The following is a 44709-nucleotide window of genomic DNA, read 5'->3' on the forward strand; positions in this document are numbered from 1 at the left end:
CTGGCGGGGCCGGCCCGTACGGCGTCCTCCTCGACCGGGACGTCGGGGTACTTCTCCTGCCACCCGGCCATGACCTCGGCGAGGAGCCGCTGCTCCTCGGCCACCACGTGGCCGGACTCGTAGACCGGTGGAAGCGCGTGGCCAGGACCGAGGACCAGAGGGTAGCTCCAGGCGTGGATCGCCCGCAGTGGCAGGCCGCGGCGGCGGGCGCTGTCGAAGGCGAACGCGAGGATGTCGTCGGACGGTTCGCGTCCCTCCACGCCGACCGCGATGCCGTCCACCGCCTCGGCGGCCGTGGCCCGGACGACGACGACCGGGCAGGCGGCGTGCGCGGTGACGTGCAGGCTGGTGGACCCGACGAGCAGCCCCTGGAACCCGCCCGACCCCCGGGAGCCCAGGACGAGCACGCCTGCCTCGGCGCTGAGGGCGACGAGCGCCTCGCGCGGGCTCGCGTCCACGACCCCGCTGCTGACCTCCAGGCCAGGGTGCCGTGCCGCAGCACGTTCGGCGACCACCCGCAGCGCTTCCTCGCCCTTGTGTCTGGCCGCCCGGGCGTCCAGCGACTCCGGCGCCTGGTCCGGTTCCCACAGCCACGCGTGGACGAGATGCAGGCGCATCCCCCGGGACCGGGCTTCGTCCGCGGCCCAGTCGACGGCCGCGCCTGCGCTCTCGGGATCGTCGACCCCGACGATCACTGGACGTGCCATGACATGCTCCTTCGCTCCGTGCAGGCGAGGCGCCGGGCCGCCCGGAACGCTCACCGGGACCGGGAGCGCTGCCCTGCTGTCGATCCTCGGACGGCGATCCGGCACCGGCAACCGGCGATGTCAGTTGCCGGTCGCCCGGTCGCCCGGACCAGTGGCACCGGCAGGCCTCGCGTGGGAATCGCGGGTGTGCCCGAAGTGGTGGAGATGGGCGCCGGGCCCGGGAAAGACCAGGGTGACCCGGCCTGTGTCCGACCAGCGAACATCGTAGGGCGGGGTGCCGTCGGCGTGGTGGAGGGCGATGACCTCGCCGTCACGACTGGGGGTTCCCAGGACCGGGCTTTCGATGATCAGCCGGTCCCCCACTGCTGCCTTCATGCCGGTTCGAACCTCCTCCTTGTGCAGGCGGCCCGTCGGACCTGCCCAAGCCTGTCCCACGCTGCCTCGTGGCGCCGGACCGAGGCCTGGGTCGTTCAGGCCCGATCGAGGGCCGTCCGGCCCTGATCCGGTCGGGCCGAGGGTGGTGGACGATGGAGTGGGTGGCGACTCCTCTCGCGGGGGTCCGGAGCACCGGGTAGCACGGGAAAGGAGCGGGCGATGTCGACGTCCGACGGCGACGCCATCCGCACGATGGCGTGGAGGGTGGAGCAGCCGGGCCCGATCGCGTCGACTCCGCTGAGACGTACGGAGCGGACGGTCGCGGGACCCGGTCCGGGGGAACTGCTCATCGAGGTGGCCGCCTGCGGCGTGTGCCGGACCGATCTCCACCTCGTCGAGGGCGACCTCGAACCTCGCAGCCCCCGGTGCACGCCTGGTCATGAGGTCGTGGGTCGGGTCCTCCACTGCGGTCCGGAGGTGCACGGCTTCTCCCCCGGCGACCGGGTCGGGGTGGCCTGGCTGGCCGGCACCTGCGGCGGGTGCCTGTACTGCCGGGCCGGCCGCGAGAACCTCTGCCCGGAGTCCCGGTACACGGGCTGGGACGTGCACGGCGGGTACGCCGGGTACACGGTGGCCGACGCCCGCTTCGTCTACGGGCTACCGGAGGGGCCGCCCGACGAGGAGCTGGCACCGCTGCTGTGCGCCGGGATCATTGGCTACCGGGCCCTGGAACGGGCCGAGCTGCCGCCGGGCGGCAGGCTGGGGATCTACGGCTTCGGCGCTTCCGCGCATCTGACGGCGCAGCTGGCCCTCGGCCGGGGCGCGACCGTGCACGTCCTGACGCGGGCCGAGGAGGCCCGGCGGCTGGCGTTGGAGCTGGGCGCGGCCTCCGCCGGGGACGCGTACGGCTCGCCGCCGGAGCCGCTCGACGCGGCGATCCTCTTCGCGCCCGTCGGCGACCTGGTGCCGGTGGCGCTGGCGGCGTTGGACCGGGGCGGCACGCTGGCGGTGGCCGGCATCCACCTCTCCGACGTCCCTGTGCTCGACTACCAGCGGCACCTCTTCCAGGAGCGGACCCTTCGCAGCGTGACCGCCAACACCCGTGCGGACGGCCGCGCCTACCTGGCCGAGGCCACGCTCCACCGCCCGGTCGTCCGTGTCCGTCGGTACGCCATGGACCGGGCCGACCAGGCGCTGGCGGACCTGGCGGCCGATCGGGTCACCGGGGTCGCCGTCCTGATGGCGGACTGACCTGTGGACTGACTCTGCGTGAGTTCGCGGCGGAGCGGTCCTCCGTGCGGATCTGTTCGGCTCACGAGCGCCGCTCCGGCGGGGGAAGCGGGACCCGCCACACGAGTCTGGTCCCACTGTCGGGTCCCGGGCCGGCCTGGAAGCACCCGCCGAGACGCCGCGCCCGCTCCGCGAGGTTGGCCAGCCCGCTCCGGGGACCGTCCGGTGGAAGGCCGACTCCGTCGTCGGTGACCGTCAGGTTGAGCTCGCTGTCGGCGGTCAGGTCCACCTGGACCTGGTGGGCGTGCGCGTGGCGGACGGCGTTCGAGAGGGCTTCCTCCAGGACGGCGACCAGCGCATCGGCGACCGGCGGGGGCACCCGGAGGTCCAACAGGCCGTCCATCCTCAGCCCGGGGGCGAAGCCGAGTCCGGCGGCTGCCCGGTCGATTGTCGCGACCACCCTCGCGCGCAGCCCGTGAGCGGCCGATCCGCGGGTTCCGGCGCGTAGTCCGAAGATGCTGGAGCGGATCGTCCGCACCGTCTCGTCGAGGTCGTCGATGGCCCGTAGTACCCGGTCCGAGGCCTCGGGGTGCTCGATGAAGCGGGTGGCACCCTGGAGGGTCATCCCGGTGGCGAACAGGCGCTGGATCGCCAGGTCGTGCAGGTCCCGGGCGATCCGGTCGCGCTCTTCGAGGAGTGCGACCTGTTCGGAGTCGCGGCGGCGCTCGGCCAGCTCCATCGCCACGGCGGCCTGCGCGGCGAAGCCCGCCAGTGGGGTGGACTCCTCCGGTCCGAAGGGTGGTTTGCCCTCCGCCCGGGCCAGCATCAGTACACCGCGCACCCCTCCTTCCGCCGTGCCGATCGGCACGGCGGCGGCCGGTCCGAGTCCGGCCCATCGCGGCGGTCCGGCCGTGATCCTCGGGTCCTTGCGCACGTCGCCGGTGGTGACCAGCCCACCGGTCGTGACGGCTGCACCGACGAAGGACCCTTCCTTCGGCAGGACGAGCCCGCGGTGCACCTCCGAGTCCAGTCCGACGGCGACACTCACTTCGAGGCTCCTGCCGTCGGGGGAGGGCAGGGCCACCACCGTGAGGTCCGCGCCGGCGATGTCGGCGGCGCGCGCGATCAGAAGGTCGAACACCTCCTGTCGGGAGCTGCCCGACAGCAGGCTGTTGGTGACCTCCGCGCTCGCCGCCAGCCAGCGCTCGCCCAGCCTCGCCTGCGTGTACAGCCGGGCGTTGTCGATCGCCACGCCGGCCGCGACCGCCAGGGTCTCGAGGACGGCTTCGTCCTCCTCGTCGAACTGTGCTCCCCCGCGCTTCTCGGTGAGGTAGAGGTTGCCGTAGACCGTGTCGCGGACCCTGATCGGCACGCCCAGGAAGCTGTGCATCGGCGGATGGTGCTCGGGGACGCCGTACGAGGACGGGTGCTCGGAGATCTCCGTCAGCCGGAGCGGCTCGGCACGGCGGATCAGCTCGCCCAGCAGGCCGTGCCCGCTCGGTAGTGCTCCGATGCGCTCGGCCCGTTCGCGGTCGATGCCGACGGGGATGAACCGGGACAGCCGCTGGTCCTCGCCGATGACGCCGAGCGCGCCGTACTCCGCATCAACCAGAGCGACTGCGGCCTCCACGATGTGCTGGAGCACCTGGCTGAGGTCGAGGTCGTGGCCGACGACGAGAACCGCCTCCAGGAGGCTGTGGATCCGATTCGCGGTGCCGTGCGCGGTTTCCAGACGTGACTGGAGCCCCCGCAGGAGATCGTCCAGCCCCGGCTGCGCCGAGTCGGTGGGGCCCCGCTCCGAGGACGAGCCCACCGCATCGCTCCGTTCGCAGGTGTCACGGCTTCACCACCCCGGAACCCAGACTAGGGCCGCTGCCCCGCGCTGTCCCTCCGGCCAGGGCATCAGGCCGAATCGTGGACGTGCGCTGGGCGGAACCGCTCAGTCACCGGCGTGTCCGGCGCGCCGCCCGGATCGGGTGATCAGGCGGGCTGCCGCGAGGCCGACGGGCGCTGCCGCCCCCGCCCGGACCTGCAGGGTGTCCGGGCACCCGCTGCGGACCTCCTTGTCGACCGGAACGGACTCGCCGGTCAGCATCGACTCGTCGACGAGTAGCGCGTCTGCCCGGTCGAGCACCGCGTCCGCCGGGACGATGTCGCCCTCGGCCAGCAGCAGCACGTCGCCCGGCACGATGTCGACGGAGGACACAACACGTTCCGTTCCGGCGCACACGACCCGCACCGTCGGAGCGGTCATGGCCGACAGTGCCGCGACGGCGCGGTCGGCGCGGGTCTCCTGGATCACCCCGACCGTGGTGTTGACCGCGATCACCAGGGCGATGACGACGGCGTCCGGATGGTCCCCGATCGCCAGGGTGAGCGCGACGGCTGCCAGCAGGACCATGATCAGCGGGTCGCGCAGTTGGACGGCCGCTCTCGACCACGACGACGCCCGGCGCGCGGAGCGGATCTCGTTCGGCCCGTACCGTGCCGGCCGCCGGGCGGCCTCGGTGTCCCTCCAGCCCCCCGGGGCCGCAGCTCGGACGGCGGGGCGGTGCCGGGAGGGGACGCGGTCATCCTGGGCTCCGGTGCCGGCCGGAACGGGGTCCCGCGCTCACCGCGGTCCTGCCGTGTCGAGCGTGCCGGCCGGTTCGGAACCGCCCTGATCCAGGCGGAACGGCGGGTAGGTGTCGGTCATCAGGGCGGCGTAGGCGGCGACCCGCAGCACCCAGCGGTCCAGGCCGACGACGAGATCGAAGATCCCGAGCGGGTAGCGGCCGGTCACGGCCAGGGAGACCCCGGCGAACAGGACCAGCAGGCCGACGAGACCCCCGCCGGCCCAGCCTTCCCGGCCCTCCCCGACGAAGAGTGCCAGGAGGGCGTACTGCGGAAGCGCCAGCAGCCACCACTTGACCAGTACCAGTCCTCGGGAAAGTTGCTCGGGGTAGGCGACGTCCAGGTGCGCGGGGTAGTCGGGTGCCTCGGCGAGGGTGAACGGGGGGTACCTGTCGGTGCCCAGCGCTCCGTAGGCGTAGTAGGACACCCGCCAGGACCAGCGCAGCACCCCGAGGTTGAAGTCGAAGATCGGGCGCGGGTAGCGGCCGGTGAGGAGAATCGCGAAGAAGGCGCCCACGCTGAGGACGGCGAAGACGATCCAGAGGAGGAACAGGACGATCCAGTGCGGGATCGCCAGGATCCACTTCACCAGCCACAACCAGCGGGACAGCGGCAGGTCGAGCCGGGCATCGACGCGCACCGGCTGCTCGGTCACCGGCAAGGCCATGGGGATCAGCTCCTTCGGAAGCCGCCGTGGCCGTGGCTTTCACGGCGGTTCTGTGTCTCACGGTGCCCTCGGTGGCCGAGGACCGGCGGTGGGCCCCGCTTCGCCCAGCGGACCGGGACCGGTCAGGTCGTGGAACGGGACGGAGTCCCCCGCCGCCGGGTGGCTCATCCGGTGCACCCCGCTCACGGCCGTCCGAGGCCGGGGTTCTCGGGGTCCAGGACGTCGGATACGGCGAGGCGGGGAGTGGGCGAGCCTTCCGGCCCGTAACCGAGGCGGATCAGCACCTGCGCGAAGCCCGGGCCTTCCCTCGGGTCGCGGGCGACCCAGCGCAGTTCCGGCCACTCCATGGCCTGGTGCAGGAGTGATGCCCGGATCTGGTGCAGGGTCGCGACCAGCAGGACGTGCTCCAGCGCGATGCCGGCGCGGAGCCAGTCCGCGGGCGTGTCGCCCCGGGTGGCGAGGACGGCGATGCACGGCTCAGCCTCGAACGCGGCCGGTGGCAGTGGCTCGACGGGGTGGATGGCGGAGAAGTCCCGCATCGGCATCCGGCCTGCGCTGTCCTGTGGACCGAGCGCGCTGCGGGGAATCCCGTAGGCGGGCGCATCGGGCCCCTGGATCCAGCTGCGGCTCTCAGCACCGCGCATGGGGTCCGTGGTGTTGCGGCGCTCGGCCTCCGCGGTCAGTTCCAGCAGCCGGGTTCGCTCCTCACCGGCCGGGAAGCGCAGCTGGGCCTCCTCCGCCGACGCGGTCTCGGCAAGCCGGTCGAGCACTGCGGCAGGGATCGGCGGCCCGGTGAACGGGGTCCGGACGGTGTGCCGCCGCCAGATCGCGTCGTAGAGCTCGGTGGTACTGGCGAGCTGGACGCGGGAGAGCTCGTCCAGTTCGATCGCGGCCAGCAGGTCGGGTTCGGCGGAATCGGGCAGCAGACGGAGCAGCGGCGCCCAGCCCATCCGGCGGGCGGCGATGCGGAGGTTGAGAATCGCGGCTCCCACGGAGATGTGCAGCGCGCGCCGGTCCGGGTCGGTGACCGGCAGCGAGCGTTCCTGGAGCGCGCGTACCTGGAGGGTCGAGGTGTCCGGGTCCAGCCGGAAGCGCCAGGGCTGGGTGTTGTGGATGGACGGCGCGGCGACCGCGGCGGAGATCAGTTTCTCCAACGCGGCTGCGTCGAGGGCCAAGGTGTCCATGGGATGCTCCCTGGTTCGGCGGGTTCAGCCGGATACCGGCCCGGCGGAGCCGGATCTCAGGGTGTCCAGGCGGTGGCGGTACTCGTCGGTGTCGATCTCGCCCCGGGCGAAGCGTTCGGCGAGCAGCCGTTCCGGCGACGGCGGCGGGGCCGCCTGGGTGTCGGGCGGGCCTTGCCGGGGCAGGTGGCCGAGGTAACGGGTCAGGGCGATTGTGACGACGATCAGCAGTCCCAGGAGCAGCAGGATGCTGATGATCATGAAGCCGAAGCCCCAGCCACCCATCTCATGGTCGTTCCAGTACCTCATCGCGGGCTCCCGGTCGTGCCGACGAGGCTGTTGCCTCACTCCCCACGGTGCGCCCCGTCGAGGGAGTCCGGCTTGGGCCGACCGGCCCGGACTTCCGGACCGGTCGGGCTCACCGCGGCCGGGGCGGGTGCTGCTCGGTGTCGGCGTGCGCGGCGATCACGGCCGCCTGGAGCCGTCGTTCGACACCGAGTTTGGCGAGCAGCCGCGACACGTGGTTCTTCACCGTCTTCTCGGCGAGGTAGAGCTCCTGGCCGATCTCCCGGTTGGTCCTCCCCTCCCCCACCAGCGCGAGGATCTCCCGCTCCCGCGGGGTCAACTGGGACAGCGCGGCCTCGGCGTCGGACTCGTCGTGGTGGCGCAGGCTCTCCATCAGTTTCCGGGTGGTGGCCGGGTCCAGCATCGACTGCCCCGATGCCACCGTGCGCACTGCGCTGACCAGGTCGGCGCCCTTGACCTGCTTCAGGACGTATCCGGCGGCGCCGGCCATGATCGCGTCGAGCAGGGCCTCGTCGTCGTCGAACGAGGTCAGCATCAGGCACACCAGCCCGGGCATCCGATCGCGCAGCTCGCGGCAGACGGTCACGCCGTTGCCGTCCGGCAGCCGTACGTCCAGCACCGCGACCTGGGGCCGCAGGGCGGGCACCCTGGCCAGTGCCTGCGCGCAAGTGCCGCCCTCACCGACGACCTCGATGTCGGGTTCGGCCTCCAGCAGGTCCCGCACTCCGCGCCGCACCACCTCGTGGTCGTCGAGCAGGAACACGCGCAGGGGCTGCCGGGACTCGCCGGCCTCGGTCTCGTCCATCGATCGTCTCCTGAACCGGACGGCGGACACCTGCCTCGATTGTCCCCGGGGCGCGGCCAGGCCGCAGAGGACGCCGGGGACGTACGGACCCGGGTGGTCAACAGGGTGGCCCGGTGGGCCCCGGCGAACGACGCGGTCGGTGCAGGCCGAGGGGACGGCCGGCCGGTGGTAGGGAGGGTCCCGCGCGGCGGTGGGTGTTGCGTCGACCGGATGCCGAAGGTGAGGGCCGTTCGTTCTTCCCGGCTCTGGTCACCACCGCGCTGACCTGCATCCTGGGCGATGCTCGGAGTGTGAACGGACACCGGACCGCGGTCGGACGGGTCATCCTCGGGTCGGCGGTCGCCATCGCCGTCCACGGCCTCCTCCTCCGGCCTCACCTGCTGACCTGGGGAGCGACCCGCGGCGAGGCCGAACGCGCGTACCCGGGGGACGAGCTGGTCCCGGATGCGAACAGCATGTCGACGATGGCCTCAACCCTTCCCGGGCCACCGGCGAAGGTGTGGCCGTGGCTGGCGCAGATGGGCCACGACCGCGCGGGCTGGTACAGCTGGGACTGGCTGGACAACGGCGGACGGCCCAGTGCGGACCGCCTCGTCCCGTGGTGGCAGCACCCGGCCGTGGGGCAGCGGCTGAACTCGACGTCCGGCGGCCGCAGCTGGTTCACGGTTGCGGAGCTCGTACCGGAACGGACTCTGGTGCTGCGTGCCGACCTGCGGCTGCCCTCCGGCCGCCCGTTCGATCCGGCCGAGGGGCCGGCACCCCGGGCGTTCGTCTCGTCGATCTGGAGCTTCCACCTCGAACCGGCCGACGCTGGCACCCGTCTGGTCGTCCGTACCCGCGGGCGAAGCCGTCCGCGCCTGCTCACCGGCCCCTTGGACCTGCTGTTCTGGGAGCCCGCCCATCTCGTCATGCAGACCAGACAGTTCCATAACCTTCGCGCACGCGTCCGCCCGGCGCGGTGACCTCGGCATGCGGTACGTGCCGCGCCGGCGCGCCGACCGCGGCGAGGGCTGATCACGCCGGGCGCCGGGGAGGTCACGCAGGGGCGACGGCCCTGACATCGACGTCCACGACGCCGGGGACGGCCCGGACCAGAGACTCCAGGACGGCGGGGGTCGAGGTGTCGGGCAGGGTGCCGGCCAAGGTGATCCTGCCCTCCTCCGCCCGGACCTCGACTGCCGCGGCTTGCGTGGGGTGGAGCGCTGCGAGGAGTTCGAGTCTCACCTGGCCGGCGAGATCCTCGTCGGTCCGAAGGTGGATCTTGAGCAGGTCACCCCGGCTGACGATGCCGACCAGGAAGCCTTCCTCGTCGACCACGGGAAGACGTTTCAGGTGGCCGCGGGCCATGGCCCGGGCGGCTTCCGCCGTCGGGCTCTGCGCATGCACGGTGACGGCCGGCTCCGACATCACCTGGTTGGCGGTGAACGCCTCGGCTCGTTCGGGCTCGCGGTCCTGGGTCGTCAGCAGGTCGGCCTCGGAGACGACTCCGACCACGCGGCCGTCGCCGGCGAGGACGGGCACCGCGCTGACCTTCCACTGCCGGAGCGCGTCCAGGATCTCTCGGAACGTCGCACCGCGGCCGACGGCGACGACGGCGTGCGTCATCACCTCACCGACGCTGTTCCACTGGGGTGTCATGGTGTGCTCCCGAGGGGATCGGGGTGTGCTGCGGGGCCGGGGCCGGCGCTGCCTTCCCGGAGAGCACTGAAGGACAGCGGTCCCAGCAGGTCGGAGAGGCGTTGCAGGACGTCCAGGAAGAGGTCGTCGACGGCCAGGAGCCCGACGAGCCGGGCCCCGTCCAGCACGGGCAGTCGCCGCACCCCGGTCCGGCGGAGAACCCGGTAGGCGGTCTCCAGGTCGTCGGTCACGTCCACCGTGACGGCGGGAGCCGACATGAACTCGAACACCGGAGTCTCCGGGTCGGCGCCCGGGGCCAGCGCCCGGACCACCAGGTCACGGTCGGTGAGGACGCCGTGCAGGGTGGCGTCCTCGGCGACGAGCACGCAGCCGACCGCTTCCTCGTCCATGCGGCGGGCTGCCTGCCGCACGGTGGCGGTCGGCAGCACGGCGATCGGCGGGGTGATCATCAGGTCGGCGACTCGCATCGCTCCTGCTCCAGGGTGATCGCGGGCGTTCGGCACCTCGCACGGGTGCCGGTGGTCGTGAGGACCGTGCAGTGCCTCGGCACGCCCGTGCGGCTGGTTGTGTCTTCAGGAGAACGTCCGGTGCCAGGTTGAGGCCAGGGCAGGCCGGTACCGGGCAGGTGGGCCGGTCGGCCCTGGCGGGTGGGCCCCCGCCGGTGATGTCCTGGGGCCACGGGCGACGCGCCGTGTCATGGCCCCGAGGTCTCGACGATGCCGTCACGGCCCGGAGTCGGGTCGCGTTCCGGGCCGGCCGTCCGCCTCGTTCCGAACCCTGGGAGCAGCGATGCGCCGTGTGATCCGGTTCGCCGACCTCCGGCGTGAGGACGTCGGCGTGGTCGGGGGAAAGAACTCCTCGCTGGGCGAGTTGATCGGACATTTGGCGCCGGCGGGCGTCCGGGTGCCGGACGGGTTCGCCACCACCGCCGACGCCTACCGGGAGTTCCTGGACACCGGCGGCCTCGGCGGACGGATCCGTGCACACCTCGAGCGGTTGCACGCGGGCGCGGATCTCCCCGAGGTCGGCGCTGCGGTACGCGCTGCCGTGCTGGCCACCGACCTGCCTGCCGAGTTGGAGCGGGAGCTGAGCGCCTGCTATGAGCAACTGGCGCGCGGGGTGGGACGGACCGAGCCCGATGTGGCGGTGCGCAGCAGCGCGACTGCGGAGGACCTTCCCGAGGCGAGCTTCGCCGGGCAGCAGGAGACGTTCCTGAACGTCCGGGGCCGTGACGCTCTTCTGGGCGCCTGTCGGCGCTGCTTCGCCTCGCTGTTCACCGACCGGGCGATCGATTACCGGGAGCGCCTCGGTTTCGACCACCTGTCGGTCGCGTTGTCGGTGGGGGTCCAGCTGATGGTCCGATCGGATCTTGGCGGGGCCGGGGTGATGTTCACGCTGGATCCCGAGACCGGCTTTCCGGACGTGGTGGTGGTGAGTGCGGCCTGGGGGCTCGGTGAGACGGTGGTCAGCGGGCAGGTCGAGCCTGACGAGTACACGGTGTTCAAGCCGCTGCTCGGTGACGACGCGCTGAACCCGGTCGTCCAGGCCGCACTCGGCGCCAAGCGCAGCAAGGCGGTGTACGCCGACGAGGGTCTGACTCGCACCGTGGAGACGTCTCCCGAGGAGCGGGCCGGCCGGGTGCTCGATGATGCCGAGGTCCGTAGGCTGGCCGAGTGGGCGGTCGCGGTGGAACGGCACTACGGGTGCAGGATGGACCTGGAGTGGGCCAAGGACGGCCGGACCGGACAGCTGTTCATCGTGAAGGCCAGGCCGGAGACCGTCCAGTCGCGGCAGCACGGGGCCGTCTTTCACCGCTACCGGCTGACCGGCGGCGGTGAGCAGCTGATCGACGGGATCGCCGTCGGTGAGGCTGTGGGCGTGGGTCCGGTGTGCAGCCTGGACAGTCCGGCGGACCTCGATCGGTTCCCTACCGGCTCGGTCCTGGTCACGGCGATCACCGACCCGGACTGGGAGCCGCTGATGAAGCGGGCGGCCGCCATCGTGACCGATCACGGCGGCCGCACCTCGCACGCGGCAATCGTCAGCCGGGAACTCGGCGTGCCCGCGCTGGTGGGCACGGGCCGGGCCACCACCGTCCTGGCGGACCGTCAGGAGGTCACCGTCTCGTGTGCCGAGGGCGCCGAAGGACATGTCTACGCCGGGCGGGTCGACTACGAGGAGTCGGAGATCGATCTGGGCTCGCTGCCGGGGACCCGGACGAAGGTGATGCTGAACCTGGCCGACCCCGCCGCCGCGTTCCGGTGGTGGCGCCTGCCGGCCGACGGCGTCGGACTGGCCCGGATGGAGTTCATGGTCGCGCACCAGGTGCGGGTACACCCGATGGCCCTGGTGCACCCCGACCGCCTCTCCCCCGAGGACCGCCGCCTCGTCGACGAGATCAGCAGCGGGTACAGCGACCGTACGGAGTACTTCGTCGACCGGCTGGCGCAGGGCGTCGCCCGGATCGCCGCCGCCCGCTGGCCGGAGCCGGTGGTGGTGCGGACCAGCGACTTCAAGTCCAACGAGTACGCCCGTCTGATCGGCGGCGGGCCGTTCGAGCCGGTCGAGGCCAACCCGATGATCGGGTGGCGGCGGGCGAGCCGCTACTACGACGAGCGCTACCGGGAGGGATTCGCCCTGGAATGCCGGGCGCTGCGCAAGGTTCGGGACGCGATGGGACTCACCAACGTTGTGGTGATGATCCCGTTCTGCCGGACGCCGCAGGAGGCCGACGACGTGCTCGCCGTGATGGCCGATGACGGGTTGGCCCGTGGCCGGAACGGGCTACGGGTCCACGTGATGGCGGAGATCCCGGCCAACATCATGCTGGCCGAGCAGTTCGCGGAGCGCTTCGACGGCTTCTCGATCGGCAGCAACGACCTCACTCAGCTCACCCTGGGGATCGACCGCGACTCGGAGCTGTTGGCGCATCTGTTCGACGAACGCAATCCGGCCGTCACCCGCAGCATCCAGAGCCTGATCGCCACCGCCCACGCGGCCGGCCGAACCGTCGGCCTGTGCGGTCAACGCCCGAGCAATGACCCGGACTTCACAGGCTTCCTGGTCGACGCCGGTATCGACTCCGTCTCGGTGACCCCGGACAGCTTCGCCGCCGTCAAGCAGCACGTCGCGGCGGCCGAGGACCATGCCCGGTGACCGGCCCCGGCGCGCCTGGTACAGGTGCTCTCCGGCGCCGGTCGCCCGTCCGGGGTCACGGTCGTCGCCCGTCGCGAAGGCAGGAGTGGGGTCGGGGCCTGCGGCGGTTCGATCCCGTCGTGCCCGGCCCCCGGGTCGGACCGGTCGCCGGCCCGACCCGGATGGCCGTCCGTGGTCACCTTCCCGCGCGGTAGGCGTGGGGGTGCTCCACCGGGACGTCGGTGTCGTCCTCGGTCCAGTCGAGCGTCTGGTGGACGGCGACCACGCCGTCGACCGCCCGGCACAACTGCTCGGCGATCGGGATCAGGCTCCGGCGCGGCACCCGCCCGCTGAGCGTCACCACCCCGTCCTGCACCGTCACCTGGACCTCGCCGGGGGCCAGCCAGAGGGTCTGGCCGAACACGTCGTGACCGATCTCTTCCCGGATGGCGGCGTCATGGCGCAGGAAGATCTGGAGCAGGTCGCGCCGGCTGACGATGCCGACCAGCCGGCCCACCTCGTCGACCACCGGCAGCCGCTTCACCTTGTGCCGGTCCATCGCTCGCGCCGCCTCCGGGATCGTCCAGCCCGGACGGGCGGTCACGGCCGGGCTGGTCATCAGCCCGCCCGCGGTCTCCGCCTCCGCCCGGGCACGGTCGTGCGCGTCCAGCCAGCGGCCGGGGGCAGCTCCCTCGGGGTCCGGCAGGACGGCCTCCTTTCGGATCAGGTCGGCCTCCGAGACCATGCCGATCGGCCGCCGATGCTCGTCGACGACCGGAATGGCGGTGATGTCGTTGCGGTGGAAGAGCGCCGCGATCTCCTTGAACGGCGTGTCGGGCCCGGCGGTGACGACCTCCTGGGTCATCACGTCCTGGACGCTGCGGTGCTGCATGGTCCTCACCCCTTCGCAGGTCGTGCCGTACCCCCACTGTCCGCTTCCGCTGGACGGCCGGCACAGGGCCGTTCGGTCCAGCAACCCTGCCCGGAGCGGCCCAGGACAGCGGGCAGGTGCAGCGTCACCGCCCCGGTCTGCTGACATTCCTCGGCGGGGTCGGCACCGTAACGGGCAGCAAGTTCCTGGTGGAGACCGACCACGCCCGGATCATGGTGGACTGCGGCCTGTTCCAGGGCCTGGCCGAGCGTCGCCGCCGCAACTGGCGCCCGGGCCGCTCGACCCGGCGGACGTCCAGGCGGTGGTCCTCACCCACGCTCACCTGGACCACTGCGGCTACCTTCCGCGCCTGGTCCGCGGTGGCTTCCGCGGTCCGGTGCTCACCACCTCGAACACAGCCCCGCCTGGCGGACTCGTCCTCCGCGACAGCGAACACCTGCTCCGCGAGGACGCCGACCACGCCAACCAGCACGGCTGATCGAAGCACCGGCCGGCCGAGCCGCTGTACGACGAGGACGACGTCGAGCGCACTGTTGAGATGTTCGACCCCGTCCCGTTGGACGCCGCCGTGGAAGTCACCGGGGGCACAGTGCTGCGGCTGCACCGTGCCGGGCACATCCTCGGCTCCGCCTGGGCCCACCTGACCTTGGAGGACGGGCGTAGCCTGGCCGCCAGCGGGGATCTCGGCCGGCCCGTCCATCCCCTGCTGCGCCCGCCGGAGCCGTTCGGCGGTGCCGACGTGCTGCTGATGGAGTCCACCTACGGCAACCGCCACCACGAGGAGACCGCAGCCCGCGACTCGCGGCCCTGCAGATCTATCGCGACGCCTTCGCCACCCGGTCCCCCGAACTGCGCCCCCGATGTGTCGGACGAGGGTGACGCCGCCGAAGTGATCGACTGGCTGCGGGACGCCCCGCCGCCGAGCGCCACCTACCTGGTGCACGGCGAACCGGAGGGCTCCCAGGCACTGCGCGACCGGATCGACCACGAACTCGGCTGGACCGCGGTGGTCCCCCGCCCCGGTGAGCACGTGCTCGTTCGCTGAACGAACGTGTGGCCGGGCCGCTCAGGTGGTGTCGGCCGCGACGTCGTCGACGTCCCATCCGAGATGGTCGGTGAGACCGGCCAGGCCGTCGATGGCGGCGACCCGCAGGCACAGGGCAGCGGCGTCGGCGCGCGAACGGGTGCGCCCCGCGAGGACGACATGGCCGCGCTCGCACCGGACCCGCAGTGAGCCGGGCACCACCCCGGATCCGGGGGTGAGGGCCAGCGCGAGTGTCTCGATGCGCATCGCCTCGTCATCCGTTCGCAGCGAGTCCAGCAGGTCGTGCGGTGCGAGCATCCCGATCAGCCGCCCGTCGCCGTCCACGACCGGGAGGTGGTGCACGCGCGCCCGGCGGGCGAGACGGACCGCTTCGCCGACGGTCCGGTCCTGCTTCACGGTGACGGCCGGTGAGGTCATCAGGTCGCCTGCGGTGATCTCGGCCCGGTGGCCGCGCCCGGTCTCCTCGCCCGCGTAGGCGGCGAGCAGGTCCGAGACCGAGACCACGCCGATCGGCGCTCCTTCGGGCGAGAGCACGGGCAGCACACCGCGCCGGGACGCGGTGATCGCGGTGACCATGGTGGCGAAGTCGGAGGCCGGGACGACGGCGATGGTGGGGCGTGTCATCCAGTCGCGGACCGGGGCGCTGCCGACGGCCCGTGCGGTGCCGAGGTTGGTGAGGGACTGTCCCGACCTGCCGTCGAGCATGCTGTGGTTCATCTTTCCTCCGGGGCGGCGTTGCCCGGCGGTCGGCGCAGCCGGCGCAGGTAGGGGTCGAAGGCGGGCAGGGGCTCCAGGCGGATTCGGGCGTCGACGCAGACGAGTCCGTCCGGCCCGGCGATCAGGGGGTTGAGGTCGGCCTCGGCGAGCTGCGGGAGGTCGGTGGCCAGCCGGGACAGTGCGGCGAGCACCCGCTGCACGGCAGCCAGGTCGACCGGTGGCGTGCCCGGGCGGCCCAGGAGCAGCGGGGCGCTGCGCAGTTCGGTGACCATCGTGGTGAGGTCGCGTTCGGTCAGTGGCGCGAGCCGGGTGGAGCGGTCGTCGAGGACGTCGGTGGCGGTGCCCCCCAGGCCGAGGACGACCAAGGGGCCGAAGACCTGGTCCTTCGTGATGCCGGCGAGCAGTTCGAGGCCTGGCCCGGCCATCGGCTGCACGACGACGCCGGCCATCCGGTCGCCGAAGCTCGCGGCGAACTCGCGGTAGACCGTGCGGACTTCGCTGTCCGGTCCCAGGTCGGTGCGGACCGCTCCGGCCGCGCTCTTGTGGACCTGCTCCGGCCAGTAGGCCTTGAGCGCGACCTTCCCGTCGTGGCCGGCCGGACGCAGGGACTGCGCGGCGACGACGGCGGCGTGTTCGTCCCCGGCCCACACGGAGGTCGTCAGCGGGAGCCCGTAGTGCTCGAGGAGCCGGGCGGTTGCGGCGGGGTCGAGCCAGCCGCCTTCGGGCCGGGACGCGAGGAACTGGTCGGCGAGCCGCCGGGCCGCCTCGGGGTCGGTCCCGGTGGCCTCGGCCAGGGGTCCGGTCGGTTCGGCCAGCCACCGCGCGCGGTCCCGGGCGTGGGCGAAGGCCCGGGCGGCGGCAGCGGCGTCGGCGTAGACGGGGAGCTGCCCGCCGTCCGCGCAGGTGAGGTACCGGATCGGCACCTCCTGGCTGACCCGGACGGCGGCCATCGGGATCTTCCTCCGGGCGGGTGCGTCCAGCAGCGCGCGGACCGGGTCCTGGTCGGCGTTCACGGCCAGGGCGGTCGGGACCAGACAGATCAGCAGGGCGTCAACGGCCCGGCTGCGCACCAGGACGTCCACGCACCGACGTAGTTCGGCGGGGTCGGCGGCCGCGGTGGTGTCCACCGGGTTGGTGGCGCTCGCGCCGGCGGGGAGCAGGCCGAGTAGCTCGCCCGCGAGGTCGGCGGGCAGCGTCGGCAGGCTCAGTCCCGCCTCGGCGCAGGCGTCGGCGGCCAGGATGCCGATGCCGCCGGCGTTGGAGACCACGGCGACGGTGCCGCGGGTTCCGGGCAGCGGCTGGCTGTGCAGGAGGGCGGCGGTCTCGACCAGTTCGGCGATGCTGCGGGCGGCGGTGATGCCGGCCTGGCGGAAGAGGGTCTCCCGGGTGACGGTCGGGGTTGCGGCGGCGGCCGTGTGCGAGGCGGCGCCGCGGCGCCCGGCGGTGGAGCGTCCGGCGTCCACGGTGAGCACGGGGAGCGTGCGGGTGACCCGCCGGGCCGTGCGGGCGAAGGCGCGGGGGTTGCCGAAGGATTCGAGGTGGAGCAGGGCGAGGTCGGTCGTTCCGTCGCTCTCCCACCACTGGAGCAGGTCGTTGCCGCTGACGTCGTACTTGTCCCCGAGCGAGACGAAGCTGGAGACGCCGATACCGAGCCAGGCGAGCCGCTCCACCAGGGCGATGCCGACGCCGCCGGACTGCGCGGCCACCCCGGCGGTGCCCGGCAGCGGGAACACGCCGCCGAACTCGGCGTCCAGGCGGACCTGCGGGTCGGTCTGCGCGATGCCGAGGCTGTTCGGACCGACCAGGCGCATGCTGTGGTTCCGGCAGGCCCGCATCAGCTGCCGGGCAGTGGCGGCGTCCAGGCCGGAGGTGAGGACCACCAGGGCACGGACACCGGCCAGGCCGCATTCCTGCGCCACGCCCGCCACCGCGGCGGGCGGGACGGCCAGCACGGCGAGGTCGGGCACTTCCGGGAGGGCCGCGACCGACGGATGGGCCGGCTCGCCGGCGACCGTCTCGGCATGCGGGTTGACGGCCCACAGCGGGCCGGTGAAGCCGCCCTGGCGGATCTTGCGCAGGACCGCGTGGCCGACCGACCCGGGCCGCCGGGAGGCGCCGATCACCGCGGCGGAGCGGGGCCGTAGCAGCGCGGTGAGGCTGGCCACGTCGGCGGCGCGCCCGCGCTCGTCCACGGCGGCGCGGTAGTGCTCGTCGGCCTCGTCGAGCGGCACCCGGACCCGGACCTCGCCCTGCTCGAGGTGGCGGTGGACGGGCAGCCCGAGGTCGGAGAAGACCTGGTGGACGGCCCTGTTGCCGGCGAGGGTGTCGGCCTCGATGGTGTGGATGCCGCGCTCGCGGGCCGCGTGGACCAGGTGCTCGATCAGCAGGGTCCCCACGCCTCGGTGCTGCCAGGCGTCGGCCACGGACAGGGCCAGCTCCGCAGTGTCCTCGTGACCGGCCTCGGCCTCGTAGTCGGCCTCTCCGACCAGTTCGTCCCCGGCCCAGGCTCCCAGCGCCAGGAAGCCGGGCCGGGGCGGTCCGCACAGCCGGTCGGCGGCGAGCCGCGGTGCCAGGCGGCTGACGCCGAGGAAGCGCATCCGGCGGCTCGCCTCGGACATCCGCACAGCGTGCAGGTCGAGCGCGGCGGCCCGGTCCTCCGGTCCGAGCGGCCGGATGATCGCGGTGGTGCCGTCGGCCAGCAGGGCCTCGGCAGCGGACGGCAAGCGCTCGACGGTGGACATCTTTCGGCTCCCTCGCTCCGGCCACGGCAGGCGCCCGGTGGCGGGTCGGTTCCAGCGTCCGCCTGCACCGGGGCACCACGCCAGGGCCGGTCGGCCCGCCGATGGGCCCGGGTGCCTGTGGTGGACCCCCTTGCGATGTCTTCGGGTCCGAACGGCCCTGGTCCCGGGTGCCCGGCCGAGTCAACGATGGGAGGGCGGAGGAGGGCGACTGTCGGCCGGACACGGGGGCCGTGGCAGGAGAGGGACGATGTTCATGAGTACAACGGATCGCGGTCGTGCCCAGGGACGCCCCGCGCACCCCGGCGATGTCGGCCGCCGCATCGCCCACCGCCGTGAGCAGCTGGGCCTCACCCGTGAGCAGGTGGCGGCAGGCTCCGGGATGGCTGCCAACTACCTCGAGTACCTGGAGTCGCGGCCCGCCGCCGTCGACCTGGAGACCGTCACCGCCCTTGCGGGAACGCTCGGCACCTCGGTCTGGTACCTGCTCGGCGGTGGACTCGACCTGCCACCCGGACAGGCGTCGCCGGCCGTCCGCCCGGCGGTGGAGGAACTGCAGCCCTGGGAGTGCTGGGCGAAGTTGGAGCCGGGAGGCGTCGGCCGGGTCGCCCTGGCGACGCCCGAAGGTCCGGAGATCCTGCCGGTCAACTACCGCATCCTGGACGGCACGGTGCTCTACCGCACGACGGCGCGGAGCACTGCCGCAGCCGCGGTGGGCGAGCGCGTCGCCTTCGAGGTCGACCGGCTCGACGAGGCCCTCGGCACCGGCTGGAGCGTTCTCGTCACCGGCCCGGCGCACCAGGTCACCGAGGCGGACGCCGTGGAGTGGTTCGGGAGACACGCCGACCCCCGGCCCTGGGTCGGCGGTGAGCGCGACACCTGGGTGCGGATCCGCCCACACAAGGTCACCGGACGCATCATCCGCACCGTCGAGACGATGCCCTCCGACGACACGCCGTGAGCGACAGCCGCGCCCGCCCCCAGGTCCCGGCGCCTTCCCACCCCTGGAGGCTCGCCTACGAGGGCTTCGACCCGGCCGAGGAGGGCATCCGCGAGGTGCTCTGCGCGGTCGGCAACGGCTACCTCGTCAGCCGCGCGGCCGCACCCGAGTCCCGCGCCGACGGTATCCACTACCCCGGCACGTACCTGGCCGGCTGTTACGACCGCGCGGTCTCCGTCGTCGACGGCCGCACCGTCGAGAACGAAGACCTGATCAACTGCCCGAACTGGCTGCCCTTCACCTTCCGCCCGGAGGAAGGCACCTGGTTCACCGGTCCCGCCGCGACCGAGCAGCTGGAACTGGACCTGCGCCGCGGCGTACTGACCCGGCACGCCCTGGTCGTCGACGACCAGGGCCGCCGGACCCGGCTGACCCAGCGCCGGATCGCCAGCCAGGCCCAGCCGCACCTGCTCGCCCTGGAGACGGAGCTGGTCCCCGAGAACTGGTCCGGCCGGCTGGAGATCCGCTCGGCGCTCGACGGGAACGTGTCCAACACCGGCGTCGCCCGCTACCGGGGCCTGACCGGCCGTCACCTCGTGCCGGACGGGCAGGGGGCGGACGCCGACGGCACGCTGTGGCTCCAGGTGGCCGCCGCCGGGTCGCCGCTGCGCATCACACTCGCCGCCCGCACCCTCGCGCACCGCGGCGGCGCTCCCCTCGCCACAATCCGAACCGACGAGGTTCGGGAGGGCCTGGCCGCCCAGGTCTTCGTCCTGGCGGCGGAGCAGGGATCGCCGGTGACCGTGGAGAAGACGGTGGCGGTGTTCACCTCCCGTGACCCGGCGATCGGCGCTCCCCTGCGCGCCGCCCGGACGCTGGTGGAGCAGGCACCCGATTTCGCCCGGCTGGTCCGCGACCACGCCCTGCGGTGGACGGAGCTGTGGAGCCGTTGCCGGATCGACGCGGACTTCGACGGCATCGGCACCGTGCGGCTGCACCTGTTCCACCTGCTGCAGACCTACTCCGAGCACTCGGTCGACCTGGATGTCGGCATCCCGGCCCGGGGTCTGCACGGCGAGGCCTACCGCGGCCACGTCTTCTGGGACGAGCTGTTCGTCCTCCAGTTGCTCAACCTGCGCTTCCCGGAGCTGGCCCGGGCCGTGCTGCGCTACCGCCACCGCCGGCTCGACGCCGCCCGGCAGGCCGCCCGGGCGGTCGGCCTGAGCGGCGCGATGTACCCCTGGCAGAGCGCCTCCGACGGCCGGGAGGAATCCCAGCAGCTCCACCGGAACCCGCTGTCCGGCCGCTGGCTGCCCGACCACAGCCACCTCCAGCACCATGTCGGCTCCGCCGTCGCGTACAACGTCTGGCAGCACTACCAGGCCACCGGCGACGTGGACTTCCTCGCCACCACCGGCGCCGAGATGGTCCTGGAGGTCGCCCGTTTCTGGTCCTCGGCGGCGGTGTACGACCCTCGACGCGGGCGTTACTCGATCCGCGGCGTCGTCGGGCCGGACGAGTACCACGACGCCTACCCCTGGTCCGACCGGCCGGGGCTGGACGACAACGCGTACACCAACGTGCTGGCCTCCTGGGTACTCGCCCGCGCGCTCGACACCATCGACGTGCTGCCCGGCTACCGGCGCGACGAACTGCTGGAGCGGCTCGCGCTCGACCGGGGTGAGCTCGACCGCTGGCAGGAGGTGAGCCGCCGACTGCACATTCCGTTCCACGACGGCGTGCTGAGCCAGTTCGACGGCTACGAACGCCTGGCCGAACTCGACTGGTCCGCCTACCGGCGGCGCTACCCCGACCTGCGCCGGCTCGACCGGATCCTGGAGGCCGAGGGCGACACGGCCAACCGTTACAAGGCGTCCAAACAGGCGGACGTCCTCATGTTGTTCTACCTGTTCTCCGCGCGCGAGGTCCGCGACCTCCTGCGGCGGCTCGGCCATCGGGCCGGCCCCGAGCTGCTGCGCCGCACGACCGGCTACTACCTGCGGCGCACCGTCCACGGCTCGACGCTCAGCGCGGTGGTGCACGCCTGGGTCCTGACCCGCAGCGACCGCCGGGCCTCGTGGCGGTTCTTCCGCGACGCTCTCGCCGGCGACCTGGTCGACGTGCAGGGCGGGACCACCGCCGAGGGCATCCACCTCGGTGCCATGGCGGGCACCGTGGATCTGCTGCAGCGCTGCTACACCGGCCTGGAAATCCGCCGGGACACGCTCTGGCTGGCCCCCCGCCTGCCGTCGGCGATCGGCCGGGTGGAACTTGACCTCCGGTACCGCGGCCACTGGGGCGTCACCCTCTGCGTAGACCGGCGCACCGCCACCGTCAGCCTTCGCGAGAGTCCCCAGGCCCCCATCAGGGTCGGCTTCCGGGGCTCTCCGACGACCGTCCGGCCGGGCGAGAGCCAGCGGTTCTCACTCTGAAACCGCGCGTTCGGCCCGGCCGGAAGCCTCTGCCGCCGAGGACACCCGATGGCAGTGCGACGAACGGCTCCTCGCCGGCGGCGGGAACGAACGCGTTCCGGTCCGCCCCGGCGTCACGCCGGCTGCTGGGAGCGCAGCTCGTTCCCGATCTCGCGGGCCCAGCTCCGGATCTGCTCCGGGTTCCGGAAGTCGCCGCCCTTGCCGTGCTTGACCAGACCGCGGGCGATCCACCCGGGGGTCTCGGAGGTCAGACTGCCGCCGAAGGTGACGTGGCCGCGGGCGTGCAGGTGCTCCACGGCCTTCGCCGCGCCCGGCACCGGCGGGATCTCCTGTTGCTCGGCGGAGCTGTCCACCGGGCCGCTGCTGAACAGCCAGACCGGACGGTGGGCCAGTGCCTCTGCGTTGCGGTCGGCGCAGCTCAGGGCGGAGCGCTGCCAGTGGCCGGCGTAGAGCGCACTGCCCAGGATGACGGCGTCGAAGCCAGTCACATCCCGGACGTCCGAGGCGGGGACGACGTCGGCGTCGAACCCGTCCTCCTCCAGGGCGCGACCGATCTCCTCGGCGATGCCTGCGGTGGCGCCGTGCTTGCTGCCGTAAGCCACGAGGATCTTCTGCTGCTTCATGGGACTCCTCCCTGGGTGGCGGTCGTGGCTTCCGGCCGGCCGACAGCTCCAGCGTGGACTGCGCACGGCACGCGGGCCAGGGCCGCATGCCCTTCTCCCGCGGGCCGGTCGGCCCTGCTGCCACTGGTCGGCGGGATGCTGTCGGGCCCCGCGATCGTGTTCGCGTCGCTCACCCCGGGGCGTCGATGCGCACGGCTCCGACGCCCCGGTGCTGGGCGTTGCCGCGATCGGAGCGCGATCAGCCGGGCCGGCGGACGATCACCACGGGGCAGGAGGCGTGCATCGCACACCGCGTGCTCACCGAGCCGAGCAGGGCGCGGGCGAAGGTCCCGTGGCCGCGGCTGCCGACGACCAGCAGTTCGGCACCGGTGGCCGCGTCCAGCAGGACGTCTGCCGGGTTGCCCTGGACCAGGTGTTCGCGCACCTCGACCGGCCGATCGTCCCCCAGCACCTCGTGGATCTCCTGGTCGAACCGCCGGCGTGCCGTCTCCGCCTCGAGCGTGGGGTCGACCACGGTGGGACCGGCGAAGAGGGGAACGCCCTCCCACGCTCCCACCACGTCCACGGTCGCGCCCATCAGGGCTGCCTGCCGGACCGCCCAGCGCAGCGCTGCCTGTGACGAGGGCGAGCCGTCGATGCCCACCACGACACGGGCGCTCGAATCCTTCCCGGCCATCCAGAACCACCTCACTTCGTCTCGGTCATCTCCCACGCTGCACTCCTCCCGCCAGGTCCGCCAGCGAAGTTCCCCCGAGGCCGTCGGGGCGGGGATCACCGGACCCGGGCACTCCCGGCCATGTGCTTGGGGCCGCTCGGCCCTGCTGCTCCGGTGTCGTGCGCGTCTACGGTACGAAAAGGGCCCGGCATCGCGTGGGCCGCCCATGATCACCGTTGGAGGAGCCATGGCATCCGCCGGTAGACGACGTCCGATCGTCCTCGGTGTCGACGCCCGGGACCACGGGCAGCTCGCGACATTCTGGGCCGCAGACGAGGCGGATCGGCGAGGACTGCCGTTGTTGCTGGTCCACGCCGTTCCCCAGCTGACCACGGACCTGTGCGGCGTGGACCCGCGCTACAACGAGGAACTCCACCGCAACGGCAGCCAGGTGCTCGGCCGGGCGGCGGCGTTGGCGGGCGAGCGGCACCCCGGTCTGGAGGTGACCTGCACCCTCGTGGACGGCGAACCGGGCCAGGTGCTATGCCGGGAGTCCCGGCAGGCCGAGGCCGTCGTGCTCGGCTCGCGTCGGCTCTCCCGTACCGAGGAGTTCCTCAGCACCTACTCGGTGGCCGTCCCGGTGAGCGCCCAGGCCACCTGCCCGGTGATCGTCGTCCGCGAACCCGAGCACATCACCCAGGAGCCGCCTTACCTCGTGGTCGGGGTGGACGGCAGCCCGCCGTCGGCCGCCGCCACCGACGTCGCCTTCGACCTGGCGGCCCGGCGGGGAGCCGCGCTGCGGGCGATCTGGGTGTGGCAGTCGCAACTGATCGCGCGCGTCGACGAGCACATGGCCGTCCAGACGCTGAGGCGGCTTCTGACCGAAACCACCGCCGGGCACGCCAGCAGGTACCCCGACGTCGACCTGACCCACGAGGTGATCCGCGGCCACCCGGTGGAGGAACTGACCAAGGCATCGAGACACGCCCTCGCCGTGGTGATCGGGCGTCGCGGGCACGGCGGATTCACCGGCATGCGCCTCGGCTCCGTGCCGCACGGCCTCCTCCAGCACGCCCGGTGCCCGATCGTCACCGTGCCCCTGCCGGCCGACCACCCGGGCGCATGAGGCCCGATGGTCCCGCCACGTGCCGAATCGTCACGGCCGGCGCGCGCCGGCTCCAGCGCGCTCTTCGCGTCATCGAGCACGACCCGCACTCGGACGCCCTGACCTCGCGGCGTCCGCCCGGGCGTGGTCAGCCGCCGGTGCAGGTCCGGTCGACGGTGAGGTCAAGGAAGTGGGTGGAGCAGGAGATGCAGGGGTCGTGGTTGCGGATGGCCCGTTCGCAGATCGCGGTCAGCTCGGCGTCGGTCGGCTCCCCAGCCCTCAGGTGTTCCTGCACCGTTCGGCGGAGGTCCTCCTCGATCGCGTCCTGGTTCTGCGCGGTCGGCGGCACCAGCACGGCCTCGGTGACGGTCCCTCGCGCGTCGAGGGTGTAGCGGTGGTGGAGCAGGCCGCGGGGTGCCTCCGTCGCCCCGTGGCCGGTGCCGGCGCGTGGTGGCACCTCGACGTACGGGCGTGGCGGAGGCTCGTACGCCTCGATGAGGCGCAGGGCCTCGTCGACGGCGTGGAGCACTTCGACCGCCCGCACGATGATGCTGCGGTAGGGGTTGCGGCAGACGTCGCCCTGCCGGGGGTCGCCGAGCCCGGCGTCCTGCGCGGCCTGGACGGCGACCGGCGAGAGCAGGCGTCCGCTGATGGCGTAACGGGCGAGCGGGCCGGTCAGGTGGCGGCGGCCGTCCAGCCGGGCGTGCAGGGCGGTGGAGTGCGGGACCTGGTTCTCCACGACGTGGTCGCCGAACTCCCGGACGCCGAAGGTGCGGGTGGGCAGCGCGCGCCGGGTCGTGGCGGGAAGTCCGGCGGTGTGGGGTGCGGCCATGACGGTCGGGGTGCCCGACTCGATGGCGTAGGTGCCGGGCTCGGCCAGGGCGAGCAGGTCGTGGTCGCACCCCGCGTCGGGAAAGTCGAATCCGGCCACCCAGCGCACGGTCTGCGTGGCGTCCTCCCGCGCCCGCCTCAACTGCTCCTCCAGTGGACGCAGTTCGGCCCTGCTCGGCACCCGGTGGAAGCCTCCGAGGCGGACGTTGACCGGGTGGATCGCCCGGCCGCCGAGCAGTTCGATGATCGCGTTTCCGGCCTGCTTGAGTCGCAGCCCGCGTTCGACGTCCGCGCGCCTGGAGCGGGCCAGTTCGACGACGTTGTCGCAGCCGTGGAAGTCGGGCGCGTGCAGCAGATGGACGTGCAGGGTGTGGCTCTCGATCCACTCTCCGCAGTAGATCAGCCGCCGCAGTGCGGCCAGCTGTCCGTCCACCACCGCACCGCAGGCGTCCTCGATCGCCCGGCAGGCGCTCAGCTGGTAGGCGACCGGGCAGATTCCGCAGATCCGGGAGGTGATGTCGGGCGGTTCGGTGTAGGAGCGTCCGCGCAGGAACGCCTCGAAGAAGCGCGGGGGTTCGTAGATGGCGAGTCGCGCCTCGGCGACGTCGTCACCCTGGACCCGAAGGTACAGGGAGCCCTCGCCCTCGACGCGCGCCAGCGATCCGACGTGCAGCACCCTGGAGCCGCGATGGGTCACCGTTCCTCCTCCTTCCGTGAGGCCGCGTCGAACGCGGGGGCAGCGGTGTTGAAGGTCCGCAGCACCCGCACGACGTCGAGGGTGTCCATGCCGTCGCGGCGCAGCAGTGGGATGAAGGAGGGGAAGTTGGTGGAGTTGCTCGGACCGAAGCAGCCGTAGCAGCCGCGGCCGTAGGTGGGACAGATGGCGCCGCAGCCGGCGTGGGTGACCGGGCCGAGGCAGGGGGTGCCGTGGGCGACCGTGACGCAGACCGTGCCGCGCTGCTTGCACTCGAAGCAGACGCTGTGCGCGGGGATGTCCGGCCGGCGTCCGGCCAGGTGGGCGGTGATGACCTCCAGGAGCTGGCGACGGTCGACGGGGCAGCCGCGCAGTTCGAAGTCGACGGGGACGTGGGCGCCGATCGGGGTGGAGGTGGCGAGCGTCGCGATGTAGTCGGGGCGGGCGTAGACGGCGGCCTGGAACTCGGCGACGTCGGCGTAGTTGCGCAGCGCCTGGACGCCGCCGGCGGTGGCGCAGGCGCCGATGGTGACCAGGCGCGCGGAGACGGCGCGGATGTGCTGGATCCGTTCGACGTCCTGGGGGGTGGTCACCGAGCCCTCGACCAGGGACAGGTCGTACGGACCGGGCGCGTCGGCGCTGGAAGCCTCGAGGAAGTGTGCGATCTCCACCTGTTCGGCGAGGCCGAGCAGTTCGTCCTCGCAGTCCAGCAGGGTGAGCTGGCAGCCGTCGCAGGAGGCGAACTTCCAGACCGCGAGCTTCGGACGCCTACGGGGTTCGGCGGTCATTTCACAACTCCCTGACCAGGAGGAGTGCGCGGGCGGCCGTCCAGGTCACCACCGGGCCGTCACGGCACAGCAGGAGAGGGCCGAGCTGGCAGTGCCCGCAGTGGCCGATGGCGCAGTGCATGGTCCGCTCCAGCGAGACCGCAATCCGGTCGGGGTCGGTACCTCGGTGCACGAGTTCCGCGGCGGTGGCGCGGATCATCGGCTCGGGGCCGCAGATGAAGGCCGCAGCCGTGGTCGGATCGAAGTCGGCGCGGTCCAGCAGGGTCGTGACGACACCGACTTCCCCGTTCCACCGGTCGTCGGGGCGGTCGACGGTGACCAGCACCCGCGCCGAGCGGCCCCAGGCACGGGTCTCCGGGACGTAGAGCAGGTCCCGGGGCGTGCGCGAGCCGATCAGGACGTTCGGCCGCCCGTACTCCGGTGGCGCGGCGAGGGCGGCGCGGACGAGCGGGCGCAACGGTGCCAGACCGATGCCGCCGGCGACGACCAGCAGGTCCCGGCCGGCTGCCGAGGGCAGTTCCCAGCCGGTGCCGAACGGGCCGCGCACCCCGACCGTCGCGCCGGCCTCGAGCCCGTGCAGGGCGGCGGAGATCGCGCCGACGTTCCGGACCGTGTGCGTCAGCCTGTCCCCGTCGATGCCGCTGACCGACAGCGGGATGTCACCGACGCCGAACGCGTACACCATCGCGAACTGGCCGGGCGCGAAGGGTGGCAGAGCCGACCGAACGGGTTCCAGCACGATCGTGGCGGTGTCCGGCGCCTCGGGCACGCGTGCGATCACCCGGTAGGACCGCGGAGGTGCGGCAGCGGGCGCCGTCATCCCGCTGTTCCGCCGGTATCGGTGCCGGGCGGCGCGTAGAGGTCCAGCAGCCGGGCACGGGTCGCTGCCAGTCTCCGCGCGATCACCGCCGCGACCCCGTGGGTCACCGCCAGGCCGAAGGCCGGGTCCTGCGCACACGCGGCGCGGACCCGCCCGGCATCGAACTCGGCGGCCAGCAGGGTGCTGCGGGCCCGGGCGCCCAGGTGCCAGCGGTAGGGCTCGAACAGCCAGGACCAGCCGAGCAGGTCTCCTTCACCGAGGGTCTCCACGACCGCCGGCCGTCGGCCGGGGACGTGGACGTCCAGGGCCGCGCCGCCGGAGCGGATGATCCAGAACCGGTCGGCCGAGCCGCCCTCCTCGAAGATCCGGGTGCCTGCGGGGATCGACACGTCACGGGCGAACGCGGCCAGCCGGTCCCGGTGGCCCGGCGGCAGTGCGCCGAGGAAGCCCCGCTGGAGGGGGGTCACGACGGGCCCGTCCCGTCGGGCGGGCGGGCCGCACGCTCCCGGTCGAGCGCGTGGGCCTCCTCGGTGATGTCGATGCCGACCGGACACCACACGATGCAGCGCCCGCAGCCGACGCACCCGGAGCTGCCGAACTGGTCGAACCAGGTGCCGAGTTTGTGGGTGGCCCACTGCCGGTAGCGGCTGCGCGGCGACTCGCGGACCGGTCCGGTCGGCAGGTGGGAGAAGTCGAGGTCGAAGCAGGACTCCCAGTGCCGCCAGCGCTCGGCGTGGTCGCCGGTCAGATCCGTGACGTCCTCGGTGCTGGTGCAGAAGCAGGTCGGGCAGACCATGGTGCAGTTGCCGCAGGTCAGGCAGCGGGCGGCGACGTCGTCCCAGCGTTCGGCGGTGAGGGTCTCGCGCATCAGCGTCTGCAGGTCCACCAAGGGCATGCTGCGGCCCATCCGGTCCGCGGCCTGCGCGACGCGCTCGCGGGCGGCGGTGGCGGTCGCGGGGTCGGCGGCGCGCTGCGGGAGCTCGGCCAGGACCGACGCGCCTTCCTCGCTACCGGCGCGCACCAGGAACCGGTGCCCGTCGGCGTCCACCACCTCGGTCAGGGCGAGGTCGTATCCGGGCCCGGTGGCCGGCCCGGTCCCCATCGACACGCAGAAGCAGGTGGCGCCGGGCTCGGTGCACTCCACCGCCACCAGGAATGCCCGCTCGCGGCGCCCCTGGTAGGAGGGATCGGTGTACCGGCCGCCGGTGAGCACCCGGTCCTGGATCGCGATGGCCCGCAGGTCACAGGGGCGCACCCCGAGGAACGCGTACGAGGGGGCCACGGTGTCGTCCTCGGTGACCACCAGGTCGCCGTCGGGCGTGCGCTCGGCGCTCCACTCCCGCACCCGTGGCGGATGCAGGAAGGTCTTCCAGGACTGCGGGCCCGCGCTGTGTGCGAACGCGGCGCCGTCCTGGCGCTCCCGCAGCCGGTACGTTCCGGCCTCCAGCTCGACCCCCCGGCCGTAGGGCAGCTCGCCTCCGCCGGAGATCTCGGCCAGCACGATCGCCCCGTCCCGGACGGTGGGGCCGATGACGGTCCGGCCGCGGCCGGTGAGGGTCGCGATCAGCGCGTCCAGGCCGTCCTTGCCGATCACCACGGGGCTGCTGCCGTCCGTCGCCACCGCACCTCCTCGATCGACGCCACCGTGCGGCCCAGTATGGGGAGTGCGGCGGCGCCGGGTACGGAACGGCGGTGCCGCTGTGGTCCAAGTGGCGCTGCCCTGCACTCGAACGAGCCCCAGCGGCTCCTGGGGGAGCTTGGCGGGTACCGCGGCCGGGAAGGGCAGGCCGGGTGAACACCACTGCGCGGATCACCGTGATCGGTGTCGGCAACGAGTACCGGCGTGACGACGGGGTCGGTTGGGCCGTCGTCACGCGGCTGGCGGAGCGCCTCCGGAACGCCCCCTCGCCGGGCCGGGCCGCCCTCGTGGTGTGCGACGGCGACCCCGCCCGGCTAATCTCCCACTGGGAGGGCGCGGACCTCGCCATCGTCGTGGACGCTGCGCACGCCCACCCCGGGCGACCCGGCCGGGTGCACCGCCTGGAGCTGGCCGGCGGGCGGCTCGCGGTGGCGGACGGCGCGACGAGCTCCCACGGGCTGGGCATGGGCGACGCCGTGGAGCTCGCCCGTGAGCTGGACCGCCTGCCGGCCCTCCTGGTCGTCTACGCGGTGGAGGGAGCCGACTGCTCCCCCGGCACGGGCCTGTCGGCGCCGGTCGGGGCCGCCGTGGACAGCCTCGCCGACGAGATCGCGGGGCAGATCGCGGACCACCACCGCCGCATCGCCGGCAGGTGAGGCTCCGAGTGCGGCGACGGCCGCCCGGATGGGGCCCGACCGGCCCTGTCCCAGCCGCCGGGGGCAGGGGGACAGTGGCAGGAGGAGGACCTCGGCGGAGGAGTGAGGACCATGCAGCACCGCACCGTCAGCGACGTGATGACCCGCCGGGTCGTCACCGCACGGCCCGGCACGCCGTTCAAGGAGATCGCCGAACTCCTCGATCGCAACGGCATCACCGCCGTCCCGGTCGTGGACGACCGGAACCACCCACTCGGCGTCGTCTCGGAGGCGGACCTGCTCCGCCGGCAGGCCCGCCTCCCCGATCCCCAAGGCCACACCGACCCACTGTACGGGCAGCCGGACAGTCTGACCGGGGCGGAGACCGCGGAGAGCCTGATGACCAGCCCGGCCGTCTGTGCGCGCCCCGGATGGAGCGTCGTCGAAGCCGCCCGGACCATGGACCGCGAGAGGATCAAGCGCCTCCCGGTCGTCGACGAGACCGAACGGCTCACCGGCATCGTCAGCCGCTCCGACCTCCTCCGGCTCTTTCTCCGGCATGACACGGCCATCCGCGAGGAGATCAGCCGTGATGTTCTGGACCGAACCCTGAACCTCGCCCCCGGCACGGTGCAGGTCGCCGTCCATGAGGGTGTCGTCACCCTTTCCGGGAGAGTGGAACGGCAGGACCTGCTCCCCGTGATCGAACGTCTCTGCGCCTCGATCGACGGTGTGGTCTCCGTCCACCAGACCATCACCCGGCTCCGCGACGACATCGGAGCCCCGCAGCGGCCCAGCACCCACGAGGGCCTCGGCTCCCCTGCCCGTCACGGCTGACGGCGGGCCCGGACGCCAAACATGATGGCGGTACATGAGCATGCGGCCGGCGCCCCCGTGCGGGCCGGGAGAACGAGGCACGGGCCAGTACTGCGTGCAGCACGCGTCCTGCCCGGTCGTCGTGATCCGCCACGACGCAGAGTGAAGCCCGGCTCAGGAGGCCGACCTCCCCTCCGCGGACACGGTAGGCAACCCCGGCGCAAGCGCTGTCCCGCAGCCACGCCGGACCGTCCGGCCCACGATTGGGGCCGGTGGGCCCATGTCCGGCGGCCCCGCGCGGAGCAGCATGGAGGCAAGATCGAACAACGGGACGGGGCCGAGGCGCGCGGCGGTCCGCAGCGCCCGACCGGAAGGGACCTACCGGCCATGACCGCCAGCGACATCACCGTGCAGCGCCGGACCAAGCGGTGGACCCTGCATCTGCAGCTTTTCGAGGAGGACGACATCACCACGGCGCACGTCGTCCTCGACACCGGTGACAACACCCTTCGCAGCCGCGGCCTCGCACGGCGCGGCCCGCACGACCCTGCCGTCCCCGAGATCGGCGACGAGTTCGCGGCCGGACGCGCCTTGGTCGACCTCGGCCACCAGTTGCTGCGCGCGGGAACCTCCGACGCCGCCGCGTCCGACCCGCCCCGCACGCATGACACCGCGTAGGCCGTCCATCCGAGGACGGGAGAACCGGAAGAGGGAGCTGTCCGCCATGCCCGAGCAAGCCCTGACCCTGGAACAGCTGAGGTTCCTGGCCGCCGCGGCGAGCGCGGCGCCCTCCCTGCACAACAGCCAGCCCTGGCTCTTCGTCCCGATGCCCGACTCGCTCGGCCTGCGTGTCCACAGCGACCCGGGGCGCGCCCTGCCGCTCATCGATCCGGACGGCCGGGCGCTGCACATTTCGGTGGGCGCGGCCCTGTTCAACCTGCGCGTGGCCGGACTGCGGCTCGGCCGGGACCCGCAGGTGCGGCTGCTGCCCGACCCGGACGAGCCGGGGCTGGCGGCCACGGTCCGCCTCTCCGGACCCGCTCCCACGCCGTCTCCGTACGGACCGGACCTCTACGAGGCGATCGGGCTGCGCCACTCCAGCCGCCAGCCCTTCGCCAATCGTGACGTTCCCGAGGCGGTCATCGGTGAGCTGACGGCGGCGGCCCTCGGCGAAGGCGCGGTGCTCTCATCGCTGGAGGAGGACGGGGTGCGCCGGGTGCTCGCCCTGACCGCCGACGCCGAACGCCGCACCGGAGCCGACCTGGCGCGGATGGCCGAGACCCGGAGCTGGCTGCGTCTGGACGGGCCGGCCGAGGACGGGATCCCGGTCGCCGCCCTCGGTCCCCAGGACCACGACGCCCGCGTACCCGTGCGCGCTTTCACCCCTGGGGCATCGGCCAGCACACCGTCCCAGCGCTTCGAGGCGCTGCCGCAGCTGGCCACGCTCACCACCCACGGCGACCGGCCGGCGGACTGGCTCCGCGCCGGCCAGGCCCTGCAACGCGTCTGGCTGTTGGCGACGGCCGACGGTCTGCGCGTCTCCGTGCTGCACCAGGCCGTCGAATGGCCCGACACCCGCTGGGGCCTGCGCGACCCGGATGACGGCATCGGCCACGTCCAGCTCGTCCTGCGTCTCGGCTACGGGCCGCCCGGACCCGTCACCCCGCGCCGGCCGGTCGAGGAGATCCTCGACCTGACCGGCTACCGGCAGCCCGCCGCGCGCGGAGAGTCCGCGTGCTGACGCACGGACCAGGTGCAGGCCGTGGGCCCGGCGGTGGCCGGGGCCGCCTTCGGGCACCGGTCCGCCACCCACCCGGATCCGTACCGGAACAAGGAGGTTCACCATGGCGGGCACGGCTGATCGTGGACAGACCATCGTGGTCGGCGTCGACGGCTCGCCCTCCTCGCGAGCGGCGCTGCGCTGGGCCCTGGCGCAGGCGAGGCTCGAAGGTGCCGCGGTCGAGGCCGTGACCGCCTGGGACTTCCCGCCCCTCAGCGGCTGGGGGCTGACGATCCCGGGGCCGCAGATCGAGGAGGCGGCCCGCCTGGCGCTGGCCGACACCGTGGAGCAGGAGCAGGAGGGGGACGCGCCCGGGCCGCCGGTCCCGGTCCGGCAACGGACCGAGTACGGCCACCCGGCGGACGTCCTGCTGCAGGCCGCCGGCGGAGCACACCTGCTGGTGGTCGGGACCAGGGGCCTCGGCGGCTTCACCGGCACCCTGCTCGGATCGGTGAGCCGCCACTGCGTGGAACACGCACCCTGTCCCGTGGTCGTCGTGCGCACCACCGGCACCTGACGGACGGAGGCACCGTGGACGGACCGATCGTCGTCGGGTTCGACGGATCGCCGGAGAGCCTGGCCGCTGCCGACTGGGCGGCCCGCGAGGCCCTGCGGTGCCGGCTGCCCCTGCAATTGACGCAGGCCTGGCCGTGGACGCAGCCGTACGTCCTCGGGAGCGAGGAGGCGGAGCGGTGGGGCCGGCAGCGGCTGGCCGAGAAGGCGGCCGAACTGCGGACGGCGCTGCCGGGGCTCGAGGTGAGCGCCGTCCATCTGCCGGACAGCGCACCCGCCGTGTTGGAGGCCGCCGGGAGGAGTGCCGCGATGCTGGTTCTCGGCTCGCGCGGCCTCGGCCCGTTCCGGGGGTTCCTGATCGGCTCGGTGAGCCAGGAAGTGCTCGGCCGGGCCGGCTGCCCGGTGGTGCTGGTGCGCGCGGACGACGCCGCGCCGGCCGAGCACCTCCCGGCGGCCGGCGGGGGCCCTTCGACCGTGACCCCGCTGCGGGAGGTCGTCCTCGGGCTGGACCTCCGGCACCGCTGCGACGGGCTGGTGGCCTTCGCCTTCCGGAGCGCCGCACTGCGGTCGGCGCCGCTGCGGGTCGTGCACGCCTGGGCTCCGCCGCACGGCAGCGAGTACCTGGCCGCTGCGGCGGCCCGCTCCCTGGGGAGGGACCTGTCCGCGGTCGAACACCGGTCACTCGCTGACGCCCTGGAACCAGGACGGGAACGGTTCCCGCAGGTGGACGTGGTCGAGGAGGTGACCCCGGGCAGCGCCGCCCCCACGCTCCTGGCGGCGGCCGCGCAGGCCGGGTTGCTGGTGATCGGCCGCCGCACCCGGCACGCGGCGGCCGGCCCGCGCCTCGGACCGGTGGCGCACGCCGCGATCCACCACGCGCCCTGCCCCATCGCCGTCGTCCCGTACCGGGAAGCCCCTGACGCTGTCGACAGAGCGGTGTCGGGCGGGCAGGGGACGGACCTGACCGGACCCCCGAGAGGTGAGTGATCGTGCAGGCGGTGATCGTGTACGAGAGCGTGTACGGCAACACCCGAGCCGTGGCCGAGGCGATCGTCGACGGCCTGCGGGGTGCCCGGCCGGACGCCGTGTGAGCTGCGTTCCAGTGGCCGGGGCGGGGCCGGACGTCACCGGCGATTCCGACCTCCTCGTGGTCGGCGGGCCCACCCATGTGTACGGGATGAGCTCGGGGCCGAGCCGAAGGTTGGCCCGGTTCGCCGCCGCCGGGGTACCCGGAGAGGGCGAGCCGCAGCCACCCGGCCCGGAGGCCGACGCCGGCCCCGGGCTGCGCTCCTGGTTCCGCTCGCTCCCGGCGGCCCCGCCGGGCACCCGCGCGGCGGCCTTCGACACCCGTGCGGACATGCTGGTCAGCGGTGGGGCCGCCCAGGGGATCGCCCGCAGGCTGACGCGCCACCGCTACGACCTGGTGGCCGAACTCAGCACGCTGCGCACGCTGGTGGCGTCCGGACTCGGGGTGGCCGTGGTGCCGAGCACGGGCGACGAAGCCACCCACGAAGGCCGCGCCGTGCGGGTGCCACTGGCGGATCCGGGGGCGCACCGGACGATCGGTGTGGTGGTGCCGGCACAGGGGCCACGAGCCGCCGTGGTGGCGCGGTTCTACGCGTACGTCCGCTCCACGGCCCGACCCCGGCCGGGCAGGTCTGCTGACCATCACCTGTGACCTGCGACGATACGTTCCGAGCATGGCGTGCTGGTCCTCTCGGCCGAGGAGCACCTGGTGTGCACCGCACGGCACTACGTCTCGGCCGTACTGGCGGGCTGGGGCGTCGCCGACGGCGCCCGGGACGCGGCCGTCCTGATCGTTGGTGAACTTGCCGCCAACGCCGCCGCGTACGGCGGGGCGCGGATGTCGGTGAGCCTGTCCCTGTGCGAGCGGGCGCTGTGCGTCGAGGTGTCGGACTTCGGCGCCGTCCCGCCCGCGCGCGCGTGCCGCCGCCCTCCCCGCGAGGAGGGCGAGCACGGGCGCGGGCTGGCCATCGTGCACCACCTCGCGGACTGGGTCGAGACCACTGCGGCGAGCCGCCGCTGCACCGTCCGGGCGGGCCTCGACCTCACCTGCGAGTCCACCTCGAAGGAGACCTGACGGTCCTCGACCCGCGCCACGCCCGCTGCTGGCTCGGCCGCCTCGGGGCCCTTCCCTCGTACCGGCCCACCCGTCCGGGCCACAGGGCCTCGGCCCCGGACCGGGCCTTCGCAGCTACGCCCTCGGCATCCTGCGCGAGGTCAGGCTCGCACGGAGCTGATGCTGTCGTTCCAGTCGAAGCCCTGCTCCGGCCCGTAGTTCACGTCGCCGGTCCGGCTCGGAGCCGGTCGCAGCGAGCGGAACCGGGTGCGGCCGAGTGCGCCGTCCTGGAACGTATGACCGCGGAAGCCTGCGTCCTCGTAGATCTTCCATTGCTGAGGAGTGATCACTCGATCAACGCGCAGCGTGACGAACCGTCACGCGCACCTGCCCCTGACGCTCGAGCACTTCACAACGGGACACCGAGCAGCAGCAGGAGCGGGCCCGATCCCCGCCCAGCTGCCGCACCTGGCGCGCCGCACCCCGACGCCCGGGCCCGATGTCCGCCGAACGCGGCATCGGGTTTCCGGACACACGGGGTGGCGCCCACCTGGTCAGCGGACCGGGTGCAGGGCGGCGGTGTCGTCCGTGGGAACGTCGAGGCGGCTGGTCACGTCGATGACACCGTCCACGCTCCGGCACAGCCGTTCGACCACCGACACCAGGGCGCGGTTCTCGACCGTGCCGCTCAGGGTGACCCGGCCCTCGTCGACCCGGACGTCGACGCTGCCCGGGGCGAGCCCCAGGGTGCGGTCGAGGATCTCGTAGGTGATCTCCTCGTTGATGGCCCGGTCCTGGCGGAGGAAGACGCGCAGCAGGTCGCTCCGGCTGACGATGCCGACCAGGCGTCCGGCCTCGTCGACGACGGGCAGCCGCTTGAGGCGGTCGCGCTGCATCAGGCGGGCGGCCTCGACCACGGTCCACTCGGGCCGGGCGCAGACCGCCGGGCTGGTCATGAGGCCTTCGGCGGTGGCGGCGCGGCTTCGTGTGTGTTGGTCGGGGGACAGCTGCGGGGTGAGCAGGAGCCCGGCGGGGTCCTCCTGGGCGGCTTCGTTGAGCAGCAGGTCGGCCTCGGAGACCAGGCCGATCGGCCGCTCCTCGTGGTCCAGGACGGGCACGGAGGTGATGTCGTGTTCGGCGAGCAGGCGGGCGATCTCCTTGAAGCCGGTGTCGGGCCGGACGGGCACGACGGCCCGGGTCATCAGCTGTCCCACGATGCGGTGTCGCATGGTCGGCTCACTCCTTGTCTGGTGCCGGCGGCCTCAGGGCCGCGTGGTCGGGTCTTCAGGTCGTCGAGTGGCGGACCACGACGACGGGGCACGGTGCGTGCTGCACGCAGTGGCCGCTGACGGAGCCCAGCAGTGCGCCGACGAAGCCGCCGTGGCCTCGGCTGCCGACTACCAGGAGGTCGGCGCCCTGAGCTGCCTCCAGCAGGCAGGCCACGGTTCCGCTCAGCACCACCCGGGGGTGGATCTCGACCGGACAGTTCGGGCCGGTCACCTGCGTGATGGCGTCGTCGAGCACCTTGCGGGCGATGCCTGCGATGTCCTCGGTGGCATCGATCGGCACTGTCCATCCGGTGGACACCGGGTACTGCCAGGCGGTGATCGCCTCGATGACGGCGCCGCGGGTGCGGGCCTGGTCGACGGCCCAGCACAGCGCGTCGAGCGAGGACGGCGATCCGTCCACGCCGACGACGATCCGCCGCTGGGGTTCGTTCTGCGCAGTCACGATTCTTCTCCCTGTCGTTGTGGTCGTCTCCACCATCGGTCGGCCGGCACGTGGTGGCGAAGGGCCGAGGGGGCCGTCGTGCCGGGACCTTCAGCCCCGGTGCGGCGCGATTGCCGCACCGGGGACCGACAGGCCTGTCGAACGGGGGCCATGAGTCCCTGTCACCGCTGCGGCCGGTGCGCTGCAGTTGGTGCGCGGGACCAAGCCTCCACCGAGGCGGCCGCGGCCCAGGGAGGCACGCATGGAGCGCGAGGGGCCGGCCATCGAGCTGGCCGGACTGAGCAAGTACTACGGCCGCAAGGCGGGTGTGGACCACCTCGACCTCACCGTGCGGCGGGGTGAGATCTTCGGGTTCCTGGGCCCCAACGGCGCCGGGAAGACCACGACCATCCGCTGCCTGGTGGGTCTGCTGCGGCCGAACACCGGACGGATCCGGCTACTGGGGCTGGACCCGGTCGCCGACCACCGGCGCTTGGCCCCGCGGATCGGGTACCTGCCGGGAGAGCTTCGTCTGTACCCGGAGCTGACCGGTGCTCAGACACTACGGCTGCTCGGGGATCTTCAGCGCGCCGCGACATCCCGGCGTGCGGAGCTGTGCGAGCGGCTCGGGCTGTCGTCCGCCGATCTGGCCCGGCCGGTTCGGGAGTATTCGCGCGGTATGAAGCAGAAGCTGGGCCTGGTCCAGGCGCTCCAGCACGATCCCGAACTGGTGGTGCTGGACGAGCCCACCGAAGGCCTGGACCCGCTGGTCCAGGAGGTCTTCTTCGCACTGCTGGAAGAGGCCACGCACGCGGGACGTACGGTCCTGCTGTCGAGCCACGTACTGCCGGAGGTACAGCGGGCCTGCGGCCGGGTGGCGCTGGTGCGGGCGGGGCGGCTGGTCGCAGTACGGTCGGTGTCCACTCTGCGGGAGGAGCGCGCCAGGCGGGTGCGGCTGGTCCTGGCCGACGGCCGGGGTGCCCGCGGTCTCGGGCTGGCGGAGCACTGGTCACCGCGCTGGCACGGGGACGAGGTCCGTCTGCTCGTCCCGCCGGCGGAGCTGGTCGCGGGACTGCGCGAGGTCCTGGCTGTGCTGCCGGTGGCGGACCTGTCGGTGGAGGAGGCCGGGCTGGACGAGGCGTTCCTCGACCTGTACCGGCAGGACGTCGAAGCAGCGGAGGTACGGTCATGAGGGCCCGGTTCCCCTTGTTCTGGCTGGCTCTGCACCGGCGCCGCAGGATGCTGGCATTCCTTGCAGCGGGCATGGTCGTCTTCGAGGCGCTGATCGTGGCCGTCATCCGGGCGGTGCCGCCGACCCAGCTGTTCGCCGGGACCGGCCCGACCGGACCCGACGCGTTGAAGGCGTTCTCCGGATCGACCGGTGACGTCTCCATCGCCAGCTACCCCGGTCTGCTCGGGGCCGGTCTGGTGCACCCGTTCTGGATCGCCATGCAACTGACGGCGATCGGCTCGCTCGCGGCGGCGGCAGTCGCGGCGGACGTCGAGTCCGGCACCGTCGAGCTGCTGATGGTCCGCCCGGTCTCCCGCCTGCGACTGCTCGCCGAACGGGCCGCCGCCGTGGTCGCGGCCTCACTGGCACTCAACGTCGCCGCCACGCTGGCGGTCGCCGGCGGCGTGGCCCTCTCCCCCGCCCTCCACCACGCGGTCCCTCTGCGCGGCGTGCTCGCCGCCGGCCTGGCGGGGTGTGCGTTCACGCTCTGCCTGTCCGGTCCGGCCCTGGCCGTCTCAGCTGCTGCCCGCCACCGGGCCCAGGTGATCGGCGCCACCATCGCGTTCGGCGCCGTCGGCTTCGCCGTCAACTTCATCGCCATGGCGTGGCACCCGGCCGCGCCACTGCGATACCTGAGCCCGCTCCACTACTACACGCCAGGTGACGCACTCGCCCACGGAACGATCCCCTGGGGCCCGTTCGCCGCCCTGGTGGCCGTCGGGTTCGCCGGGATCGCCGCCGCGGTCCCTCTGCTGCTGCGCCGGGACCTGGCTCCCTGAGCACCACACCGCCCGCGGCCGCAACGGCTTCGGGCCGCCCTGAGGTGTTCGACCGAAGTATCGCCGGCTCCTCCTGGCTGCTCACCCATCGTGATCAACCGCCGGCCGGTCCACCGGCAGTCCGAGGACGTGTCCGTCCGGTGGGGCTCTGTCCTCCTCCCTCCTCGGCCTCGACCGGCAGCCCCCGTCCGTCCCCAAGGGCCGGCACGGCCCGCACGTCGGGGACGGGCCGCCGCTGGGCCGCCGTCCCGCTCGTGCGTGCCCGCCCCTGGCTCGCTGCCCCCCACCGCACCCGCACCGCCGTGGTCGGCCGCGACACGATCGCCGTCGGCCACGGCGTTTTGCGTTGCTCGGGTCCCGGCCGCTGTCCCGCAACCATGACCCCGGTTCCGAACCGGCCGGGGAGGCGCGTCACGGACTGCCCTCGTCGTCGTCCGAAATCACGTGTCCGGAGCCCGGCGCCACGTCGCCGATCCGTCAGTGGCACGCGGCGCGGGCACGACGAAGCTTCCCGGTCGGTCGACGAGCCGCGAAGCTCGTCCGTACCGGGGAGCAGACGGGACAGGCGTGATCAGACGGCGTGCAACCCGTGGGCGGCGAACACCGCGCGAGCCGCGGCCTCCTGGTCGCGGGTCGGGGTCGGCGTGTCGGCGAGGGTGAACTCCAGGCCCAGCGCGCGCCATTTGGCGGTGCCGAGCCTGTGGAAGGGCAGCACGTCGACCCGGGCGACGTTGCCGAGGGATGCGGCGAAGGCGGCGACGCCCTCGATGTTCTCGGGAAGGTCGGTGAGCCCCGGGACGAGCACGAAGCGGACCCAGACCTCGGTGCCGAGGCCGGCCAGGCGGCGGGCGAAGTCCAGGGTGGGAGCGAGTCGCTGCCCGGTCAGGTGCCGGTACAGCGCGCGGTCCCAGGACTTGATGTCGAGCAGGACGAGGTCGGTGTCGGCGAGCAGCGCGTCGGTGGCGCGGGAACCGAGGAAGCCGGAGGTGTCCAGGGCGGTGTGCAGGCCGAGTTCGTGCTTGAAGCGGTGCAGCAATTCGCCGGTCAGATTCGGCTGGAGCAGCGGCTCGCCGCCGCTGATCGTCGCTCCGCCACCAGAGGCGCGGATGAACGCGGTGTACTTGGCGGCCTCCTGGACGATGTCGTCGGCAGTGGCGCGCCGGCCGTCGCGCAGGTGCCACGTGTCGGGGTTGTGGCAGTAGAGGCAGCGCAGCGGGCAGCCGGCGAGGAAGGCGACGAAGCGCGTCCCCGGGCCGTCGACGCCGGTCGACAGGTCCCAGGAGTGCAGCATGCCGGTCACCGGGCAGGACGGGGGTGCGGCTTCGCCGGCCGAGGCGGCGACGGTGGTTTCGGTCATTCCGGTTCTCCTTGCACAGAGGCGCGGGGCCGACGCCCGTGGTCAGGGAGGGCGTCGGCACCGCGTGCGGGTGGGCGCTGCTACAGCGCGCTGTGGAAGGTGCGGCCGATCACGTCGAGTTGCTGCTTGCGGGTGAGGCGGACGAAGTTGACCGCGTAGCCGCTGACCCGGATGGTCAACTGGGGGTACTTCTCGGGGTGTTCCATGGCGTCGAGCAGGGTGTCGCGATTGAGGACGTTGACGTTCATGTGGAAGCCTCGGCAGGTGGTGTAGCCGTCGAGCACGCCGACCAGGTTGGCGATCCGCTCGTCGGCCGTGCGACCGAGCGCGTCGGGGGTGACGGTGTTGGTGAGGGAGATGCCGTCCTCGGCCTGGTCGTAGGGGAGCTTGGCCACGGACAGGGCAGCGGTGACGTAGCCGTGGCGGTCGCGGCCGTTCATCGGGTTGGCGCCCGGGGAGAACGGTTCTCCGGCGCGCCGGCCGTCGGGGGTGGCGCCGGTCATCCTGCCGTAGACGACGTTGGAGGTGATGGTCAGTACGGACTGGGTGTGCTCGGCGCCGCGGTAGGTGGGATGCTTGCGGACCTTCTCCATGAACTCCTCGACCAGCCGTACCGCGATGGCGTCGGCGCGGTCGTCGTTGTTGCCGTAGGCCGGGTACTCGCCCCCGACGAGGTAGTCGACGGCGAGTCCGGTGTCGTCCCGCACCGGGTGGACGGTCGTGTGCTTGATGGCGGAGAGCGAGTCCGCCGCCACCGCGAGGCCGGCGATGCCGCAGGCCAGGGTGCGCCGGATGTCGCGGTCGTGGAGGGCCATCTCCAGGCGCTCGTAGGCGTACTTGTCGTGCATGTAGTGGATGACGTCCAGTGCGTGGACGTAGGTGGCCGCCAGCCAGTCGAGCTGCTGGTCGAGTTTGGCGAGCACCTCCTCGTAGTCGAGGACGTCGCCGCTGAGCGCGCCGGTGGCGGGGCCGACCTGGGCACCGGAGATCTCGTCCCGGCCGCCGTTGATCGCGTAGAGGAGGGTCTTGGCGAGGTTGACCCGGGCACCGAAGAACTGCATCTGCTTGCCGACCGGCATCGCGGAGACGCAGCAGGCGATGGCGGTGTCGTCGCCGAAGCGCGGGCGCATCAGCTCGTCCGACTCGTACTGGATGCTGGAGGTGTCGATCGACACCCTGGCGCAGAACTCCTTGAACCCGGCCGGGAGTTTCGGTGACCAGAACACGGTCAGGTTCGGCTCCGGAGCCGGGCCGAGGTTGTAGAGGGTCTGGAGGTAGCGGAACGAGGTGCGCGTCACCAGCGGGCGGCCGTCCTCGCCGATGCCGCCGATGGACTCGGTGACCCAGGTGGGGTCGCCGGAGAACAGCTCGTCGTACTCGGGGGTGCGCAGGAAGCGCACGATCCGCAGCTTGATGACGAAGTCGTCGATCAGCTCTTGCGCCTGCTCCTCGGTCAGCCGGCCTGCTTCGAGGTCCCGTTGCAGGTAGACGTCGAGGAAGGTGGACGTGCGGCCGAGCGACATCGCGGCGCCGTTCTGCTCCTTCACGGCGGCCAGATAGGCGAAGTAGAGCCACTGGACCGCTTCGCGGGCCGTCGCGGCGGGGCCGGAGACATCGTGTCCGTAGCGCGCGGCCATCTGCTTCAGCTCGCCCAACGCCTTGATCTGTTCGGCGAGTTCCTCACGCTCCCGGATGGTCTCCTCCAGCCGCGCCGGATCGTGCGGCAGGTGGTCCAGTTCGGCCTTCTCGGCCCGCTTCACCTCGATCAGCCGGTCCACGCCGTACAGCGGCACCCGGCGGTAGTCGCCGATGATCCGGCCGCGGCCGTAGGCGTCGGGGAGGCCGGTGATGACGCCGGCCTTGCGGGCGGCGAGGATCTCGGGCGTGTAGGCGTCGAAGACGCCGTCGTTGTGCGTCTTGCGGTACTCGGTGAAGACCTTCTCCAGCTCCGGCGAGACCGGGTAGCCGTAGGTCTTCAAGGCGCCGACGACCATCCGCCAGCCGCCGTAGGGCATGATCGCGCGTTTGAGCGGGGCATCGGTCTGCAGCCCGACGATCAGCTCCCGCTCCCGGTCGATGTATCCGGGCGCGTGCGCGGTGATGCCGGCGGGCACGTCGTGGGCGACGTCGTACACCCCCTTCGCCCGTTCCTCGGGGAAGCGGTCGGTGATCTGCTTCCAGACCGCGAGGGTTCGCCCGGTGGGCCCGGCCAGGAAGGTGCCGTCGCCCTCGTAGGGGGTGTAGTTGTGCTGGATGAAGTCGCGCACATCCACGGCTTCGCGCCACCGGTCGCCCTGGAATCCGTGCCAGGCGGCCGAAGTCCCGTGCTGCTGTGTGGTCATGGTCGGTCTGTCCTTCTCGCTCGGGTGGTGGTCAGGACCGGTCGCCGTAGTAGGCCAGGCGCATCAGCTGCTGCATGTCGGCGAGCAGCGGCATCCGGGGGTTGGCCGGGGCGCACTGGTCCTCGTAGGCGTTCATCGCCTGCTTCGGCAGGGCCGCGAGGAAGGCCGTCTCGTCGACTCCGGCTTCCTTGAAGGAGCGCGGGATGCCCACCCGGTCGCGCAGTTCCTCGACCCCGGCGGCCAGGGACTCGACGCCCTGCTCGGGGGTGCCGGCGGCCAGGCCGAGCATCCGGGCGATGGCCTGGTAGCGCTCGGGGGCCACGTAACTGCGGTACTTGGGCCAGCCGGTGACCTTGCCCGGGGCCGTGCCGTTGTAGCGGATGACGTGGGGCAGCAGCAGCGCGTTGGTGCGGCCGTGGGCGACGTGGAAGGTCGCGCCGAGGGTGTGGGCCATGGCGTGCACGACGCCGAGGAAGGCGGAGCCGAAGGCCATGCCGGCTATGGTGCCGGCGTTGTGCATCTTCTCCCGGGCGACGGGGTTGGCCGGGCCGTCGGTGACGGCCTGCTCCAGGTTGTCGAAGATCAGTCGGATGCCGTGCAGGGCCAGGCCGTCGGTGAAGTCGTTGGCGTAGACCGAGACGTAGGTCTCGATGCAGTGGGTGAGGGCGTCGAAGCCGGTGTCGGCGGTGACGTCCTTGGGCAGGCGGGCGGTCAGCGCCGGGTCGACGATGGCGACGCTCGGGGTGAGCGCGTAGTCCGCGAGCGGGTACTTCTGCCCGGTGGCGGTGTCGGTGATCACCGCGAACGGGGTGACCTCGGCTCCGGTGCCGGAGGTGGTCGGGATGCACACCAGTTTCGCCTTCTCGCCCAGGTCGGGGAAGGTGAAGGCGCGCTTGCGGATGTCGAAGAACTTCTCCTTCAGGTCGGCGAAGTCGACCTCCGGGTGCTCGTACATCAGCCACATCACCTTGGCCGCGTCCATCGGCGAGCCGCCGCCGAGCGCGATGATGGTGTCGGGGCGGAAGTCGCGCATCAGCTCGGCGCCCCGCCGGACGGTGTCGATGCTCGGGTTGGGCTCCACGAAGTCGACGACCCGGACCTCGACAGGTTCGCGGCGGCGGTCCAGGATGCCCCGGACCCGTTCCAGGTGACCGATCTCCACCATGGTCCGGTCGGTCACGATGACGATCCGGTGGGCGTTCGGCATGCTCGCCAGGTACGTGATGCTGTTGCGCTCGAAGTAGATCTTCGGCGGGACCTTGAACCACTGCATGTTGGTGTTGCGCCGCCCGATCCGCTTGATGTTCAGCAGGTTCGGTGCCGAGACGTTCCCGGCCACGGAGTTGTGCCCGTAGGAGCCGCAGCCCAGGGTCAGCGAGGGGGTGAAGGCGTTGTAGACGTCGCCGATGCCGCCCTGCGAACTGGGGGCGTTCCAGATGATCCGGCACGCCTTGACGGCGTGGCCGAACTCCTCGACGAACGCCGCGTCCTCGGTGTGCACCGCTGCCGAGTGCCCCAGCCCGTTGAACTCCACCATCGCCGCAGCCAGTTCGAGGCCCTCGCGGCGCGAGGCCGCGGTCAGCACGGCCAGCACCGGGCACAGCTTCTCCCGGGTCAGCGGCTCCGCCGGCCCGACCCGCTCGACGTCCACCAGGATCACCGAGGTGTCGCCCGGTACCTCGAACCCGGCCGAGGCCGCGATCTCCGGGGCACTGCGGCCCACCACGTCGGCGTTCAGCCGCTCCCCCGCGCAGGAACTCCCCTCGCCTGCGCCGAACAGGTAGCGCTCCAGCAGCACCTTCTCCTCGGCGCTCGCGTGGTGCGCCTTCAGCGTGCGGAACTCTGCCAGCGTGGTGTCGCGGATCTCCGCGTCCAGGATGACGGCCTGTTCGGAGGCGCAGATCATGCCGTTGTCGAAGGTCTTCGACAGCACGATGTCGTTGACGGCCCGCTTCAGGTCGGCACTCTTCTCGACGTAGGCGGGGACGTTGCCGGCGCCGACTCCGAGGGCCGGCTTTCCGCAGGAGTACGCGGCCCGGACCATCGCATTGCCGCCCGTGGCCAGGATGGTGGCCACGTCCGGGTGGTTCATCAGGGCGTGGGTGGCCGCCATCGACGGTTGCTCGATCCACTGGATGCAGGAGGCGGGTGCTCCGGCCGCCACCGCGGCGTCCCGCACGATCCGGGCCGCCTCTGCCGAGCAGCGCTGCGCCGCGGGGTGGAAGGCGAACACGATCGGGTTGCGGGTCTTCAGCGCCAGCAGGCACTTGAAGATCGTGGTGGAGGTGGGGTTGGTGACCGGGGTGATGCCGGCGACCACGCCGACCGGCTCGGCGATCTCCACGATCCCGTCGATCTCGTCCCGGCGCACCACCCCGACGGTCTTCGTCCGGGCCATCACGTGGGTGACGTTCTCGCAGGCGAAGACGTTCTTGACGGCCTTGTCCTCGAACAGGCCGCGCCCGGTCTCCTCCACCGCCAGCGCCGCCAGTGCGGTGTGCTGGGCCAGTGCGGCCAGGGACGCCTTCTTGACGATGTGGTCGACCTGCTCCTGGGTGAAGTCGGCGTACTCCCGGAGAGCCATCAGCGCGTCGGCGACCAGGGCGTCGACGGCGGTGGTGCTGGCCGGGGCGGGGGCGGGAGGATTCGGTTCCTCGGCCTGCGGGCGGCGGGGCATGGCGGGACCACCTTTCGGTTCTTCATCCGGGGATCGTGCGCTGGCGGACGTCGCTCGCGCTTCCACCCACAGCCTTCCCGAGCGGCGCCGCGTACGGAGGCGGCCGTTGGGGTATGCCTTCGGGCCGAAGGTCCCCTCGTCCACCGGCTGTCTGGGTCACCGGGCCCGGGGCCGGACGCGACGGCGGCCGTGGCAGGACCTGGTGTCGGTCCG

Annotated in this window: 43 protein-coding genes and 2 pseudogenes; 18 read left to right on the forward strand and 27 right to left on the reverse strand. The window is 72.8% G+C overall.

The window, feature by feature from the left end:
• Both AA75_RS50050 and AA75_RS46265 read right to left on the reverse strand, forming a co-directional pair.
• On the reverse strand, window positions 1-707 hold a 707-nt coding region (locus AA75_RS50050), incomplete at its 3' end, for a universal stress protein (RefSeq protein WP_158515598.1).
• A gap of 195 nt (window positions 708-902) precedes the next feature.
• A pseudogene (locus AA75_RS46265) lies at window positions 903-1082 on the reverse strand (DUF1918 domain-containing protein); the annotation flags it as partial.
• Between the two features lie 219 nt (window positions 1083-1301).
• Between AA75_RS46265 and AA75_RS32425 the strand changes: the two are divergent.
• On the forward strand, window positions 1302-2333 hold the full coding sequence (locus tag AA75_RS32425; protein ID WP_033823912.1) for a zinc-dependent alcohol dehydrogenase family protein: 1032 nt from the start codon (window positions 1302-1304) through the stop codon (window positions 2331-2333).
• A gap of 61 nt (window positions 2334-2394) precedes the next feature.
• Here the strand turns inward: AA75_RS32425 and AA75_RS32430 are convergent, their stop codons facing one another.
• The 7 genes and pseudogenes from AA75_RS32430 to AA75_RS32455 all read right to left on the reverse strand — a co-directional run bounded on the left by AA75_RS32430 (window position 2395) and on the right by AA75_RS32455 (window position 7884).
• On the reverse strand, window positions 2395-4125 hold the full coding sequence (locus AA75_RS32430; protein WP_051813882.1) for a GAF domain-containing sensor histidine kinase: 1731 nt from the start codon (window positions 4123-4125) through the stop codon (window positions 2395-2397).
• 126 nt (window positions 4126-4251) lie between these two features.
• On the reverse strand, window positions 4252-4713 hold the full coding sequence (locus AA75_RS32435; RefSeq protein ID WP_033823913.1) for an HAD-IC family P-type ATPase: 462 nt from the start codon (window positions 4711-4713) through the stop codon (window positions 4252-4254).
• A pseudogene (locus AA75_RS53800) lies at window positions 4699-4812 on the reverse strand (cation-transporting P-type ATPase); the annotation flags it as partial. The gene AA75_RS32435 and the pseudogene AA75_RS53800, both read right to left, overlap by 15 nt.
• Window positions 4813-4923: 111 nt before the next feature.
• Window positions 4924-5592 (reverse strand): DUF4389 domain-containing protein, encoded by a 669-nt coding sequence (locus AA75_RS32440; protein ID WP_033823914.1) that lies wholly within the window; start codon window positions 5590-5592, stop codon window positions 4924-4926.
• A 182-nt stretch (window positions 5593-5774) separates the two neighbouring features.
• Window positions 5775-6776 carry a hypothetical protein gene (locus AA75_RS32445; RefSeq protein ID WP_033823915.1) on the reverse strand — a complete coding sequence of 334 codons (1002 nt, stop codon included), beginning with the start codon at window positions 6774-6776 and terminating at the stop codon, window positions 5775-5777.
• Window positions 6777-6800: 24 nt separating this feature from the next.
• Window positions 6801-7082 carry an SHOCT domain-containing protein gene (locus AA75_RS32450; protein ID WP_033823916.1) on the reverse strand — a complete coding sequence of 94 codons (282 nt, stop codon included), beginning with the start codon at window positions 7080-7082 and terminating at the stop codon, window positions 6801-6803.
• Between the two features lie 109 nt (window positions 7083-7191).
• Window positions 7192-7884 (reverse strand): response regulator transcription factor, encoded by a 693-nt coding sequence (locus tag AA75_RS32455; RefSeq protein WP_033823917.1) that lies wholly within the window; start codon window positions 7882-7884, stop codon window positions 7192-7194.
• 290 nt (window positions 7885-8174) lie between these two features.
• Here AA75_RS32455 and AA75_RS32460 point away from each other — a divergent pair, with 290 nt between their 5' ends.
• Complete coding sequence (locus AA75_RS32460) at window positions 8175-8846, forward strand: hypothetical protein (RefSeq protein WP_033823918.1); 672 nt, start codon at window positions 8175-8177, stop codon at window positions 8844-8846.
• Window positions 8847-8919: 73 nt separating this feature from the next.
• Here the strand turns inward: AA75_RS32460 and AA75_RS32465 are convergent, their stop codons facing one another.
• Window positions 8920-9522 (reverse strand): CBS domain-containing protein, encoded by a 603-nt coding sequence (locus AA75_RS32465; RefSeq protein ID WP_033823919.1) that lies wholly within the window; start codon window positions 9520-9522, stop codon window positions 8920-8922.
• The gene (locus AA75_RS32470; RefSeq protein WP_033823920.1) at window positions 9519-9989 is read right to left on the reverse strand and encodes a CBS domain-containing protein; all 471 of its coding nucleotides are present in this window, start codon (window positions 9987-9989) and stop codon (window positions 9519-9521) included. Before AA75_RS32470 ends, AA75_RS32465 begins: the two co-directional genes overlap by 4 nt.
• 322 nt (window positions 9990-10311) lie before the next feature.
• On the opposite strand from AA75_RS32470, the gene ppsA reads away from it, so the two are divergent.
• Window positions 10312-12678, forward strand: coding sequence for a phosphoenolpyruvate synthase (ppsA, locus tag AA75_RS32475; RefSeq protein WP_033823921.1), 2367 nt, complete (start codon window positions 10312-10314; stop codon window positions 12676-12678).
• 175 nt (window positions 12679-12853) lie between these two features.
• Here ppsA and AA75_RS32480 read toward each other — a convergent pair whose 3' ends face one another.
• A complete protein-coding gene (locus AA75_RS32480) occupies window positions 12854-13549 on the reverse strand; it encodes a CBS domain-containing protein (protein WP_033823922.1) in 696 nt (231 codons plus the stop codon).
• A 301-nt stretch (window positions 13550-13850) separates the two neighbouring features.
• Here AA75_RS32480 and AA75_RS52665 point away from each other — a divergent pair, with 301 nt between their 5' ends.
• Both AA75_RS52665 and AA75_RS52670 read left to right on the forward strand, forming a co-directional pair.
• Complete coding sequence (locus tag AA75_RS52665) at window positions 13851-14027, forward strand: hypothetical protein (RefSeq protein WP_233289292.1); 177 nt, start codon at window positions 13851-13853, stop codon at window positions 14025-14027.
• A gap of 60 nt (window positions 14028-14087) precedes the next feature.
• Window positions 14088-14594, forward strand: a complete 507-nt coding sequence (locus tag AA75_RS52670; RefSeq protein ID WP_051813883.1) for an MBL fold metallo-hydrolase RNA specificity domain-containing protein — start codon at window positions 14088-14090, stop codon at window positions 14592-14594.
• Between the two features lie 21 nt (window positions 14595-14615).
• On the opposite strand, the gene AA75_RS32490 is transcribed toward AA75_RS52670, so the two are convergent.
• Together AA75_RS32490 and AA75_RS32495 are read right to left on the reverse strand one after the other, a co-directional pair.
• Complete coding sequence (locus AA75_RS32490) at window positions 14616-15311, reverse strand: HPP family protein (RefSeq protein ID WP_051813884.1); 696 nt, start codon at window positions 15309-15311, stop codon at window positions 14616-14618.
• Window positions 15308-18052: a GNAT family N-acetyltransferase gene (locus AA75_RS32495; protein WP_051813885.1), complete on the reverse strand. Its 2745-nt coding sequence runs from the start codon at window positions 18050-18052 to the stop codon at window positions 15308-15310. The genes AA75_RS32490 and AA75_RS32495 overlap by 4 nt, the downstream gene beginning before the upstream one ends.
• Window positions 18053-18305: 253 nt before the next feature.
• Between AA75_RS32495 and AA75_RS32500 the strand changes: the two genes are divergently transcribed.
• Both AA75_RS32500 and AA75_RS32505 read left to right on the forward strand, forming a co-directional pair.
• Entirely contained in the window at window positions 18306-19010 is a 705-nt protein-coding gene (locus tag AA75_RS32500; RefSeq protein ID WP_051813899.1) for a pyridoxamine 5'-phosphate oxidase family protein, read from the forward strand.
• Window positions 19007-21421 (forward strand): glycoside hydrolase family 65 protein, encoded by a 2415-nt coding sequence (locus AA75_RS32505; protein WP_051813886.1) that lies wholly within the window; start codon window positions 19007-19009, stop codon window positions 21419-21421. Before AA75_RS32500 ends, AA75_RS32505 begins: the two co-directional genes overlap by 4 nt.
• Before the next feature lie 113 nt (window positions 21422-21534).
• Here AA75_RS32505 and AA75_RS32510 read toward each other — a convergent pair whose 3' ends face one another.
• Both AA75_RS32510 and AA75_RS32515 read right to left on the reverse strand, forming a co-directional pair.
• Window positions 21535-22044 carry a flavodoxin domain-containing protein gene (locus AA75_RS32510; RefSeq protein WP_033823923.1) on the reverse strand — a complete coding sequence of 170 codons (510 nt, stop codon included), beginning with the start codon at window positions 22042-22044 and terminating at the stop codon, window positions 21535-21537.
• A 238-nt stretch (window positions 22045-22282) separates the two neighbouring features.
• Window positions 22283-22756 (reverse strand): universal stress protein, encoded by a 474-nt coding sequence (locus AA75_RS32515; RefSeq protein ID WP_359885964.1) that lies wholly within the window; start codon window positions 22754-22756, stop codon window positions 22283-22285.
• A 190-nt stretch (window positions 22757-22946) separates the two neighbouring features.
• Here AA75_RS32515 and AA75_RS32520 point away from each other — a divergent pair, with 190 nt between their 5' ends.
• Window positions 22947-23825: a universal stress protein gene (locus AA75_RS32520; RefSeq protein WP_033823925.1), complete on the forward strand. Its 879-nt coding sequence runs from the start codon at window positions 22947-22949 to the stop codon at window positions 23823-23825.
• 127 nt (window positions 23826-23952) lie between these two features.
• Here the strand turns inward: AA75_RS32520 and AA75_RS32525 are convergent, their stop codons facing one another.
• From AA75_RS32525 to AA75_RS32545, 5 genes are read right to left on the reverse strand one after another with little or no spacing between them, the layout of a single operon-like run.
• Window positions 23953-25332 (reverse strand): Ni/Fe hydrogenase subunit alpha, encoded by a 1380-nt coding sequence (locus AA75_RS32525; RefSeq protein WP_033823926.1) that lies wholly within the window; start codon window positions 25330-25332, stop codon window positions 23953-23955.
• A complete protein-coding gene (locus tag AA75_RS32530) occupies window positions 25329-26117 on the reverse strand; it encodes an oxidoreductase (RefSeq protein WP_033823927.1) in 789 nt (262 codons plus the stop codon). Before AA75_RS32530 ends, AA75_RS32525 begins: the two co-directional genes overlap by 4 nt.
• Window position 26118: 1 nt before the next feature.
• Entirely contained in the window at window positions 26119-26937 is an 819-nt protein-coding gene (locus AA75_RS32535; RefSeq protein ID WP_033823928.1) for an FAD/NAD(P)-binding protein, read from the reverse strand.
• Entirely contained in the window at window positions 26934-27404 is a 471-nt protein-coding gene (locus tag AA75_RS32540; RefSeq protein WP_033823929.1) for a cyclic nucleotide-binding domain-containing protein, read from the reverse strand. The genes AA75_RS32535 and AA75_RS32540 overlap by 4 nt, the downstream gene beginning before the upstream one ends.
• Window positions 27401-28558 carry a 4Fe-4S dicluster domain-containing protein gene (locus AA75_RS32545; RefSeq protein WP_033823930.1) on the reverse strand — a complete coding sequence of 386 codons (1158 nt, stop codon included), beginning with the start codon at window positions 28556-28558 and terminating at the stop codon, window positions 27401-27403. The genes AA75_RS32540 and AA75_RS32545 overlap by 4 nt, the downstream gene beginning before the upstream one ends.
• Before the next feature lie 170 nt (window positions 28559-28728).
• On the opposite strand from AA75_RS32545, the gene AA75_RS32550 reads away from it, so the two are divergent.
• The 8 genes from AA75_RS32550 (at window position 28729) to AA75_RS32585 (ending at window position 34421) form a co-directional block, all read left to right on the forward strand.
• Entirely contained in the window at window positions 28729-29232 is a 504-nt protein-coding gene (locus AA75_RS32550; protein ID WP_033823931.1) for a hydrogenase maturation protease, read from the forward strand.
• Window positions 29233-29343: 111 nt separating this feature from the next.
• Window positions 29344-30048, forward strand: coding sequence for a CBS domain-containing protein (locus tag AA75_RS32555; RefSeq protein ID WP_051813887.1), 705 nt, complete (start codon window positions 29344-29346; stop codon window positions 30046-30048).
• A 366-nt stretch (window positions 30049-30414) separates the two neighbouring features.
• Window positions 30415-30705 carry a DUF1876 domain-containing protein gene (locus AA75_RS32560; protein WP_051813888.1) on the forward strand — a complete coding sequence of 97 codons (291 nt, stop codon included), beginning with the start codon at window positions 30415-30417 and terminating at the stop codon, window positions 30703-30705.
• A 46-nt stretch (window positions 30706-30751) separates the two neighbouring features.
• Entirely contained in the window at window positions 30752-31768 is a 1017-nt protein-coding gene (locus tag AA75_RS32565; protein ID WP_051813889.1) for a hypothetical protein, read from the forward strand.
• A gap of 103 nt (window positions 31769-31871) precedes the next feature.
• Entirely contained in the window at window positions 31872-32324 is a 453-nt protein-coding gene (locus AA75_RS32570; protein ID WP_033823932.1) for a universal stress protein, read from the forward strand.
• Between the two features lie 14 nt (window positions 32325-32338).
• The gene (locus AA75_RS32575) at window positions 32339-33307 is read left to right on the forward strand and encodes a universal stress protein (protein WP_051813890.1); all 969 of its coding nucleotides are present in this window, start codon (window positions 32339-32341) and stop codon (window positions 33305-33307) included.
• 100 nt (window positions 33308-33407) lie between these two features.
• Complete coding sequence (locus tag AA75_RS32580) at window positions 33408-33998, forward strand: LysR substrate-binding domain-containing protein (RefSeq protein WP_149038507.1); 591 nt, start codon at window positions 33408-33410, stop codon at window positions 33996-33998.
• Between the two features lie 27 nt (window positions 33999-34025).
• Window positions 34026-34421, forward strand: coding sequence for an ATP-binding protein (locus AA75_RS32585; RefSeq protein WP_051813892.1), 396 nt, complete (start codon window positions 34026-34028; stop codon window positions 34419-34421).
• A 140-nt stretch (window positions 34422-34561) separates the two neighbouring features.
• On the opposite strand, the gene AA75_RS32590 is transcribed toward AA75_RS32585, so the two are convergent.
• The 3 genes from AA75_RS32590 to AA75_RS32600 all read right to left on the reverse strand — a co-directional run bounded on the left by AA75_RS32590 (window position 34562) and on the right by AA75_RS32600 (window position 36131).
• The gene (locus tag AA75_RS32590) at window positions 34562-34750 is read right to left on the reverse strand and encodes a hypothetical protein (protein ID WP_033823933.1); all 189 of its coding nucleotides are present in this window, start codon (window positions 34748-34750) and stop codon (window positions 34562-34564) included.
• A gap of 204 nt (window positions 34751-34954) precedes the next feature.
• Window positions 34955-35629 (reverse strand): CBS domain-containing protein, encoded by a 675-nt coding sequence (locus AA75_RS32595; protein WP_033823934.1) that lies wholly within the window; start codon window positions 35627-35629, stop codon window positions 34955-34957.
• Between the two features lie 55 nt (window positions 35630-35684).
• Complete coding sequence (locus tag AA75_RS32600; protein ID WP_051813893.1) at window positions 35685-36131, reverse strand: universal stress protein; 447 nt, start codon at window positions 36129-36131, stop codon at window positions 35685-35687.
• Between the two features lie 241 nt (window positions 36132-36372).
• Here AA75_RS32600 and AA75_RS32605 point away from each other — a divergent pair, with 241 nt between their 5' ends.
• Window positions 36373-37302 (forward strand): ABC transporter ATP-binding protein, encoded by a 930-nt coding sequence (locus AA75_RS32605; protein WP_033823935.1) that lies wholly within the window; start codon window positions 36373-36375, stop codon window positions 37300-37302.
• A complete protein-coding gene (locus tag AA75_RS32610; protein WP_082526996.1) occupies window positions 37299-38120 on the forward strand; it encodes an ABC transporter permease subunit in 822 nt (273 codons plus the stop codon). Before AA75_RS32605 ends, AA75_RS32610 begins: the two co-directional genes overlap by 4 nt.
• A gap of 571 nt (window positions 38121-38691) precedes the next feature.
• On the opposite strand, the gene pflA is transcribed toward AA75_RS32610, so the two are convergent.
• The 3 genes from pflA to adhE all read right to left on the reverse strand — a co-directional run bounded on the left by pflA (window position 38692) and on the right by adhE (window position 44496).
• Entirely contained in the window at window positions 38692-39411 is a 720-nt protein-coding gene (gene pflA / locus AA75_RS32615) for a pyruvate formate-lyase-activating protein (protein WP_033823965.1), read from the reverse strand.
• A gap of 146 nt (window positions 39412-39557) precedes the next feature.
• On the reverse strand, window positions 39558-41819 hold the full coding sequence (gene pflB / locus AA75_RS32620; RefSeq protein WP_033823937.1) for a formate C-acetyltransferase: 2262 nt from the start codon (window positions 41817-41819) through the stop codon (window positions 39558-39560).
• Between the two features lie 31 nt (window positions 41820-41850).
• Window positions 41851-44496, reverse strand: a complete 2646-nt coding sequence (gene adhE / locus AA75_RS32625) for a bifunctional acetaldehyde-CoA/alcohol dehydrogenase (RefSeq protein WP_051813895.1) — start codon at window positions 44494-44496, stop codon at window positions 41851-41853.
• Between the last annotated feature and the right edge of the window lie 213 nt (window positions 44497-44709).

Origin of the sequence: Kitasatospora sp. MBT63 (genome assembly GCF_000710465.2) — a bacterium.
Taxonomy (GTDB): Bacteria; Actinomycetota; Actinomycetes; order Streptomycetales; family Streptomycetaceae; genus Kitasatospora.

Excerpts from the sequence above, each read along its gene's own strand:
- AA75_RS32425 (WP_033823912.1), top strand. The coding sequence starts at position 1,302 with ATGTCGACGTCCGACGGCGACGCCATCCGCACGATGGCGTGGAGGGTG.
- AA75_RS32435 (WP_033823913.1), bottom strand. The coding sequence starts at position 4,713 with ATGGTCCTGCTGGCAGCCGTCGCGCTCACCCTGGCGATCGGGGACCAT.
- AA75_RS32440 (WP_033823914.1), bottom strand. The coding sequence starts at position 5,592 with ATGGCCTTGCCGGTGACCGAGCAGCCGGTGCGCGTCGATGCCCGGCTC.
- AA75_RS32445 (WP_033823915.1), bottom strand. The coding sequence starts at position 6,776 with ATGGACACCTTGGCCCTCGACGCAGCCGCGTTGGAGAAACTGATCTCC.
- AA75_RS32450 (WP_033823916.1), bottom strand. The coding sequence starts at position 7,082 with ATGAGGTACTGGAACGACCATGAGATGGGTGGCTGGGGCTTCGGCTTC.
- AA75_RS32455 (WP_033823917.1), bottom strand. The coding sequence starts at position 7,884 with ATGGACGAGACCGAGGCCGGCGAGTCCCGGCAGCCCCTGCGCGTGTTC.
- AA75_RS32465 (WP_033823919.1), bottom strand. The coding sequence starts at position 9,522 with ATGACACCCCAGTGGAACAGCGTCGGTGAGGTGATGACGCACGCCGTC.
- AA75_RS32470 (WP_033823920.1), bottom strand. The coding sequence starts at position 9,989 with ATGCGAGTCGCCGACCTGATGATCACCCCGCCGATCGCCGTGCTGCCG.
- ppsA (WP_033823921.1), top strand. The coding sequence starts at position 10,312 with ATGCGCCGTGTGATCCGGTTCGCCGACCTCCGGCGTGAGGACGTCGGC.
- AA75_RS32480 (WP_033823922.1), bottom strand. The coding sequence starts at position 13,549 with ATGCAGCACCGCAGCGTCCAGGACGTGATGACCCAGGAGGTCGTCACC.
- AA75_RS52670 (WP_051813883.1), top strand. The coding sequence starts at position 14,088 with ATGTTCGACCCCGTCCCGTTGGACGCCGCCGTGGAAGTCACCGGGGGC.
- AA75_RS32490 (WP_051813884.1), bottom strand. The coding sequence starts at position 15,311 with ATGAACCACAGCATGCTCGACGGCAGGTCGGGACAGTCCCTCACCAAC.
- AA75_RS32495 (WP_051813885.1), bottom strand. The coding sequence starts at position 18,052 with ATGTCCACCGTCGAGCGCTTGCCGTCCGCTGCCGAGGCCCTGCTGGCC.
- AA75_RS32500 (WP_051813899.1), top strand. The coding sequence starts at position 18,306 with ATGAGTACAACGGATCGCGGTCGTGCCCAGGGACGCCCCGCGCACCCC.
- AA75_RS32510 (WP_033823923.1), bottom strand. The coding sequence starts at position 22,044 with ATGAAGCAGCAGAAGATCCTCGTGGCTTACGGCAGCAAGCACGGCGCC.
- AA75_RS32520 (WP_033823925.1), top strand. The coding sequence starts at position 22,947 with ATGGCATCCGCCGGTAGACGACGTCCGATCGTCCTCGGTGTCGACGCC.
- AA75_RS32530 (WP_033823927.1), bottom strand. The coding sequence starts at position 26,117 with ATGACCGCCGAACCCCGTAGGCGTCCGAAGCTCGCGGTCTGGAAGTTC.
- AA75_RS32535 (WP_033823928.1), bottom strand. The coding sequence starts at position 26,937 with ATGACGGCGCCCGCTGCCGCACCTCCGCGGTCCTACCGGGTGATCGCA.
- AA75_RS32555 (WP_051813887.1), top strand. The coding sequence starts at position 29,344 with ATGCAGCACCGCACCGTCAGCGACGTGATGACCCGCCGGGTCGTCACC.
- AA75_RS32560 (WP_051813888.1), top strand. The coding sequence starts at position 30,415 with ATGACCGCCAGCGACATCACCGTGCAGCGCCGGACCAAGCGGTGGACC.
- AA75_RS32565 (WP_051813889.1), top strand. The coding sequence starts at position 30,752 with ATGCCCGAGCAAGCCCTGACCCTGGAACAGCTGAGGTTCCTGGCCGCC.
- AA75_RS32570 (WP_033823932.1), top strand. The coding sequence starts at position 31,872 with ATGGCGGGCACGGCTGATCGTGGACAGACCATCGTGGTCGGCGTCGAC.
- AA75_RS32595 (WP_033823934.1), bottom strand. The coding sequence starts at position 35,629 with ATGCGACACCGCATCGTGGGACAGCTGATGACCCGGGCCGTCGTGCCC.
- AA75_RS32605 (WP_033823935.1), top strand. The coding sequence starts at position 36,373 with ATGGAGCGCGAGGGGCCGGCCATCGAGCTGGCCGGACTGAGCAAGTAC.
- AA75_RS32610 (WP_082526996.1), top strand. The coding sequence starts at position 37,299 with ATGAGGGCCCGGTTCCCCTTGTTCTGGCTGGCTCTGCACCGGCGCCGC.
- pflA (WP_033823965.1), bottom strand. The coding sequence starts at position 39,411 with ATGCTGCACTCCTGGGACCTGTCGACCGGCGTCGACGGCCCGGGGACG.
- pflB (WP_033823937.1), bottom strand. The coding sequence starts at position 41,819 with ATGACCACACAGCAGCACGGGACTTCGGCCGCCTGGCACGGATTCCAG.
- adhE (WP_051813895.1), bottom strand. The coding sequence starts at position 44,496 with ATGCCCCGCCGCCCGCAGGCCGAGGAACCGAATCCTCCCGCCCCCGCC.